The organism is Acinetobacter sp. YH12116 (assembly GCF_013418895.1).
GTDB classification, from domain to species: Bacteria; Pseudomonadota; Gammaproteobacteria; order Pseudomonadales; family Moraxellaceae; genus Acinetobacter; species Acinetobacter indicus.
Window position 1 is genome coordinate 1 of sequence record NZ_VPBE01000014.1, and the last position, 56,295, is coordinate 56,295.

The 56,295-nt window shown below is 42.1% G+C and carries 59 protein-coding genes, 2 tRNA genes and 1 pseudogene (1 of these 62 only partly in view); 35 read left to right on the top strand and 27 right to left on the bottom strand.

Translation table 11 applies throughout. From position 1 onward, the window contains the following. Positions 1 to 228: 228 nt before the first annotated feature. The gene (locus tag FTU54_RS09455; RefSeq protein ID WP_180046665.1) at positions 229 to 1,290 is read left to right on the top strand and encodes an ArsO family NAD(P)H-dependent flavin-containing monooxygenase; all 1,062 of its coding nucleotides are present in this window, start codon (positions 229 to 231) and stop codon (positions 1,288 to 1,290) included. Positions 1,291 to 1,675: 385 nt separating this feature from the next. Here the strand turns inward: FTU54_RS09455 and FTU54_RS09460 are convergent, their stop codons facing one another. The 3 genes from FTU54_RS09460 to FTU54_RS09470 form a co-directional block, all read right to left on the bottom strand. Beyond that, the gene (locus FTU54_RS09460) at positions 1,676 to 1,969 is read right to left on the bottom strand and encodes a type II toxin-antitoxin system RelE/ParE family toxin (RefSeq protein WP_000221358.1); all 294 of its coding nucleotides are present in this window, start codon (positions 1,967 to 1,969) and stop codon (positions 1,676 to 1,678) included. Further along, positions 1,959 to 2,204, bottom strand: coding sequence for a type II toxin-antitoxin system RelB/DinJ family antitoxin (locus tag FTU54_RS09465; RefSeq protein ID WP_000246756.1), 246 nt, complete (start codon positions 2,202 to 2,204; stop codon positions 1,959 to 1,961). Before FTU54_RS09465 ends, FTU54_RS09460 begins: the two co-directional genes overlap by 11 nt. A 77-nt stretch (positions 2,205 to 2,281) precedes the next feature. Further along, positions 2,282 to 3,259, bottom strand: a complete 978-nt coding sequence (locus FTU54_RS09470) for a GlxA family transcriptional regulator (protein WP_180046663.1) — start codon at positions 3,257 to 3,259, stop codon at positions 2,282 to 2,284. 132 nt (positions 3,260 to 3,391) lie between these two features. On the opposite strand from FTU54_RS09470, the gene FTU54_RS09475 reads away from it, so the two are divergent. Together FTU54_RS09475 and FTU54_RS09480 are read left to right on the top strand one after the other, a co-directional pair. After that, complete coding sequence (locus tag FTU54_RS09475) at positions 3,392 to 4,276, top strand: MBL fold metallo-hydrolase (RefSeq protein ID WP_180046661.1); 885 nt, start codon at positions 3,392 to 3,394, stop codon at positions 4,274 to 4,276. A gap of 83 nt (positions 4,277 to 4,359) precedes the next feature. After that, positions 4,360 to 4,902 carry a cysteine hydrolase family protein gene (locus FTU54_RS09480; RefSeq protein WP_004981626.1) on the top strand — a complete coding sequence of 181 codons (543 nt, stop codon included), beginning with the start codon at positions 4,360 to 4,362 and terminating at the stop codon, positions 4,900 to 4,902. A 469-nt stretch (positions 4,903 to 5,371) separates the two neighbouring features. On the opposite strand, the gene FTU54_RS09485 is transcribed toward FTU54_RS09480, so the two are convergent. The 5 genes from FTU54_RS09485 to FTU54_RS09505 form a co-directional block, all read right to left on the bottom strand. Further along, positions 5,372 to 8,329, bottom strand: coding sequence for a site-specific integrase (locus FTU54_RS09485; RefSeq protein WP_180046659.1), 2,958 nt, complete (start codon positions 8,327 to 8,329; stop codon positions 5,372 to 5,374). Beyond that, a complete protein-coding gene (locus FTU54_RS09490; RefSeq protein ID WP_163169901.1) occupies positions 8,326 to 10,506 on the bottom strand; it encodes a hypothetical protein in 2,181 nt (726 codons plus the stop codon). Before FTU54_RS09490 ends, FTU54_RS09485 begins: the two co-directional genes overlap by 4 nt. Next, entirely contained in the window at positions 10,503 to 11,000 is a 498-nt protein-coding gene (locus tag FTU54_RS09495; protein WP_163170502.1) for a hypothetical protein, read from the bottom strand. Before FTU54_RS09495 ends, FTU54_RS09490 begins: the two co-directional genes overlap by 4 nt. Before the next feature lie 388 nt (positions 11,001 to 11,388). Then, positions 11,389 to 11,709, bottom strand: a complete 321-nt coding sequence (locus FTU54_RS09500) for a type II toxin-antitoxin system PemK/MazF family toxin (protein WP_071850377.1) — start codon at positions 11,707 to 11,709, stop codon at positions 11,389 to 11,391. Then, positions 11,709 to 11,990 (bottom strand): type II toxin-antitoxin system RelB/DinJ family antitoxin, encoded by a 282-nt coding sequence (locus FTU54_RS09505; protein WP_071850378.1) that lies wholly within the window; start codon positions 11,988 to 11,990, stop codon positions 11,709 to 11,711. Before FTU54_RS09505 ends, FTU54_RS09500 begins: the two co-directional genes overlap by 1 nt. A gap of 121 nt (positions 11,991 to 12,111) precedes the next feature. Here FTU54_RS09505 and FTU54_RS09510 point away from each other — a divergent pair, with 121 nt between their 5' ends. Further along, on the top strand, positions 12,112 to 12,375 hold the full coding sequence (locus FTU54_RS09510; RefSeq protein WP_168406779.1) for a hypothetical protein: 264 nt from the start codon (positions 12,112 to 12,114) through the stop codon (positions 12,373 to 12,375). 69 nt (positions 12,376 to 12,444) lie between these two features. On the opposite strand, the gene FTU54_RS09515 is transcribed toward FTU54_RS09510, so the two are convergent. Next, complete coding sequence (locus FTU54_RS09515; RefSeq protein WP_168419270.1) at positions 12,445 to 12,759, bottom strand: hypothetical protein; 315 nt, start codon at positions 12,757 to 12,759, stop codon at positions 12,445 to 12,447. 100 nt (positions 12,760 to 12,859) lie between these two features. After that, on the bottom strand, positions 12,860 to 13,189 hold the full coding sequence (locus tag FTU54_RS09520) for a DUF4236 domain-containing protein (protein WP_104489241.1): 330 nt from the start codon (positions 13,187 to 13,189) through the stop codon (positions 12,860 to 12,862). Positions 13,190 to 13,340: 151 nt separating this feature from the next. On the opposite strand from FTU54_RS09520, the gene FTU54_RS09525 reads away from it, so the two are divergent. The 7 genes from FTU54_RS09525 (at position 13,341) to FTU54_RS09555 (ending at position 22,703) form a co-directional block, all read left to right on the top strand. Then, entirely contained in the window at positions 13,341 to 13,931 is a 591-nt protein-coding gene (locus FTU54_RS09525; protein ID WP_016658949.1) for a bifunctional 2-polyprenyl-6-hydroxyphenol methylase/3-demethylubiquinol 3-O-methyltransferase UbiG, read from the top strand. Positions 13,932 to 13,933: 2 nt separating this feature from the next. Next, entirely contained in the window at positions 13,934 to 14,995 is a 1,062-nt protein-coding gene (locus tag FTU54_RS09530; RefSeq protein ID WP_180046655.1) for an HNH endonuclease, read from the top strand. Positions 14,996 to 15,198: 203 nt separating this feature from the next. Then, positions 15,199 to 16,767 (top strand): type I restriction-modification system subunit M, encoded by a 1,569-nt coding sequence (locus tag FTU54_RS09535; protein WP_180074675.1) that lies wholly within the window; start codon positions 15,199 to 15,201, stop codon positions 16,765 to 16,767. Continuing rightward, positions 16,767 to 18,005, top strand: a complete 1,239-nt coding sequence (locus FTU54_RS09540; protein WP_180074676.1) for a restriction endonuclease subunit S — start codon at positions 16,767 to 16,769, stop codon at positions 18,003 to 18,005. Before FTU54_RS09535 ends, FTU54_RS09540 begins: the two co-directional genes overlap by 1 nt. 9 nt (positions 18,006 to 18,014) lie before the next feature. Next, entirely contained in the window at positions 18,015 to 18,869 is an 855-nt protein-coding gene (locus FTU54_RS09545; protein ID WP_166138773.1) for an HNH endonuclease, read from the top strand. Between the two features lie 17 nt (positions 18,870 to 18,886). After that, positions 18,887 to 19,798 (top strand): DUF5655 domain-containing protein, encoded by a 912-nt coding sequence (locus FTU54_RS09550; protein ID WP_180074677.1) that lies wholly within the window; start codon positions 18,887 to 18,889, stop codon positions 19,796 to 19,798. 28 nt (positions 19,799 to 19,826) lie between these two features. Next, positions 19,827 to 22,703 (top strand): type I restriction endonuclease subunit R, encoded by a 2,877-nt coding sequence (locus tag FTU54_RS09555; protein ID WP_180074678.1) that lies wholly within the window; start codon positions 19,827 to 19,829, stop codon positions 22,701 to 22,703. Between the two features lie 41 nt (positions 22,704 to 22,744). Here the strand turns inward: FTU54_RS09555 and FTU54_RS09560 are convergent. The 6 genes and pseudogenes from FTU54_RS09560 to FTU54_RS09585 all read right to left on the bottom strand — a co-directional run. Further along, positions 22,745 to 22,861, bottom strand: a pseudogene (locus FTU54_RS09560) (IS5/IS1182 family transposase); the annotation flags it as partial. Positions 22,862 to 22,980: 119 nt separating this feature from the next. Next, the gene (locus tag FTU54_RS09565; protein ID WP_168382060.1) at positions 22,981 to 23,724 is read right to left on the bottom strand and encodes an ATP-binding protein; all 744 of its coding nucleotides are present in this window, start codon (positions 23,722 to 23,724) and stop codon (positions 22,981 to 22,983) included. A 10-nt stretch (positions 23,725 to 23,734) separates the two neighbouring features. Beyond that, complete coding sequence (locus FTU54_RS09570) at positions 23,735 to 24,271, bottom strand: DUF1376 domain-containing protein (RefSeq protein WP_180046649.1); 537 nt, start codon at positions 24,269 to 24,271, stop codon at positions 23,735 to 23,737. 68 nt (positions 24,272 to 24,339) lie between these two features. Then, the gene (locus tag FTU54_RS09575; protein ID WP_156188726.1) at positions 24,340 to 24,588 is read right to left on the bottom strand and encodes a hypothetical protein; all 249 of its coding nucleotides are present in this window, start codon (positions 24,586 to 24,588) and stop codon (positions 24,340 to 24,342) included. Beyond that, positions 24,581 to 25,762, bottom strand: a complete 1,182-nt coding sequence (locus FTU54_RS09580; RefSeq protein ID WP_163169909.1) for a site-specific integrase — start codon at positions 25,760 to 25,762, stop codon at positions 24,581 to 24,583. The genes FTU54_RS09575 and FTU54_RS09580 overlap by 8 nt, the downstream gene beginning before the upstream one ends. A gap of 19 nt (positions 25,763 to 25,781) precedes the next feature. Continuing rightward, positions 25,782 to 25,991, bottom strand: coding sequence for a hypothetical protein (locus tag FTU54_RS09585; RefSeq protein WP_000122748.1), 210 nt, complete (start codon positions 25,989 to 25,991; stop codon positions 25,782 to 25,784). Positions 25,992 to 26,106: 115 nt separating this feature from the next. Here FTU54_RS09585 and FTU54_RS09590 point away from each other — a divergent pair, with 115 nt between their 5' ends. Further along, on the top strand, positions 26,107 to 26,334 hold the full coding sequence (locus FTU54_RS09590; protein ID WP_004895349.1) for a helix-turn-helix transcriptional regulator: 228 nt from the start codon (positions 26,107 to 26,109) through the stop codon (positions 26,332 to 26,334). 325 nt (positions 26,335 to 26,659) lie between these two features. On the opposite strand, the gene FTU54_RS09595 is transcribed toward FTU54_RS09590, so the two are convergent. Next, positions 26,660 to 26,735 (bottom strand) — tRNA-Gly (locus FTU54_RS09595). A gap of 45 nt (positions 26,736 to 26,780) precedes the next feature. Further along, positions 26,781 to 26,856, bottom strand: a tRNA-Gly gene (locus tag FTU54_RS09600). A 232-nt stretch (positions 26,857 to 27,088) separates the two neighbouring features. On the opposite strand from FTU54_RS09600, the gene FTU54_RS09605 reads away from it, so the two are divergent. From FTU54_RS09605 to FTU54_RS09625, 5 genes are all read left to right on the top strand, one after another. Beyond that, positions 27,089 to 27,397, top strand: coding sequence for a BolA family transcriptional regulator (locus tag FTU54_RS09605; protein ID WP_016658959.1), 309 nt, complete (start codon positions 27,089 to 27,091; stop codon positions 27,395 to 27,397). Positions 27,398 to 27,429: 32 nt separating this feature from the next. Continuing rightward, the gene (locus FTU54_RS09610; protein WP_160241736.1) at positions 27,430 to 27,822 is read left to right on the top strand and encodes a SirB2 family protein; all 393 of its coding nucleotides are present in this window, start codon (positions 27,430 to 27,432) and stop codon (positions 27,820 to 27,822) included. 80 nt (positions 27,823 to 27,902) lie between these two features. Further along, a complete protein-coding gene (locus FTU54_RS09615) occupies positions 27,903 to 28,745 on the top strand; it encodes a ParA family protein (protein WP_005181342.1) in 843 nt (280 codons plus the stop codon). A 7-nt stretch (positions 28,746 to 28,752) separates the two neighbouring features. Beyond that, positions 28,753 to 29,145, top strand: a complete 393-nt coding sequence (locus tag FTU54_RS09620; protein WP_005181343.1) for a hypothetical protein — start codon at positions 28,753 to 28,755, stop codon at positions 29,143 to 29,145. 219 nt (positions 29,146 to 29,364) lie between these two features. Beyond that, positions 29,365 to 29,958, top strand: coding sequence for a LysE family translocator (locus FTU54_RS09625; protein WP_168391291.1), 594 nt, complete (start codon positions 29,365 to 29,367; stop codon positions 29,956 to 29,958). Here the strand turns inward: FTU54_RS09625 and FTU54_RS09630 are convergent. Then, the gene (locus FTU54_RS09630; RefSeq protein WP_005181345.1) at positions 29,955 to 30,593 is read right to left on the bottom strand and encodes a DedA family protein; all 639 of its coding nucleotides are present in this window, start codon (positions 30,591 to 30,593) and stop codon (positions 29,955 to 29,957) included. The genes FTU54_RS09625 and FTU54_RS09630 overlap by 4 nt on opposite strands. Before the next feature lie 193 nt (positions 30,594 to 30,786). On the opposite strand from FTU54_RS09630, the gene FTU54_RS09635 reads away from it, so the two are divergent. Both FTU54_RS09635 and guaA read left to right on the top strand, forming a co-directional pair. After that, positions 30,787 to 31,203: a DoxX family protein gene (locus FTU54_RS09635; protein ID WP_180074679.1), complete on the top strand. Its 417-nt coding sequence runs from the start codon at positions 30,787 to 30,789 to the stop codon at positions 31,201 to 31,203. Between the two features lie 220 nt (positions 31,204 to 31,423). Then, positions 31,424 to 32,992, top strand: coding sequence for a glutamine-hydrolyzing GMP synthase (guaA, locus tag FTU54_RS09640; protein WP_016658965.1), 1,569 nt, complete (start codon positions 31,424 to 31,426; stop codon positions 32,990 to 32,992). A gap of 207 nt (positions 32,993 to 33,199) precedes the next feature. On the opposite strand, the gene FTU54_RS09645 is transcribed toward guaA, so the two are convergent. Continuing rightward, positions 33,200 to 34,468, bottom strand: coding sequence for a GGDEF domain-containing protein (locus FTU54_RS09645; protein ID WP_168369831.1), 1,269 nt, complete (start codon positions 34,466 to 34,468; stop codon positions 33,200 to 33,202). 318 nt (positions 34,469 to 34,786) lie between these two features. Here FTU54_RS09645 and FTU54_RS09650 point away from each other — a divergent pair, with 318 nt between their 5' ends. Together FTU54_RS09650 and FTU54_RS09655 are read left to right on the top strand one after the other, a co-directional pair. Beyond that, positions 34,787 to 35,734: a pirin family protein gene (locus tag FTU54_RS09650; protein ID WP_180074680.1), complete on the top strand. Its 948-nt coding sequence runs from the start codon at positions 34,787 to 34,789 to the stop codon at positions 35,732 to 35,734. 131 nt (positions 35,735 to 35,865) lie between these two features. Next, positions 35,866 to 36,525: a glutathione S-transferase family protein gene (locus FTU54_RS09655; RefSeq protein ID WP_127799289.1), complete on the top strand. Its 660-nt coding sequence runs from the start codon at positions 35,866 to 35,868 to the stop codon at positions 36,523 to 36,525. A gap of 45 nt (positions 36,526 to 36,570) precedes the next feature. On the opposite strand, the gene FTU54_RS09660 is transcribed toward FTU54_RS09655, so the two are convergent. Further along, on the bottom strand, positions 36,571 to 37,191 hold the full coding sequence (locus tag FTU54_RS09660; protein ID WP_075168056.1) for an SPOR domain-containing protein: 621 nt from the start codon (positions 37,189 to 37,191) through the stop codon (positions 36,571 to 36,573). Between the two features lie 85 nt (positions 37,192 to 37,276). Next, entirely contained in the window at positions 37,277 to 39,067 is a 1,791-nt protein-coding gene (argS, locus tag FTU54_RS09665; protein WP_127799285.1) for an arginine--tRNA ligase, read from the bottom strand. A gap of 184 nt (positions 39,068 to 39,251) precedes the next feature. On the opposite strand from argS, the gene FTU54_RS09670 reads away from it, so the two are divergent. Beyond that, entirely contained in the window at positions 39,252 to 39,530 is a 279-nt protein-coding gene (locus FTU54_RS09670) for a DUF2798 domain-containing protein (RefSeq protein WP_005181365.1), read from the top strand. A 3-nt stretch (positions 39,531 to 39,533) separates the two neighbouring features. On the opposite strand, the gene FTU54_RS09675 is transcribed toward FTU54_RS09670, so the two are convergent. Next, entirely contained in the window at positions 39,534 to 40,139 is a 606-nt protein-coding gene (locus tag FTU54_RS09675) for a hypothetical protein (protein WP_168391293.1), read from the bottom strand. 366 nt (positions 40,140 to 40,505) lie between these two features. On the opposite strand from FTU54_RS09675, the gene FTU54_RS09680 reads away from it, so the two are divergent. From FTU54_RS09680 to FTU54_RS09705, 6 genes are all read left to right on the top strand, one after another. Next, on the top strand, positions 40,506 to 42,206 hold the full coding sequence (locus FTU54_RS09680; protein WP_016658973.1) for an NAD-dependent malic enzyme: 1,701 nt from the start codon (positions 40,506 to 40,508) through the stop codon (positions 42,204 to 42,206). Between the two features lie 167 nt (positions 42,207 to 42,373). Then, positions 42,374 to 45,268: a type VI secretion system Vgr family protein gene (locus tag FTU54_RS09685; RefSeq protein WP_180074681.1), complete on the top strand. Its 2,895-nt coding sequence runs from the start codon at positions 42,374 to 42,376 to the stop codon at positions 45,266 to 45,268. Then, positions 45,265 to 46,875 (top strand): glycoside hydrolase family 19 protein, encoded by a 1,611-nt coding sequence (locus FTU54_RS09690; protein ID WP_104511416.1) that lies wholly within the window; start codon positions 45,265 to 45,267, stop codon positions 46,873 to 46,875. Before FTU54_RS09685 ends, FTU54_RS09690 begins: the two co-directional genes overlap by 4 nt. Continuing rightward, positions 46,862 to 47,566 carry a hypothetical protein gene (locus FTU54_RS09695; RefSeq protein ID WP_168382051.1) on the top strand — a complete coding sequence of 235 codons (705 nt, stop codon included), beginning with the start codon at positions 46,862 to 46,864 and terminating at the stop codon, positions 47,564 to 47,566. The genes FTU54_RS09690 and FTU54_RS09695 overlap by 14 nt, the downstream gene beginning before the upstream one ends. A gap of 157 nt (positions 47,567 to 47,723) precedes the next feature. Next, complete coding sequence (locus tag FTU54_RS09700) at positions 47,724 to 48,122, top strand: hypothetical protein (RefSeq protein ID WP_180074682.1); 399 nt, start codon at positions 47,724 to 47,726, stop codon at positions 48,120 to 48,122. After that, positions 48,113 to 48,325, top strand: a complete 213-nt coding sequence (locus FTU54_RS09705) for a hypothetical protein (RefSeq protein ID WP_168370297.1) — start codon at positions 48,113 to 48,115, stop codon at positions 48,323 to 48,325. Before FTU54_RS09700 ends, FTU54_RS09705 begins: the two co-directional genes overlap by 10 nt. A gap of 391 nt (positions 48,326 to 48,716) precedes the next feature. On the opposite strand, the gene FTU54_RS09710 is transcribed toward FTU54_RS09705, so the two are convergent. Continuing rightward, positions 48,717 to 49,637: a Dyp-type peroxidase gene (locus FTU54_RS09710; protein WP_180074683.1), complete on the bottom strand. Its 921-nt coding sequence runs from the start codon at positions 49,635 to 49,637 to the stop codon at positions 48,717 to 48,719. Positions 49,638 to 49,795: 158 nt separating this feature from the next. Between FTU54_RS09710 and FTU54_RS09715 the strand changes: the two genes are divergently transcribed. Continuing rightward, on the top strand, positions 49,796 to 50,416 hold the full coding sequence (locus FTU54_RS09715; RefSeq protein WP_005181385.1) for a LysE family transporter: 621 nt from the start codon (positions 49,796 to 49,798) through the stop codon (positions 50,414 to 50,416). 67 nt (positions 50,417 to 50,483) lie between these two features. Here FTU54_RS09715 and znuB read toward each other — a convergent pair whose 3' ends face one another. The 3 genes from znuB to FTU54_RS09730 are packed head-to-tail and all read right to left on the bottom strand — an operon-like array spanning position 50,484 to position 52,549. Further along, the gene (gene znuB, locus FTU54_RS09720; RefSeq protein WP_180074684.1) at positions 50,484 to 51,284 is read right to left on the bottom strand and encodes a zinc ABC transporter permease subunit ZnuB; all 801 of its coding nucleotides are present in this window, start codon (positions 51,282 to 51,284) and stop codon (positions 50,484 to 50,486) included. A 3-nt stretch (positions 51,285 to 51,287) separates the two neighbouring features. Continuing rightward, positions 51,288 to 52,079, bottom strand: a complete 792-nt coding sequence (znuC, locus tag FTU54_RS09725) for a zinc ABC transporter ATP-binding protein ZnuC (protein ID WP_016658981.1) — start codon at positions 52,077 to 52,079, stop codon at positions 51,288 to 51,290. Beyond that, positions 52,052 to 52,549, bottom strand: coding sequence for a transcriptional repressor (locus FTU54_RS09730; protein ID WP_005181393.1), 498 nt, complete (start codon positions 52,547 to 52,549; stop codon positions 52,052 to 52,054). Before FTU54_RS09730 ends, znuC begins: the two co-directional genes overlap by 28 nt. Positions 52,550 to 52,685: 136 nt before the next feature. Between FTU54_RS09730 and FTU54_RS09735 the strand changes: the two genes are divergently transcribed. The 6 genes from FTU54_RS09735 to FTU54_RS09760 all read left to right on the top strand — a co-directional run. Continuing rightward, positions 52,686 to 53,525: a metal ABC transporter solute-binding protein, Zn/Mn family gene (locus FTU54_RS09735; protein ID WP_016658982.1), complete on the top strand. Its 840-nt coding sequence runs from the start codon at positions 52,686 to 52,688 to the stop codon at positions 53,523 to 53,525. Between the two features lie 171 nt (positions 53,526 to 53,696). Then, on the top strand, positions 53,697 to 54,095 hold the full coding sequence (locus FTU54_RS09740; RefSeq protein WP_005181400.1) for an ATP synthase subunit I: 399 nt from the start codon (positions 53,697 to 53,699) through the stop codon (positions 54,093 to 54,095). Positions 54,096 to 54,196: 101 nt separating this feature from the next. Then, complete coding sequence (gene atpB / locus FTU54_RS09745) at positions 54,197 to 55,072, top strand: F0F1 ATP synthase subunit A (RefSeq protein WP_004970145.1); 876 nt, start codon at positions 54,197 to 54,199, stop codon at positions 55,070 to 55,072. A gap of 86 nt (positions 55,073 to 55,158) precedes the next feature. Beyond that, positions 55,159 to 55,404, top strand: coding sequence for a F0F1 ATP synthase subunit C (atpE, locus tag FTU54_RS09750; protein ID WP_000424060.1), 246 nt, complete (start codon positions 55,159 to 55,161; stop codon positions 55,402 to 55,404). A gap of 40 nt (positions 55,405 to 55,444) precedes the next feature. Then, entirely contained in the window at positions 55,445 to 55,915 is a 471-nt protein-coding gene (locus FTU54_RS09755; RefSeq protein WP_005181403.1) for a F0F1 ATP synthase subunit B, read from the top strand. Between the two features lie 12 nt (positions 55,916 to 55,927). Then, positions 55,928 to 56,295, top strand: partial view of a F0F1 ATP synthase subunit delta gene (locus tag FTU54_RS09760; RefSeq protein WP_005181408.1) — the 5' portion only. The gene runs 169 nt beyond the window's last position; 368 of the gene's 537 nt are visible here — the first part of the coding sequence; the start codon lies at positions 55,928 to 55,930; its stop codon lies off the right edge, out of view.

Genomic DNA, 56,295 nt, shown 5'->3' on the forward strand with positions numbered 1-56,295 from the left:
TGTTCAAATGGCGATTCAGCGTTTAATTGGTTTTGGGAAAAAAGAAGAGTTTAAGGAAATTTTGGCAATTTTAAGAAAGCAGAATCCTGATAGGATAAGGGTTCTGTGAAATTTGTCGTGTACAGAGGAAAAAAACAAGTAAATTGAGTTATTGAAATTTAAGTTTAAAAACCAGTTGCTCCGGCAACTGGTTTTTTATATTAAAGAAAAATGAAAGGGGAAAGGGCTTTGAATCATAAACAGAATGAAACGGATGTGATCATTATCGGTGGTGGGCAGGCTGCTTTATCTACGGCTTATTTTTTAAAGCGAAAAAAAATACCATTCATTATTTTAGATGATCAAAATCAAGCAGGTGGAGCCTGGTTACATGCCTGGAATTCTTTGCGTCTATTTTCACCGAATAGCTGGAGTTCCTTACCAGGTTGGGTTATGCCGAATACAGAACAAACGTATCCGACCAAGAAAGAAGTTATTGAATACTTGCAGCAATATGAGCAGCGTTACCACTTTCCGATTATTCGTCCTATATATGTTGATCACGTCAAAAGCGAAGGAGAGGCATTGAGTGTGCATGCAGGTGAACAGTCATGGAAAGCCAAGGCTGTAGTCAGTGCAACGGGCACCTGGAGTCATCCTTATATCCCATCTTACCCGGGCCAAGAAAATTTTAAAGGGCTGAAATTACACTCCGCCCATTATCAAAATGCAGAACCGTTTAAAGATAAGCACGTCATGATTATCGGTGGTGGAAATTCCGGAGCACAAATTTTGGCTGAAGTTTCCCAAGTGGCAGATACTCTTTGGATCACGCCAACACCTCCTCAATTTTTAGCAGATGATGTTGATGGCCGTATACTGTTTTTACGTGCGACAGAGCGTTTAAAGGCACAATTAGAAGGCCGTACAATAGATCAGCCTGTTGGCGGTCTGGGGGATATTGTCATGATTGATTCAGTCAAAGATGCACGTGCACGAGGCGTTTTACATAGTGAGCGCCCGTTTTCGGCTTTTACAGAAAATGGCGTGATTTGGGAAGATGGATCTTTTCAACAGGTTGATGCAGTGATTTGGTGTACTGGATTTAAAGCGACTTTAGACCATTTAAAGCCACTTGGAATAGTAGAGGAAAATAATACGATACTGGTTGAAGGAACAAGATCAGTAAAACAACCCAACCTATGGTTAGTAGGATATGGTGAATGGACTGGACCTGGTTCAGCAACGCTGGTGGGTGTTTCAAGGACCGCGAGAACAACTGCTGAGGAAATTTCCGAATTTCTGGATTAAAATTTTGACCTATTTGTCTTGAGCAAGAAATAGCACAACAAATGGCAAATAAAACTCGTTATTTGGGTGCTATTTTTGTGGGCAAAATAAAAAGTTAAAAAATCAGTAGAAACCCGGCTTGGAAACAAGTCGGTTTTTTGGGTTTTCGCCACCGATTTTTTATAACATAACTTTTTGAAATATAACACTATTTATTTTGATGCGAAGTATGATTTTAATTTCCTGTTGGAAAGCCATGAAACATCCATTGTATGCCCCATAAAATAATTAGAATTAAAATTACGAAAAAGATAATTTCTAATTTTTTTCATTTTTAAAGTTCTACTAAAATTAACATAATACACCTTATACGAAGGCAAAAATGGGAGCTATAAGCTCCCCATTTTTAGTCTTTAATTCGCTTTTTAGCTTCGTCATAAACTATGCTATCAGCTCGTTTCCCGACTGTGATGAGCAAGATAACTACCTGATCATCTTTAACTTGATAGACAAGTCTGACACCAGCTTTTAATAATTTGATTTTATAGCAACCTGCAAGATCGCCTCTAAGCATATTCTTTGGAATATGTGGCTGCTCTATGACTTTGGCTAGTTTCTTTTTAAATTGATCTCGTATAGCAACAGGGAGTTTTTCCCATTCTGCTGTAAAGTCCTTGTGACGTAAAAGCTTATAAGTCATCTAATGTGACTTCCTCAAACATCTCTTTAGGATCATTAATGCGCTTACGGACAAGAGCTAATAATTCTTCATCTTCTTCCGAAAGCAAAGCTTTTTTGACAGGCAGTTTCCCAGTCGTAGCAACATACTCAAGAATACTAGTGAAGAAATCCGTAGGTGCAATACCTTGCTCTTTAAGGATTGAATAAGATTTTTCTTTAAGGGCTTCATCGACCCTGAAGTTAACAGTAGCCATCATATTTCCCAAGTATTTAATGTACTAGGAATAGTGTAATGCAAATTGCATTACAAGTCGACTTCGCATAACAGCCATTATGTTAAATGGGGCGGATTATTCTCATTACTGATCCCAAAAGCTTTTCTCCATGCCTGAGGGCTGGTGCCATATTTTTCACGGAAATTCTTTCTAAATGACACAGTATTATTAAAACCTGAAAGCTCGGTTATCTTTTCGATAGACAAGTTTGTCGCTTCTAAAAGTTCACAACTTAATCTGATTCTTTCAGTATTCAGCCAATCGACTAAGGTCATACCTGTCGCTTTCTTAAAGTGCCGTGTGAACGTCCTGCGTGTCATATGTGTCCGTTCAGCGAGGCTTTCAATATTATGTTGTAAGGCTAAATTCTTTCTTAAAAAATCAAGTAATAGGTTAATTTGTGCATCTTGGCTCGATTCTGCGACTGGCTGTTCAATAAACTGAGTTTGCCCACCTTCACGGTGAGGCGGGATCACCATTACTCTAGCAACTTTATTCGCAATTCGTGCATTATAGATTTCACGTACCAAGTACAAGCAGCAGTCTAACGCTGCGCCTGTTCCAGCAGAGGTTACGATCCTTTGGTCTTCTACATACAGGGCGTCATTATCAAGTTGAACCTGTGGAAATCGTTCACTAAAATCCTGTTCAGCCATCCAGTGCGTAGCTGCTTTTTTATGGTCAAGCAGCCCTGCATATGCCAATGCATAAGTTCCGTAGCATAACCCTACAATTCTAATTCCAGCTTGATATGCACAATTTAGGGCATCGATAAGTACTTTTTCAGGTTTGTGATTAAAATCATCCCATCCAGGAATAATAATAAGATCCAATTGTTTAATAAGTTCGATCCCCCCATCAGGGATAATCATCATAGACTGTTCTGTTTTTACGGGTTGACCATCTATAGAAAAAATTCTCAGATCAAATAAGCGTTTATCTTCAATCTTGATATTGAAAATGATATGGGGGATAGAGAAGTGAAATGGATTTATATTGGGATATACGAACAATCCAATCACTGGTATAGCCATTCAATCTACCTCTCTAAAATAATAAATATAGCATGTTGTCCCAATAGTTTCGATGATTGTCCTTAAGGACAATTTTATTGCTTAATTTTTCCTATCATGATTCGAGTATGACTAAATGATTGGATCTGGAACATGAATAAAATTTTAAGTAGCTCTGTTATTGCACTCTCTCTGGCAATGGCTTCAGTCCATTTATATGCGAATGATAAGGTGGTTCAGCGAGATACTTCTAAAGTTACGCATATACAAGAAATTCGCAATGCAACGATTAAAGTAACCTATGCTGATACGACTTTTTTAATTGACCCAATGTTTGCTAAAAAAGGATTCTATGAAGGTTTTCCTGATACTCATCGTAGCTATTTACGGAACCCATTAGTCGATTTGCCTATCAAGCCCGAAACGATTTTAGAAGGTGTAGATGCGGTAATCGTGACCCATACCCATCTAGATCATTGGGATGATGCAGCACAAGCGACTATTCCGAAAAACATGCCGTTGTTTGTACAGAATAAAGAAGACCAGAAAATCATTCAGTCACAAGGCTTCAAAGATGTTCGTGTATTAACTCAAGCGACCTTTGAAGGGATTAAGCTCACTAAAACTGGTGGTCAACACGGTACTGATGCCATGTACCGTATTCCTAAGCTTAAAGCTGGATTAGGTGAAGCAATGGGTGTGGTATTTGAAGCTGCTGGCCATGAAACTGTTTATGTGGCAGGAGATACCATCTGGCGTTCTGAAGTTGATCAAGCGATTCAAACATTTAAACCTGATGTGATTGTCTTGAATACAGGTAACGCCTTGGTTGATGGCTTTAAAGAATCCATTATTATGGGCAAAGAAGATACTTATCATGCAACTCAGAAAGCACCAAATGCTAAAGTGGTTGCTGTTCACATGGATGCAATTAACCACATGTCGGTAACACGTGCTGAGCTTGCAGATTACGTAAAGGACAAAGGAATCCAAAATAAGGTTTTAATTCCTATCGATGGTGAAACGCTTTCTTTCTAAAGTGACTTAAAGAAGTGGAAGCATTCCACTTCTTTAAAACATAAGTAGAACAAAACAAATATTAGTTAAGTAAAGGAATAGGTATGTCAAAATCAGCTTTATTAGTTATCGACTTACAAAATGAATATCTACCTACAGGTAAATTACCATTGGTAAATATTGAACAAGCTGCTGCTAATGCAGTGAAAGTAATTACGAAAGCACGTCAAGACGGTACTCAAGTGATTCATGTCCAGCATATTGCGAATGCTGAATCACCTATATTTCAACCTGACTCAATTGGTATTGAATTTCAGGACACAGTTAAGCCACAAGCAGATGAAACTGTGGTCATTAAAAATCACATCAACGCGTTCTTAAATACGAATCTCAAAGAAATTTTAGATAGCAATCACGTGACTGAGCTAGTCGTGATTGGTGCTATGAGCCATATGTGTGTTGATGCTGCTGTTCGTGCTGCTTCTGACTTTGGTTATAAGGTAAGGGTTATTCATGATGCTTGTGCAACGCTAGACCTAGAATTTAATGGCGTTAAAGTACCTGCTGGTCATGTCCATGCAACATTAATGGCCGCTTTTGAATTTGCATATGCTCAAGTAATATCAACTGAAGATTATGTTAGCTAAAGACTAAGATTTCCTAAAATTAACATAATACGCGTTATACGAAATGCGTTATAATTCTCTTGAAAATTCAAAGCTGTAGTTCCTTTTTTGCCCAACCTCCCCAAGGTGGGCTTTTTTGTTGATTTTTATGTTCCACGATTAATATTTTTCCCATGTTTCACGATTTTGATTAGCTCCTCTGCTTAATCTATATTTAACTCCTTGCTTACTTTTTAAAGGAGGGAGAGGAATAGGAAAAAGTCTTCATTTAGTACCGGATGATATAAGTAACTGAATATATAGAGAATCCTAAAAATTACATTTGAGAATGGCTTTGTTGCACAAAGATTTCATAACTATATGATTTTAGAAGTTTTGATTATTTTTTGATCCAAAATTAAATTTATTTAAATCAGATGCTTACATATTTATGCAACAAAGCCCTATTTGATTATCGTTACTCAGAGTTCAAATTTTTATTACAAACAGCTTAAAGATGAGAAACTATCATTAGATACATCAGTAACTTAAATACCCCAAGTGCTTTTGCATCTTTACTTTTGAAGCAGAATTTAATTCGCCTTTCATTTTCATTCAGGCTGAAGTTTTCTGCCCGTAATGTTAAATCCTGTAATGTCTTTTTGAGCTCTGTCTTGCTCTGTTGAGATAGTTCTAAATGAAGATATTTTTTCGGAAATAAACTATGAATAAAAGAAAGAAGTTTCTTCAGTTGCCGTTTTTCATTCAGTTCAAAAATTAACTGGGCTGAATTGGGCTGAACTTTTTCAAGATAAATTGAGTAGATCGTATGAAGCTGTTTTTTGTATTTACTTTGTACATTTGCATAACGCTCCTGAACATGTTGAATGACCTTTTTTTCCTCCTGATTGGTCGGCAACATGGTGACTAATGCATCAGGAGTTTTCCTTAAAAAATCTGTGGTAAATAACCTCGATGATTTTTTTTGGTTTACACAGGAGGTTTTCAAATGCAGAGCTCTGGCACGTAATTTTTGCGCGATTTGCAAAGGAATAGCTTCAGGTAACAAAAGGTCTTGTTCTTTTTCTACTGCAAGAATGTGATGCAATAGTTCAAAAGTCATCTCTGAGTCATGAGCTCCTAGCATCAGTGAATCAGGTGATTTCTGTTGCCCTGGTTGATATTGATGATCATGTTGCCTGTAACGGTCTTTAGTGAGTTGATCAAATAAAAACTGTTTGATCGCCCGTTGCTGAACAGGATATTTAATAGCATCATCATGTTTTAGAATATTAAAATAGGCTTCTTTAGGAAGCGGGCTGTGCATTTGATTCAGCTGGTAGCTAATTGCTAGATGCATTAAATGCAGATAGCTAGAACAGGTAGTTTCAGGTGTCAGGTGCCCGGCAAAATGAGAAAGCGCATACCAGGTTTGCTGAGTATTTCTGTTTCGCAGCAATGCATAACGGATACGTAATTGCTCATGTGGGCTATAGTCAGTAAATGCATCTGCAAGTGTTGAGTTTTTTAAAATCAGGTAAAGATGATTAAATGCAGAATGACGCAGACTATGGTAAGTAAAATTGTGCTCTCCAAAAGCTGGCTGGATCAATTGTTTCAATAGAGCATTGACTTCATTTTCATGAGTTTCTTCTAGCGACTGTTTTAAAAATAGCGGTTGTGTAACTGATTTCCCTTGTTCTTTTAGCAGGCGTTTTCTATTCTGACTATATGTTTTAAATGCATGTAATTCTTCTGCTTTAAGTAGATGATGCAGAGGAATCTTGCGGTAAGCTGAGTAGCTTTTTTGATTTTTATTGCGATTGTTGCGAATGGTGAGTATCACAGCATCTTCACTAATAAATAGATCACGTACGAAGATATTCAATGTTTCATTGATCCGTAGTCCGGCTCTGAAACCCAGAATAAAAATCAGTTTAAACATATTTTTATCCTGAACTGAAATACCTTGAGTATTTTCGAGTTGCTCTAGCATATGGTGAAAAATATGGGGCGAGATCAATGCGGTTCTGCAGATTTTTACCTGGATTAAATTATCTAGATCGATAGTGGGTGCGTTAAAAAATAAGGTCTGTTTGTGATGAAACTCCTGTAGACGTTTTTGTAAAGTCTCTCTAGTTGTTTCTTTCTTTAATAAAAGCATTTCTCCATACATATCTTCAAAATCGGCATTTGAAAATGATGAAATGTCTTTGTTTTGCGTTGCCTGCAGCCAATGGACTGCAAACTGTGAAAACATGGTCTTCAGAGAACTTTGCTTGACCGGCTGAAAATCTGCACGTATAAGCTTGCGCTTAAATCGTTGCTGCTGCTGAATAATATGATTGAGAAGGTCCAGTTGAGGTTCCGTTAATTTTGAGCGTAGAATGCTCCACAGCAGCAAACGTTCCAAGGCTGGAGATTGTTTTTTAGCATATAATTCTATGAGTTGATCGCTATAGTTTTTTGCACGAATAGCTTGACGTATTTCTACTAAAATATCGACTTCATCTAACGTAATAGTGACCGTAGGCTTTTTCTGAAGTTTTTCACAAATATTCTGAACTGTATGGGTAGGCGTGGGTTCAGACTGAATAAAATAGGCTGCTAATTGTTTTTCGAGAGGGCTGGAACTGTAAATTTCATTTTTTAGGATACAAATGGACATTTGATCCAGTCCGCTGTTTTTCAGGAACTGTGTATAGTAAAAACCGTATTTTAACAGGTCTTTACAACGTACCTTTTCCTCAGGGAAGCATTCAATAATACAAGCGTTAATCAGATGTTCTGCATCTTCAATATCCGAAAATAAATCAAACTTTTGATGTTTAAGTCTGTAAATCCAGCATTTCACAATGTCGTGTAGCACAAACGTTTTTGTATAGCTGACTGAAAAATCAGGGTCATTTATACGCTGATTACCGAAATTCCGGTTCGGGATTTCGAGTGTTACCATATGATTTAGGTTTAAAAAACTTTGAAATTTCTTTGTTTTTAAAATGATTTTTAAAAAAAATTGCAATTCGGCATGGTTATAAATGCCATTAAATAATATTGAACTGATCAAACAAAAGCCGAGGGATTGAGTCGGACTGAAGTCATTTCGTTTTGTCCAGTAAGCAATCATATTTTGGGCAAATTGAGTAACTTTTTTACCATGTTTTAAGGTTTCAATATTTTGTAGTGGCAGAGACCTTTCGTACCTTACGGGAGCGGCAGGCACTGGATAGTACTGATTCGATGAAAGATTAAAGCGCTTGATATATTTAGCAAATTCTATACGTGCCATCTGATAGCTACGGATGTTTGACTTACAGTATTCTAAAAGCTGATTATCAACTTGACGACAAATTTCCGAATAGTTCTCAGGCGTCAGTTCTATACATTTCTCACTAAACAAGTTCAGAAGAAATGCTTTGTTTTTTCTATGCTTTTTTATTCTTTTGAGGGAGTGTGGGTGTTTACTCATTCAATCAGGAATCCGTTAAATGTAGACATACTTTTAAGCTTTAAGAGTCCGACCAGCTTGTCTTGCGCTGCTCGAATGTGATCGTAATCGATTGCCTGAAAACCCGAATAGCGGTCAAAAAGTTCCTGCATGGGCCCATCGTGACCAAAGATGCCATTCAGCATATCTTCATCGCAGTGCTGTGCAAAAAAATAGCGAGCGAAATGGCGAGTCCAATTACGTTGCAAACCTATTTCTGGACTGTTCTTTTCAATATCGGCAAGTTCTAAATTTCGGATATATCCCTCAGGCCCAAAACCTAATAGGAAAGGGCGCTTACCATCAAAAATTTCTTGAATTAGTTCTGTTTTAACTTGGCTAGCACAAGCCTTCATAAGGTGCTGAAATTGTTTTAAGTAATTTAGATAAGACTGTATTTCATCTCGAAGAAAATTATTAAATGGCAGGTAGCGCCCAATGGTACCCGAATAACGTTGCTCTTTATCTGCAACAGCCACCAAACGGTTGTCGAGATCAAGATAATCGAGATTCGGGGGAAAGGCTTCATTTGGTCGGGCAGATGTCATAATCATGCAAACGTACCATAGCCAAATTGAATAATATTTCAGTGTTTTGAAAGGGTTAGGGTTACCCCGAACTTGCTGGTCAAGCTGTTTGAAAAAGGATTTAACCAGAGGCAGGTCTGGCGTTTGCTGACTACCAAAAGTAACAGGGGACTTAAATTCTTCGATATAACTAGTGTCGAGCTGCGGGCAAACCAGATAAAGTGTTTGGCTATAAATATCGAGGATATCAACAATTTTCATTGAATAGTAATGGCCTGGGGTGTAGTTATTAACGTTTTCTCCGCTAAGTAATTTACTTTCCAATTCATATCCGAGTTCATTCAACGTGATATCGCTGATTAAACGAGGAAGGTTTCGAGCTGTTAAATGAAAAGTAAGGCCGTCACTGATTCTACGTAAATATTCTTGTACATCGGAAGCAATATCAGCTTTATCCCACTTTTTTAGTTGAAAAATCTGATCAAAATAAACTTTGGGTAATGGGATTGTAAAAGAGTTTCCCTGATTCATCATATATTCTTTTAATAAAGCATCTTTAAACTTGGAGCTATCAAAGCTTTGCCGAAAATAGAAATTTTCAGGACTAAAAGTAATTTCTTTTCTTTTTGAACTCAGACGGAAATGTTTCCGAAATACTAATAGCTCTTCATAATGCGTCAAACTGAGTACTGAAAATAAAAGCAAGGCATGAATTGGAGAGGTCTTTGCCTGTTCAAACAAAATTCGCATAATATGCTGTGCGGTAGGCAAATCAAAGACACGAGGATTTGACTTGCTCATTAACTGATTCTTGTTTTGATGCAGAACTTTGTTCTTGAGATTATTGACCTGAGCTGTAATAGAGTATTGCTCAAGTGGATTAAATTCAAAATTATGATCTTCAACTTTTTCTATAGTTTTATCTTCGCGCGGTTGTTTGGCCGTACCTTGTTCAAAATGAGTCTGATGCGTTTGTTCATCATCGAGAGATATTCTTGATGTCTTTTGAACATCAGTTTGAGGAGGTTCTTTGGAGCCCGAACTGCTTTGGCGATTTCGTTTTAAACGTTCAGACTGAGTAAAGACATATTGATAGATCACACGCAGATTTGCCAGCTGGCTAATTCGTTCTTCATCTAAATTTGGTATTGAGCGATTAATTAGCTCTTTATTTTCTGTTTCAGCTTCTTTTAGAAGTTTAACTAGCTCTTCTAATTCCATTGGAAGAGTAGGTAAGAAATTGTAAAGCCAATAATATTTCTGTTTTGTGCTAGCTAAACGAAAACGCCTACAAAGATTAACTATGGTAGCTGAATGTCCTTTGCTGTTAAGTGATTCAATACATTGAGTATTGAAAATAGCCCATTTCAGCGCGTTTGATTGATATGCTGATGGAGTGTTGATGACTGCAATAAGGTAATGAACCAGAGGATACTCGCTGACTTTTTTATCAGTCAGGCTTTGAGCTATAAAAGTATTAAGTTTAGTAATTTCATATTGTTGAATGAGGTCGTTGAGCTTGATTGAGTTCTGATAATTTTCCAGCTTTGCTTCTGCCAATACTTGGTAGAAGTTTCGAAACGGCTCAAGCTTTAATTCTTGAGTATCTTCTAAATAACTATATCCATTCATGATGAAATTCCCACCAGAATTTTTTCTAATGAAATTGGACCTGCATAATCTGAAAAAGAACTTACCGGGCTTTGGGATTTGGATAGTCCTGATAATTCTCGCAGTTGGTTGATAGTTAAAATTTTATGACCGAAAACTTCTTGAAGATGGTCAGGTCGGTATTGTTCATTCAGCCAGTATGCAATGATATCTAAGCCCTGAATTGAGTGATGCAAACCAGAACTGAGTAAGCTTCTTACTTCATTTAGAGCCTGAATGATGGATTCATATGAATTATTTTTCTCGTAAGCTTTAAACTTAAATTGAGTTTTATTCTTATTGTAATAATAAGCATAGATCCAGCTGAAATGGCTACTAAAAAAATAGTGATCGGGTTTATCCGTAGGAATAAGGGGAATGTCTATTTTCTGTGAAAAAGCTAAATTCAAATGATAGTCTTGCTTTTTTTTATTCAGTTGGAAAAATAAAGCGATCCAGATTTGATAGGCATGCATACAGTTTGGATAACACATTAATTGCAGGTTTTTTGCAGACACGCGGTAATTTGGTGTGTTTTTCTTCTTTCCAGACATACAATGATGCTTTCCCATATGTGCTAAACAGCTAAAATTAAAACAATATATTCATATTTTTTTAAGTAGGGGAGCAATGGCTGAATATGCCGTATATTGTGTTGTAAAATTATAAAAACCCTATATATAGTATTTTTGATCTTTTTTTAATGGTAATTAAAACCAAACAGGAATCAATTTTTGATAAGTATATAGACAAATTTAACTTGATTGCATATTCCTATCTTAATGGATACTAAATATAACAAATAGATGAACAGCTATTTTAATCTAACTTGGACATATATTATTCGGCTAGTTGAATAAACAGTTATTGCTCTTTAAGATGATTAATTAATCGTTCATAGTCATTTTTAGAAAGTTTACCAATGTAAGTTAATTTTGTCTTATCAATTGGCAACTGATATGTTTGTACGGTATCAATCCATGATTTTTTACTTAGTCCAACCGATTTCCAATCGGTAATTTCAATATATTTACTTTTAATAAAGTCAGATTTATTGTCATATTGACTACTTAAACGGAATACGATGTAGTCTTTTTTTGTTTGTCGAATATATAAAACAGGGCGAGTTTTACCATCTGCTATGTCTGTAAAACCAACGTAAGCCCAATACAAATCCTGAGCCATTAGTATCCACCATCATCATTTAAAAACTCTTGAGCAGATTTTATATTGGATACTTTTACACTCGGAATATTATGGCTAAGTGCTATGAGTTGTGCCGTATTAAAATCATCATCACTTACTTGATTGCTCACAGGAATTCGACCTGTTTTGGCAATTTCAGCCATAACCATACTAAAAACAGATGCAGGGGTTAGCCCAACTTTTTTGATGACGTACTCTGCTGATTCTGAGATTGCCTCATCCACAGTATATTGAACTCTTTTTTTAATTAGCGTAGACATTTAACACCTCTCAATCTTATTAATGCCATTTTACGGCACAAAATGGTATAAAACAAGTAAATAAGAATTGGTGTCCAAGTAGCTGTTAATTCTGCAACTTGATTGATAAAAGGAGCCGCATATGGAAATTAAACAACTGAAACAGGTAGAAGTCGTTACAGATGTTGTATGTGATGTATGCAACCAATCAACGAAACTGAAATTTGGAACTTTATCCGCACATTGGGGGTATGGTTCCAAGCATGACGGGGAAAGATATGAATTGCAGTTATGTGAGAAATGTTTTTTTTATGCACTTGCGACATTAAAAAAAGAGCGAGCAGATGAGTTTATGTTTGATGAAAATTTTGACCCTTCAACCCTAGATGGGTTTGGGTTGAGGTGAACCTATCATCGCGATAGGTTCTAAGAATCCAGAAAATACTGATTCAGATCCACGCCAGCAGCTTCATTTTTAATGGCGAGTAAGGGATTCAGGAAAAATATTTTTCTTTGCTTCGAGGTCACTGAGTTCGGAAAATGCTTGAATACCGCCTGCGGCTTTAATTTCATCTAAAGCGACAGATAGAGCTTCCTGATCTGACGGGAATGTTTCATCCCATACCGTAGAAGTACCACTTTGACTCACTACTTCCAGTGTCCAATCACTGTCAGGCAGTCGATAAATGAGAATTTCGACCTGCTGATTATGTTCCTGTAAAACTTGAGATAAGGGAGAGTCGATTAAATCATTTTCATCATAATCGTGAGTATGGTGATTGTCTGACATCAGAGGCAACCTTTATTGTACTTAACATCCATCCATAGTAATGAATGAATCAGATTTTGCCTAGCAGGAGGAATATTATCGGTAAAAAGAGCGGTGAATTCTAAAAAAGAATTGCCCCGACAATAAAACAAAATAATCCAAAAATCACCCAAATCCAGACATTCGATTTGGGTTGCTCAGTATGTGATGTATAGAACGGTTGTTGTTCCTGAACAGGATTCTCTTGGTTGCCAGCTCTGTTCTTATAGGGCTGGTGTTTTGAATAGGATAGGCCTGTGCCAGGAATACCAACGCTGGTTCGGGTGCCTTTTTTGCCAATATTTAAGGAAGCACCAGGTTTGCCAATGCTTGCACTGCTTATACCTTTGTGTGTCAGATTAATTTTTAATCCAGGTAGCAGTTTAATACTCTTGCGAAATCTGAAGCCCATATTTTTTCCATTTACAAGAACCAGTTTGGTTTCTATCTCAGTTGTCCGGATACAGTGAAATAAGAGTTTGATTCATTCATAGGACTGATCATTTGACTTATCTAGTGAAAAATCAGTATGTTCTTTAACATAAGATATTGGCTTTTAGACAATGAATCAAACATCAAATTATTACAATCAACATGCTCAAGCATTTTTTGAAAATACCTATCAGGTTGAAATGGAAAGTCTTTACGCACCATTTCTAAGATATTTGCCGGAACAGGCATTGATCCTAGATTTGGGCTGTGGCTCGGGGCGGGACACTTTGGCATTTAAGAAAAAAGGCTATCAAGTTGAGGCAATTGATTATTCTGCCGAGCTGGTTAAAAAGGCCAGGGAGCTGACCAATATTGAAGTACGTCAGCAAAGTTTTTATGACCTAGCTGAGAATAATAAATACGATGGTATTTGGGCTTGTGCATCTCTTTTACATTGTGAAAGAGATCGCCTAACTGAAGTGCTGGGGCTTATATTCAAAGCATTAAAGCTAAATGGTGTGTGTTACATGTCTTTTAAGTATGGCAATACAGACCGTGAGATAGAGGGGCGTAGCTTTACTGACTTGAATGAACAGCAAGCTCATGACTTACTTAAGCAGATCGATCAGGCTTTACTGTTACAACAATGGATTACTGTAGATAAACGTCCAGAGCGTACAGAAGAGTGGATGAATATTCTGATTAGAAAAGTGCAGGCTTAGATATGTTATTCAGTATAGCCGAAATACCAACCCCTCAAGAACAGTTGAAATTCTTAAAGCATATTCAGCAGATTTTGCAGTCAGGGACTTTTACTTCGACATATAAGTTTGCTTTGCTGATAAGTATCACGCGTCTGGCGATTGAACAGGGTCAAGATACCGGTGCTGCCTTGCATTTGGAATATCAGGATATTGCTGAAAAGTTTATTGACCTGTACTGGAAACAGTCACTGCCGTTTCAGTTTAACCAGTATGAGCCTTTTACTATTCATCAAAGCACTGGTAAGCAGGCAAAGATCATCAGTGAAATTCAGAATGCACAGCAACAATTCAAGACTTTGGCTGCGTTGAGAAAAGACCAGTTGCACTGGAATCAGCTTAAGAAAGTGGTTGCAGTAACCGTCAAGCAAATGCCGGTGGTGTATTTACAGAACCTGAATGGTCAAGCGGTGGAGTTTCTTTACCATTTGGAAGATTGCAAACAGTCCCTCAAGCTTTTACCCAAAGTGATGTATTGCTTGAGACAGTTTAGTGAAATTATTGAAGAGTTGTGCCAGAAGCGCTGGATTGATTTTGTCCGACTGAATAAGCAGAATCTGGTGATACTGGATGGTTTGCCTGACTTGGATGAATTCATGTTTGCCCCGAGTCGCAATCAACTGGGGCAGGTCGCGGACTTCTTAATTGATTTACAGCAATGCCAGTGTTTTTACTGTGGAAAAAGCCTAAAAAACTCAAAATATGCTGTAGATCATTTTATTCCATGGTCTCTATATCCTGCCGATACTGGACATAACTTTGTTCTGGCAGATGACAAATGTAATTCTCAGAAAAGTAATTATTTGGCGTCGGAACAGTTTTTGCAAAAGTGGCAGGAGCGGAATTATCTACATGATCAATCTATTGTTCGGGAAATTTCTCAATTCGGTTTCTTAACAGATATTCAACGTTCGCATCGGGTTGCCGACTGGGCGTATAAGCAGGCAATAGAGAATGAGTATTTAGTCTGGCTGGGTGGAAAAGATAAACAGATATTAGTTTCTCCCATATCTGGAGTATTTTGATATCTTTGTTTTTCTGTAGTGCAGATTACTGGAGTAGGCTGCTATAAAATTTAGATCATGTATCTGTCTAGCGCTTGAATTGATAGATTACATCGCTTGAGCACGACAATTCATGTCCTTTTCCACCTTTTTACTGCTGCATGATTTAGAATTTTAGGTAAAATCATTTAATTAATGATTCACTTAATTGGACTTCTATAAAAATGACCCAGGTGCAACTGCAACAATTACAAAAACAACTTTGGAATATTGCCAATACTTTGCGCGGCACCATGGGTGCCGATGAATTCCGTGATTACATTCTGGGTTTTATTTTCTTTAAATATTTATCAGAAAAATCGGTGAACTTTGCCAATGAATTGCTCGATGGTGAGGAGGTCAGCTTTTTAGAATTAGATGAAAATAATGCTGAGCATGTGCCGTACATCGAAGAAATTAAAAAGAATGCCATTGCCGAAGTCGGTTATGCGCTCACACCCAAACAGCTATTCCATACCTTAGCCGAGCGTGGTCGTCAGGGCGAATTCATTCTGGATGATTTAACGGCAACCTTAAAATCAATTGAACAAAGCACGTTAGGCACCGACTCTGCCGATGACTTTGCCAACCTGTTTGAAGATTTGGATCTAAACTCGACCAAGCTCGGCAATAATGCCAGTGACCGTAATGCACTGGTGGCGAAAGTCCTCAGTCATTTAGATGATATTGATTTTGATATTAGTAATACCGAAGCCGATGTACTGGGTGATGCCTATGAATACCTGATTGGTGAATTTGCCTCAGGTGCAGGCAAGAAAGCCGGTGAGTTCTATACCCCGCAAACGGTATCGACTTTACTGGCGAAGATTGTCACCCAAGGCAAAGAGCGTTTACGTTCAGTCTATGACCCGACTTGCGGTTCGGGTTCGTTGTTGCTTCGGGTAAAACGTGAAGTAAAAGATGTCGATATGATTTACGGTCAGGAGATGAACCGTACCACTTACAACTTGGCACGCATGAACATGATTCTGCATGATGTGCATTTTGCCAAGTTCGACATCAAGCAGGAAAATACTTTAACCCGTCCGCAGCATTTAGATAAAAAGTTTGATGCGGTAGTGGCGAATCCACCATTTTCTGCAAAATGGTCTGCCGATCCGTTATTTTTACAAGATGAACGCTTTGCCGCTTATGGCAAACTGGCGCCAAGCTCGAAAGCCGATATGGCTTTTGTACAGCACATGCTGTATCAACTGGATGACAACGGCACCATGGCGGTGGTGTTACCGCATGGCGTCTTGTTCCGTGGTTCAAGTGAGGGCGTGATTCGTCAGTATCTGATTGAACAGTTGAACGTGGTGGATGCGATTATTGGTTTACCCGCCAATATTTTCTATGGCACGTCTATTCCGACCTGTATTTTGGTGTTGAAGAAAAACCGTGAGCAGAGCGGCAATATTCTGTTTATTGATGCCAGCAATGATTTTGAAAAGCAGAAGAACCAAAACAAGTTATTGCCTGAGCATTTGGATAAGATTGTTGCGGCATTTGAAAAGCGTGAAAATATTGAAAAATATGCGCATGTCGCGACCTTGCAAGAAGTGAAAGATAACGATTACAACCTGAATATTCCTCGTTATGTGGATACCTTTGAAGCGGAAGCCGAGATTGATTTAGATGCGATTGCAAAACAGCTTCAAGCTTTGGAACAAGACAGTCAAAAGACTGATGCCATCATTGCGGATTTTTGCAAAGAGCTTGGTATTGTTTCACCGTTTGCGGGGGTGAAGTAATGGCTGTGCCAAAGTTAAGATTTAAAGAGTTTGATGGTGATTGGACGAGTAAGCAATTAGGAAAAATTATTGGAATTTCCTCAGCATCTCGTGTTTTTAAAGAACAATGGCAGGATTCTGGCGTTCCATTCTTTCGTACTAGTGATGTAGTTTCTATTTTCAAGAATAAAGAAAATGAAAAAGCATACATTTCTTTAGAGTTATTTGAAGAACTAGCTAAAAAATCAGGAAAAATTAAGCAAGGTGATTTATTGGTTACTGGCGGAGGGAGTATTGGTATTCCTTACCTAGTTCCAAATGATCAGCCTCTTTATTTTAAAGATGCCGATTTACTTTGGATGAAATCGTCAGGAATTGTTGAAGGATCTTTCCTTTATAATTTTTTTATTAGTCCTAAATTTAGAGAGTATTTAAAAAGTATTTCTCATACTGGAACAATTTCTCATTTTACGATTGAGCAAGCTAAAGCTACACCTTTTGGTTTCCCATCCAAAGAAGAACAAACCAAAATCGCCTCTTTTCTATCGAACGTGGATGAAAAGATCAGTCAACTCACGCAAAAACATCAGCTACTCAGCCAATACAAACAAGGCATGATGCAAAAGCTGTTTAGTCAGCAGTTTCGTTTTAAAGCGGATGATGGAGGAGAGTTTGCTAAGTGGCAGGATTCTAAGCTCGGCGAATTAACTACATTAATAACAAAAGGTACTACACCTAGCTCATTAGGTGAAAAATATGAAGAATCTGGGATTAATTTTATAAAAATAGAAAGCTTATCTTCAAATGGTAAGTTTCTTTTAGATAAGTTTGCCTATATTGATGAGAATACTCATAACAAGCTAGCTAGATCAAAGTTAGAGCATGATGATATTTTATTTTCTATTGCTGGAGCATTAGGCAGAGTAGCAATAATTTCAAGAGATTATTTACCTGCTAATACTAATCAAGCATTAGCGATTATTAGATTGAAAGATAAAAAAATTACACGTTACATCTATTATTTTTTGAATTCAGATTATGTGAAAAAAATTATTGATGCTGAAAGCGTGCAATTAGCTCAAGCAAATTTTTCACTTGGGCAACTTGCTAACTTGGATGTTTTAGTCCCGTGTTTAGAAGAACAAACCAAAATCGCCAATTTCTTATCTGCCATTGACCAGAAAATTGAAGTGGTTGCACAGCAAATTGAACAGGCCAAACAGTGGAAAAAAGGCTTGTTGCAGCAGATGTTTGTGTAGAGGGATCTCATGTCTGAATGGTTATTTCCTGTTAATCCTGCAATTTATGATATAGATCGTGCTTATCATGATGCACATCAAATATGTTGGGCAAAATACGATTTTGAATTCCAAATTAATGACATTCTATTTTTGTATGTGACAGAGCCAATAGGAAAAATTCAATATCAATATCAAGTTGTTGGATTTGCAGGTCAATCTGATTTGCCAGAAAAAGATAGAGAATATTGGTTAGATCAAAAAGAATTAGAGGCATATAAAGGTGATTACTTTCTAATTCAACCAATTGAAAAAGTTGAGAAAGCATCACTGTCTAGACGATATTTAGCCGAACTAGGTCTAATCACACCAAAAGATACTTTGCAGTCGCATAAGACCACTAAATTTGTAAAAGGTAAATCTTTAGATAAGGTTGAAGCACATAAAAAATTGCTTAGTTATATTGCTGACCAGTTTAGTAATGTTGAAGAGACCAACTATCCTGATGAAGCAGGTGTGAATAGCCCCAAATTTTTTGAAGGCAAAAAACTAACTGTTACTGTAAATGGCTATGAGAGATGTCCCAAAGCGAGAGCTGAATGTATTGCCATTTATGGGACTCGTTGCTATGTCTGTGGCATGAGCTTTGAACATACCTATGGCTCATTTGCTAAAGATTTTATCCATGTACATCATATTGAGCCATTAAATACGATTGGTGAAGAGTATGAGGTTGATCCTAAAGAAGATCTAAGACCTGTCTGCCCAAATTGTCATGCAATGCTGCATAAAACCGAAAATGGTATTCCAATGACAATTGAGAGATTAAAACTTTTATATAGCGTTTCTTTGAGGAATCCGCTTAGACAAACATTTGAAGAATAAATAATTCGAGATTTTTAATGCAGCTTTATCAAACCCAAGCACAGTCATTAGTAGAACTTACAGAAGATCCTTTTCGTCTGGAAAGAGAGATTCAAAGCCTGTTTGAAAGTAATCTTTACAGTTTTACAGGTCTGGAATTTATTAAATCTGAGTTTACGATTAAAAATAATCGTATCGATACTTTAGCTTTCGATCCTGAAAGCCAAGCTTTCGTAATTATCGAATATAAGCGAGAACGCAATTATAGCGTGATCGACCAAGGCGTTTCTTATCTGAATCTGATGCTCGACTACAAGGCAGATTTCATCGTTGAGTACAACGAGAACCAGAGTAAACAGCTTAAACGTCAGGATGTCGACTGGTCACAAAGTCTAATCATCTTTGTTTCACCGAGCTTTACCGACTTTCAAAAGCAGTCCACTAACTTTAAAGATTTAGGCATTGAACTGTGGGAAATCAAACGCTATCAGGGTGGAATTGTTTCTGTCAATCCATTGCAAAAGGCGAAGTCAGCACCGTCGATTAAACAAGTGCAAAAAATTGAGTCAGAACAAATTCAAAAGATTGCTAAAGAAATTCAGCAATATGATGAAGAACATCATTTAGGTGATAAATCTGATGATATTAGAGAGTTATATGAAAGATTCAGGGATTCTATTTTGAATCTTTCTCCAAACTTTGAACTAAATATTAAAAAAGTCTATATAGCCTTTCAAATTAACAATAAAAATCTAGTCTATTTCTCAATCAGGAAAAATCAAATCAAGATCTATTTGAATAGAAAGTACAATGAAATAGATGATCCTAAAGGATTAGTCAAAGATATGACAGGAGTTGACCATCATGGAAGTGGTGATTGTGAAATTGTAGTTATAGATACGGAAAATCTAGAATATATCTTGAGTTTAATTAAACAAACATTGAAGTGAATAATTTAAGATTTTAGAGGGGAAGGGAATGACAGTACAAAGCGAATATCAACTTGAAAATGAACTGATTAGCCAGCTCAAGCAATTGGGTTATGCCTCAGTGACGCTCAAGGACGAAAGCCAACTACTGTCTAACCTAAAAATCCAGATTGAACGTGCCAATGGACTAGCGCCTCTGTCAGAAACGGAATGGAAACAGGTCATCAGTTTTTTAAACACGGGCACAGTGTTTGAGCGAGCCAAGAATCTGCGTGATCTGTTCCCAGTCAAATTTGATGATGGTACAAGCAAACACATCTTTTTTCTCTCGGATGACCCAAGCAAGAACATCTATCAGGTGACCAATCAAATCACCATCGATCACCGCGACTATAACGGCCGTACCAGCCGTTTTGATGTGACTTTACTGGTCAATGGTTTGCCTTTAGTGCAGATCGAGCTAAAAAAACGCGGCATGGAAATCGCCGAAGCCTTTAATCAAACGCAACGCTATATTCGTGAAGCCTATTGGGCAGGGCAAGGGCTGTTTGGTTTTATTCAGCTGTTTGTCATTAGTAATGGTGCCAATACCCGTTATTACTCCAACGGCACCACAGGCATCGAGTTTGCCTTTCCCTGGGCGGATGTCCATAACAAACACATCAATGAAATTGTCGACTTTGCCGACGCATTTTTCAATCAACAGCATCTAACCCAAATGATGACCCAGTACATGGTGCTGCTAGAAACCACCAAAAGCCTGATGGTGCTGCGTCCCTATCAGATTTATGCAGTACAGAAAATTGTGGAGCATGTACAAAACTCCGATCAGAACGGCTATATCTGGCACACTACAGGTTCAGGTAAAACCCTGACTTCATTTAAAGCCAGTCAGATCATCATGCAAATGCCCGATGTAGAAAAGGTCTTGTTTGTGGTGGATCGTAACGACCTCGACACACAAACTTCACGTGAGTTTAATGCTTTTAAAGCCGACAGCGTCGACAGCACTGATAACACATCGACCTTGGTGAAACAGCTGGATCAACGCCACGACAAACTGATTGTGACCACCATCCAAAAACTCAATCGAGCCATCAGTACCGACCGTTATTTAGAATCGATTGATTATCTTAAAAATAAAAAAGTGGTCTTTATTTTTGATGAATGTCATCGCAGTCAATTTGGTGAGACCCATCAGAACATCAAAAAATTCTTCAGCAATGCACAAATGTTTGGTTTTACCGGTACGCCTATTTTTGAAAAGAATAGCCAAACCAAAGCAGGTTTAAAACTCACCACAGACTACCTGTTTAATGAGTGTTTGCATAAATACGTGATTGTCGATGCCATCCGTGATCGTAACGTCTTGCAGTTCCAGATTGATTATCGTGGCAAATACACCGCCAAAGGCATGGCGACGAATGAAAGTTATGAGGAAGATGTAGAAGGCATCGATACCAAAGAACTGTATGACAATCCGCAACGCCTTGAAATGATTGCCCGCTACATTGTCAATATTCACGATACCAAAACCCGTAATCGCGAATTTACCGCAATGTTCTGTGTTAGTTCGGTCGAAACACTGACCCAATATTACGACCTCTTTGAAAAGGTGCAGGCTGAAAAGCAAATTGAAGATGAAGCACAAGGTCGGATATTTAAGCCTTTGACCATTGCCACTATCTTTTCTTATGCGGCAAATGAGGCTGTACCGACTGATGACTTAAATGGCTTAATTCATGAAGAAGCCGCAGATATTCCAAGTCAGGTCAATTCATCCAGTCGGGATAAGCTGGATCGCTACATAGCGAATTACAATCGACAGTTTAAAACCAACTACAATTCTGGTGATCAATTTTATGCGTACTACCGCGACATTGCACAGCGCGTAAAAAACAGACAGATTGATATTCTAATCGTGGTCAATATGTTCCTCACGGGATTTGACTCTAAGCCGTTAAATACCTTGTATGTCGATAAAAACCTAAAATATCATGGTCTAATTCAGGCTTTTTCACGGACTAACCGTGTCTACAATGATAAAAAACCATTCGGCAATATCATCTGTTTCCGCAATCTGAAACGCGCCACAGATGAAGCACTGGCGCTATTTTCCAATAAAGATGCGCAAAAGGTGGTACTGGTTCCAAGCTTTGAGGAAATTAAGCAGGATTATGATGCTGCTGTTCAGAAGTTGCTCAAGATCACGCCTGATTATCAAAGCGTGGATGATCTCATGACAGAAGATCAGCAGTTGGAGTTTATTAAGGCCTTCCGTGAAGTGATGCGTTATAACGCTCAGCTGCAAACCTTTATCGAATACGATCAGAACCAGACCGCTTTAGATAAACAGCACTTTGCCAATTTTGCTTCCAAGTATGCTGACTTATGTCGTGATGTACGCAAGACTACGAAAAAAGAAAAAGTCTCTGTACTGGATGATGTCGATTTCCAATTGGATCTGCTACATAGTGACCGGATCAATGTGGGCTATATTATCAATTTGCTGCAAATGGCTCTGGATAGCGGGGATGAGGCCAAACGCAAGAAATACGAAGCACAGATACATGATCTAATTGGTAATGAAGTTACCTTGCATGACAAGCAGGAACTGATTCAGAAGTTCATTGAAGAAAACATGCCGAAGATGATCAATGGGCAGAGCGTCCAAACGGCTTTTTCTGAATTCTGGGATGCTGAAAAAGAACAGGCCTATCAGCATCTTTGTAAAGAAGAAAACCTGAAACCAGAAGCCATGAAGCAGGTTCTGGAGCATTATGAGTTCACCAAACGCCTACCACGTAAAGAAGAGTTGAAGGACTTACCAAACTATAAGGTTAAGCTGTTTGAGCGGGAGAACGTGTTTAGCAATTTGCTGGTCAAGACACGCCAGTTGATTGAAAAGTTTTATGTGGGATTTTAATTGAGGTAAGGCTTTGTTGCACAAACCTAGCTTAGAAGGGGCGCATACCATTGCGTAGCAGGATCAAACCAAATGGCAATATTTCCGCGACTCATGAGTGCTCGGTTATATGCGGGCCAATTGGTTGTGCGGTAGATTTTGTGTGTAGGCTTCTTCATTTGAAAATTATATCGCTGAAAAACCCTTTACAGATAGGTTTGTGCAACAAAGCCACTTAATTTAAAAAAGAGATAAGTTAAAAAGAGCCGTCTAACAAGGCTCTTTTTTGCAAGCAGTATTAAGTAATCCTTTGATCTGCCCAGTAGCATGGAACAATGATCAGGCTATTTTCATGCAACCTTGACCATAATCGGACACCTAAATCCCGCTGCATATTTTGGACTGTGAAATTGGAAATCAGCAGGGTAGATTTCATATTGTCATAACGACTATATAAGACCTTATGCACCATCTCCAGGCGTTTTTCATGCCGGTCATGCAGGCCATATTCATCAATCACTAATAAATCAAAGCTGGAGAAATGGTCGATGACTTCCTTTTCAGAGCGTGAAGCATCTGACCAAGTGTCCATCATTTTTTGAGCAATTTCTGCACTGGTATAGTAGCGTGCAGATTTTGTACTGTTATGCAGAATGTTGCGAATAATTGATGCACTCAGATGGGTTTTACCTGTACCTGGTGTACCAATCATCAACATGTTCGGGTTGTGGTCAGAAATAATCTGCTGTGCAAAGGCCTGACATAGTTTGATGGTATTGTCTTGTGCAGGGCATGCAACTACATAATTCTTGAAGCCACGATCCAGGTAGCGTTTATTGAGCCCTGAGTTTTTGATTTTCTGTTGTAGCAATCGCTGTTGCAATTCATCTTCATAGGCTGCATGTGAGTGATGGACGGTTTCTTTGGCACACAATTTACAGAGCCTGTGACCTGCAATTTCCATCAGGGGTATATGATGGACAGGGCAAAGTGTTTCCGTTGTTTCTGCGCGAAACTGGAGTGTTTTAAGCATGGTATTCATGATTATTCTCCTAAATCCATTTGGAACTTTCTAAAAAATCCTCATTTTTTTCTTCAAAGTTTGAAGATGAAGATGAAGATGAAGATGAAGATGAAGGGCATGATTCAAGCATGGCTTGAGTAATACTCGAGCTCTTCTCAGGAGCTGCTTGAGCATTTACTTTTCGTTGCTTGGTTGATGCTTGAGCATTACTTGCGGATTTATTCCAGCGTGCTTGAGCTGCATTTTTAGCTTTATCAGATTTCATTTGCTGATTTTGCAATGCCTGGCTTTTTAAACTGGTTAAAAAACTTGAATGAATCTGCTCAGACTCGACTTCAAACAATTCCAGAGCCATCAGCGTATTCAACAAAGTTTTAGCCTTGGTGTGCTGAGGTAATTTCGTGATGCTACATACAGTAGCTAGGTCATGAGGGATGGCACCATTTTTCCAGAAATCCATCATTAACAGCAGTGCCGCACCAATTTGTTCTGCCGTCATTCGTGCAAATTTTGCCTGTAGGTCGCCAATATAGAGTGGCATCCAAATTGAAATATCTTTATGCATGTGTTCACCTTTTTATAGATATAGAGGGGCTAAGGTCATCGATTTGATGACCTTTTATGTTTGTTTTATTAGTGAGCTAGGCTCATTAACCGGAGACGGGCCTGTTGAGCCAAGTCATCGTAATGAGCTTGCCCTTCATCCAGCATTCGCTGTAACCAGAGTCTCAACGCCTGGTGATCATCGAAGCATTTATTGATTTCCAGCAAAAAGGCCAGATTGTGCAGTTTGGGAATGTGTAACTCGTGAATGAGTTCACGCGCGACCATATCTGCTTCAGCGCTGACGACCACACCACCAAAGAAAGCTTTACTATTCATGTGCAAGCTCCTCTGTATTTAGTTTTTCCAGCATGGCTTCAAATGCACTGCCATCGCGACGGGTAACATTCGGAATGTAGCGGCTATAGACCCGGAACAACATTTCAGTGGTTGAATGCCCCAATTGGCGAGCGACCCATTCTGGATTTTCACCTGCCGCCAACCAGAGCGTAGCTGCAGTATGACGTGTTTGATAAGCACGACGAGGTTTTAGCCCTAAATAGCGTAGCAGGGGATGCCAGACACGCTTATTGACCAGGCGATAATCAAGCGGCCCACCATCGCGATTACAAAATACAAATTCTGATTTTCCAGAATTTAAGCTTTTTTGTTGCAGAAAGGCCTGATAAACCCGATCACTCATCTGGATCGTGCGGTCAGAACCATAAGTTTTGGTTCCACCAAGCACACCATTCACTAACGCCTCTCTGATATGGATTTCACGACGCTGTAAGTCGATATTTTTCCATTGCAGACCATCGATTTCACTGGTGCGCATACCTGTAAAAAAGCGAACAGTGTAATAAGGCTTAAAATCATCACGAACAGTGGTAAGAATTTTATGTACCTCTTCCAGAGAAAAGGGAGTGACTTCAATCTTACTTTCTTTCAGATTGTTAATATTTTTATAAGGCGACTCAAACTCGTATCGTTCAGCCGCATCATTGAGTATCATACGTAAAGGCGTCATGATTTGATTGATTCTCGATGCTTTCAGACTTGTCTGATCTTTTCCGTGTGTCACTTTGGCGAGAGAGGCACGGAAGTTCAGCAAGTCTGACTTCTTGATTTTCGAGAGAACCTGATTACCAAAAGCAGGAATCAAGTAATTTTTGATAATAATTGAAACCTTTTGCTGATATGAGGTTCTCCATTCAACTTGTTTCTGCTTAAACCACAATTCAGTAAACTCTTTAAAAAGAGGAACTTTGGTCTGTACAGCAATTTGCTGACTTCTTTTTTCCTTAAACTCCTCAACACGGTTACTTTTGGGAAAGTACTTTTCGTATTCAAAAGTTCCCAAAGTAATTTCAGCTTCAAGCTGCTCGAGACGTTTTTTCAAAATGCGTCGGTTATAAGCATTGTCTTCAAGATTGGTTGTTTCTCTGCAACGGATGCCCATGTAGCGAAAGTCTGCAATCAGTTTTCCACTTCGTTCACGGATGGTAGCCATCAGTTAAACCTCCTAAGCCTTATTGCAAGGCATCCATGCTTAAACCAGTGAATTTAAGCATTTCAGTTTCAATGCGTTCCCAAACAAAAAGAATTTTGCGACCACCGAAAGGACGGATGTAGTGAACACCTTCAATAAAGACACTGTCCTTCAGTTGGTTACGAATGGTACGAGCGTCGTACTGGATTTTTTCAGCCAGTTGCTGGGCTGTGAGATAGGTATATGACATAATTGTATTCCTAACGTAATTCATCGGATGTAAGGAATTTTTCATCCTTAGACCTAAAATAACCTCAAATTTAATTAAATGCAATTAAATTTTCATTGTATTAGAGGAAAAATTAATGGTTATTTGTAAACTACCAATATTGTTGGCCGAAAGAAAAATGCGTGTAGCTGACTTAATTCGTGGCACAGGTATTAATAAGACAACTTTGCATAAGCTTTATAATGGCGAATTGACTCGAATTGATTTAGAGACTATCGATCGTATTTGCGATTATTTAGATGTGCAGGTAGGAGATTTGTTTGTTTTTGAAAAAGACAATAAAGAACAATCTGTTAGTGAATAGTTTGGTCACAAATGGTCACATCAAAAAGTGAAATGGTCACAAATCCTTGATCGTTTGGTAAAAAAACACCTTGTTTGGAAGAGAACTGGGTGATTTTTGCCTTCAAAAAAGCTCTAAAATTGGTGATCGATTGAGGACATTTAAGGTCAATTGAGACCATTTTTATTGTCGTGGGCACGCCATGGTCACATCTTGGTCACAAAATACAAATTACATTAAGAATATTTTTTATTGAATCGAAGAACAAAGGAAGAAGAGTTTTTAAAAAATATAATAAAATCAACAAGAAAAAAGCCCCAATCTTTCGATTAGGGCTTTTTGAATTTGGAGCGGGAAACGAGACTCGAACTCGCGACCCCAACCTTGGCAAGGTTGTGCTCTACCAACTGAGCTATTCCCGCAGGGTCGATCAATTTTTTACTTTAAAAAATGAACAAAAAAGAATTTGGAGCGGGAAACGAGACTCGAACTCGCGACCCCAACCTTGGCAAGGTTGTGCTCTACCAACTGAGCTATTCCCGCATGCGGTGTATAATACATTATGCAAAAACAGGGTCAATAACTTTGTGAAAAAACTTGTGCTGATTGCATAAATAAAAGCCATTTTGACCAAGGTTTAGATGATTTCTGCTGTGAAATCAGCCAATAGCGGCGGTTCAGGCGGGAAAAAGCCGGTTTTCAGCCGGTCGCCACAATATCGCAAAAAGAACAGGGTATACTAAGATTAATCTCAGGCCTTTTTGGATGCATGATCATGAGCATAGAACAACAACTGATTGAACGCTTACACACCCTGAACCCGACACATTTAGACGTGGTGAATGAATCTTCTGGTCACGGCGGCTATTATCCGGGGAAGGAATCTCATTTTAAGGTGGTAATCGTCAGTGAACAGTTTGCCGGTTTACGTCTGGTGCAGCGTCATCAACAAGTCTATGCCGCGGTCGGTGATCTGTTAAGTCCAAGCAAGATTCATGCGCTGGCAATTCATGCTTTTGTTCAGGATGAATGGCAAGGACAGGATACCTCAAGCCCGGAATGTGCCCACGCCCCGAAACAATAACCCCGAACAAGAAATAGAGATCAGAACAGTTCATGGAAACCCAACTTTTACTTAAAATTATTCATATGACCAGCATCAGCGTATTGCTGGTCATTCTGCTGGCCCGTGGCCTGACCTTATTTAAAGGCGTGCAGGGCAACCAGCCCAATCCGGCCGGACGCACACTATGGGTGGCGCTACAACATTTATCGGTTACGCTGATAGTAGTAACCGGAATTGTGCTGCTGGCATTAAAGGATTTTCAGGTCGAAACCTGGTTTTATGCCAAAATCATTTTATTCCTGGTGATGCTGTCTTCGTTAATGAAAGCCTACCGTAAAACGGACAGTATTTTACTGGTGCAACGCCGCGCCGGCTGGGGCATAGCCCTGGTTGCATTACTGGCGATTATCGCCTTGGTAATGATCAAGCCAAGTTTTGGTTAATTGTTCGACAATAATGTCTATCTCTCGGCTATACTTCGCTACACTTGAGCCAATTAGAATATAAAATCAGAGGGATAGACATGCGAACACGTGTGGTCTTTAACCAGAAAGGCGGCGTTGGAAAATCCAGTATTACGGTCAATCTGGCCGCTATCAGTGCCCATCAGGGCTTTAAAACCCTGGTCATTGATTTGGACCCGCAAGCCAACTCCAGCCAGTATTTACTGGGGGATGATGCCACCTATTCCACCCATAAGCCGGCACTAGAGCCAAATATCCAGAACTATTTTGAAGAAGTGCTGGGCAATACCCAAAGCAAAGGCTTAATTGGCAATGCCTTGGGCTCGATCTTAAAAAGCCGTGCCAAAGGTCTGGAAGCCTATGTGCATCAATCGCCCTTTCCAAATCTGGATGTAATTCCAGCCAGTCCGGACCTGGGCAGTCTGGCCCATGCCTTAGAAAGCAAACATAAAATCTATAAATTGCGGGATGCCTTGGCCTCACTGGCCGGGCGTTATGAGCGGGTCTTTATTGATACACCGCCGGCGTTTAACTTCTTTACCTTATCGGCGCTGATTGCGGCTGACCGGGTATTAATTCCGTTTGACTGCGATGTGTTTTCCAAACGTGCCCTGCACAGCCTGATTGAAAATGTGCTGGAAACCCAGGAAGATCATAATGCCGAGCTGGAGATTGAAGGCATTGTGGTGAACCAGTTCCAGGCCCAGGCCAAGCTGCCACGAGAAGTGGTCGAGCAGCTGAAAGAGGAGCAGTTACCGGTATTTAACAGCATGCTGCCACCCTCAGTCATCATGAAAGAGTCGCATCATAAAAATCTGCCGCTTATTCATTTTGCTACAGATCATAAATTGACGCAGGCCTATCAATCGTTGTTCAATGAGATTGAACAGAAACAATCCTGAGATGGGCATGAAAACACTGTATATCAGCCTGCTGGCTGCCGGAACCTTGCTGCTGGGTGCCTGTGCCACGACGGTTAAACCGACCTATGTCTCGCCTACACATTATCAGGCGCTGAACTGTCAGCAGCTGCAAAGCGAATATAACCGGATTCAGTCCTATATTGATCAGGGCGTACAGGCGCCTAAACGGACCGGTGTTGGTGTGGGGGTGGGTCTTGGCGGAGGCTGGGGCAGTCGTGGCGGCTGGGGCATTGGCCCAAGTGTTTCGGTCAATATGGGACAATCATCGAATACCAAAAATACTGAACTGGCACGGGTGCTGGGCGAGCAGGAAGCCATTGTGCAGGCGGCGCGTTTTAAAGGCTGTCCAATTGTTGTACGCACCAAGCAGGCCAGTTAAGGCTTCGCATTTTTCACGCTGGGCTGGCAGTTTATGCGAGTCACGGCGTGAAAAATCTTAGCAAAATGTTTCAGAAAAAATTATTAAAAATCTTAAATTTAAATAAAAATAAAGGCTTTTTTATCTGTGCAAATATCCTCCCAGTCGTGAGAAAAGCTTGTCAGTTTTTATCAAATTAATATAAGGTGTGCGCCTAATTTCAGGTAATTTCAGGTGTCTATGATTGAAAGTTGGCTGTTTGTGCTGGCAATGATTGCGGTTCTGCTTATTCCGGGACCAACCAATGCTTTGCTTGCAAGTTCAGCACATCAACATGGAATTGCCAGAACCAGTTTATTTGTGCCTGCCGAGCTGCTTGGCTATTTATATGCCATCAGTTTGTGGGCGCTGCTGATTCATCTGACCGTCCCAATCTGGCCGTATTTAAGCCATATTCTGCATGGCTTGAGCGCACTATATGTGCTGTGGACGGCTTTTCATTTGTGGAAGCATGCGCATCTGGTCAAGCATAACCAGCTCAACCCGTCTATCCGCCCGCATCAGCTGTTTTTTGCCACCTTAAAAAATCCCAAGGCACTACTTTTTGCTGCCGGGATTTTACCGACTGAAACCTGGGATAATCCGACCAATTTCTTGATGGTCTATGCAGTGTTCTGTTTGGTGCTGTTGCCGACCGCAATGTTCTGGATGTCTTTTGGTCGCGCGATTTTGTCGGGAGAATCCAAGCAAATAAAAGCCGATCTCTTGTATAAAGGATCGGCCATGTTGCTGGTGCTGTGTGCTTTTCCGGTTATTCTGCGCTTTTTTGCTTAAGCGCGGACCTGCTTTTTCAGCTTCTGGCGGGCAAAACCAATCACCCCCGGCAAGACACTTAAAATAATGATGCCAAAAATCAGATAGGTAAAATTCTCTTTCACAATTGGCATGTTACCAAACAGATAACCTAGGGTAATAAATGAGCCAATCCAGCAGAAAGCGCCCACTACGTTATAGGTTAGAAAGTATTTATAGTTCATGCTCCCGGCACCGGCAACAAAAGGGGCAAAGGTGCGGGCAAAAGGCACAAAACGGGCAAAAATAATGGTTTTACCGCCATGCTTGGCAAAGAATTGCTGGGTGGCAATTAGGTGTTTTTTATTAATAAAGCGTGATTCAATTTCAAATACCCGTGGCCCAATATATTTACCAATATGATAGTTCAGGGTATCGCCCAAGACAGCGGCAATAAACAGTAAGCCGCCCAATAACCACGGGTCCATGGCACCGGTCGAGGCCGCCAGCGCACCGGCTGCAAATAACAGGCTGTCCCCCGGTAAAAAGGGCATCACCACCAGACCGGTTTCAACAAAAATAATCAGAAACAGGATGGCATAAATCCAGACCCCATAATTGGTAATGAACTCAAGTAAATGCGCATCAACATGCAGGATAAAATCAATCAGTTCCATGAGGGAAAAACAAGCAGAAATGTAGTCAAATCCTATCAGTCCGGTTGGTGAAAGTCAGTAGAAAAACGTAAATAAATTTCCGCTGTCATCATTCTAAATTTGCAACGATACATCTTTGAAATGGTGGTTTTTTGATATTCGGCCAGTCCCTAAGATAGCAGCATCTTTTTACTGATCTGCTGTAGGTTCTCTCATGTTTAATCCAAATACTGTAGTTGCCAAAATCTTTCAAACCCCTGCTTTGAACAACCTGTCGCTGCTACTGGCGCGTGTCTTGTTGGCTTATATTTTTATTGTGTCGGGCTGGGGTAAAATTGCCGGCTATAGCGCAACGGTGGGCTATATGGAAGCGATGGGCGTGCCGGGTGGCCTGTTGCCACTGGTGATTCTGCTGGAGCTGGGTGGTGGTCTGGCGATTTTACTGGGTCTGCAAACCCGTCTGGTGGCATTGGCACTGGCAGTATTCAGTTTGCTGACTGGATTTATGTTCCATGGCGCACCGGAAGATGCGGTTAACCTGATGAAGAACCTGGCGATTTCAGGCGGTTTCCTGCTGCTGGTGTTACAAGGTGCAGGTAAACTGAGCCTGGATCATCTGATTGAAAAATAAGATGAAATGCAGGGAAATAATTTTCCCGTCATTCAGTACAGGCAGCTCCGGCTGCCTTATTTTTTGCCTAAATAGATAATAAAGAAGAGGGTCGAGAACATCTGCCGGTAGCGGCCTGATTCGGAGATCCACACAGACTGATCTGAATCTTGTGTTTAATGCGCAGAAAAAATGCTAGAATACGGCGCTTATATTCGTTTGCCTCTCATAGTTGTTTGTCATGACTACCAATACTCAAATTACTGAAGATCGTATCCTGATTCTGGATTTCGGTTCTCAATATAGTCAGCTCATCGCACGTCGTGTTCGTGAAGCTGGCGTATATTCTGAAATGTATGCCTATGACATGTCTGAAGAAGACATTCGTGCATTTAATCCAAACGGTATCATCTTGTCGGGTGGACCTGAAAGCGTTCACCAGGAAGGCAGCCCGCGTGCACCACAAGTGGTGTTTGAACTGGGTGTGCCGGTATTGGGCATTTGTTATGGCCTGCAAACCATGTGCGAACAGCTTGGCGGTAAAGTTGAGCCAGGTACTGTCCATGAGTTTGGCTATGCAGAAGTAGACATCGTGGTGCGTGACCAGCTGATTGGTAACCTGCAAGACCGTGAAAACCAGCTGCATGTCTGGATGAGCCACGGCGATAAAGTTGCCCGTATTCCGGAAGGTTTCCAGGTGACAGCGCAAACCCCAAGCTGCCCAATTGCCATGGTATCTGACGAAACACGTCGTTTCTACGGCATCCAGTTCCACCCGGAAGTAACGCACACTTCTAAAGGTGCGGAATTACTGTCGAACTTCGTACACCAGATTTGTGGCTGTCGCGGTCTGTGGACACCAGAGCACATTATCGACCTGCGTGTAGAACAGCTACGTGAACAGATTGGCGATGAAAAAGTACTGCTGGGTCTGTCAGGCGGTGTGGATTCTTCTGTGGTTGCTGCATTGCTGCATAAAGCAATTGGCGATCAGTTGACCTGTGTATTCGTAGACAACGGTTTGCTGCGTTTAAACGAAGGCGACCAGGTTATGCAAATGTTTGCTGACAACATGGGGATCCGCGTGATTCGCGCCGATGCGGAAGATCGTTTCCTGTCTGCACTGGCAGGGGTCACTGATCCTGAAGCGAAACGTAAGATTATTGGTCGTGAATTTATTGAAGTGTTTGCTGAAGAAGCACGTAAATTAGATGGTGTGAAATTCCTGGCACAAGGTACGATTTATCCAGACGTGATTGAATCTGCCGCCAGCAAACAGGGCAAGGCGCATGTAATTAAATCACACCACAACGTGGGTGGTTTACCGGATGATTTGGCTTTTGAACTGGTTGAACCGTTACGTGACCTGTTTAAAGATGAAGTACGTAAACTGGGCACCACTTTAGGTCTGCCACACAGCATGATTTACCGTCATCCATTCCCGGGTCCAGGTTTGGGCGTGCGTATTCTGGGTGAAGTGAAAAAAGAATATGCCGACATTTTACGTCTGGCTGATGACATCTTTATGCAGGAACTGCGTGCCAGCGGCTGGTATGACAAAACTGCACAAGCCTTTGCTGTATTCCAGCCAGTGAAATCTGTTGGGGTGGTGGGTGATGGCCGTCGTTATGCCTGGGTTGTTGCCCTGCGTGCCGTTGAAACAGTTGACTTTATGACAGCACGTTTCGCGCACCTGCCATATGATCTGGTAGATCGTATTTCAACTCGTATCATGAACGAGATTAAAGACGTTTCACGTGTGGTATATGACGTATCGTCTAAACCACCTGCAACAATTGAATGGGAGTAATTCAGGGCTTTCGGACAGCACTGCTGTCCGCCTGAATTACGCCAAGGGCTGTGCCCGCGGCAGTGGGGTTTTACGAAGCATTGCTTTGTGCCTGAATTACGCCATGAGCCCATTTTAAAGCATTGCTTTTAAAATCGGCGCAAGGTGCGCGGCAGTTTAGAAGCCCGAAATTATTTAAAAAAGAGCGCCTCGGCGCTCTTTTTGCATTTAAACCACCCAGGAAATATTGGACGGGCAGGCCGGTTTTTTCGGTTCGCTCATGCCAATATCATAATGCAGCACACAATTACGGCCATGCTGTTTGGCCGCGTATAAGGCAATATCAGCTTCTTTAATTAATGTGGTTAAATCAGGCTGCTCGGCTTTAAGCTCAGACACGCCAATCGAAACAGTAAAATTCAGGCTGATATTCTGACCAATATAAATCCGGTGCTGGGCAATTTTGGTTCTTAAACGCTCGGCAATCAGCAGTGCATCCTGCAGACTGGTTTCAGTGAGTAAAGCGGTAAATTCCTCGCCACCAAAACGCGCCAGAATATCCTTGCGCCGCATTTCCTTACGGGCAATATCAGCAATGGTCTGCAGCACCTGATCGCCGACATCATGACCATGGGTGTCATTAATCTGCTTGAAATAATCGACATCAAACATCAGCAGGCAGGTCGAAGCATGCTGCGGCCATTCATGTACCTTATGCTCGGCAATATGCACAAACTGGCGGCGGTTGCTGAGCTGGGTCAGCTCGTCGGTATGCGCCAACTCTTGCAGAATATGGAAATTCCAGTCATTTAGCATGGTTCTGAGAAAATTACGCCGTGCATTCAGGGTATTGGTCCAGCTGATATATAAACTGAACAGCCAGATTGGCAGATAGACCAGCGCAAAAATGATGGTTTCAATGGCACTGGTTAAGTTAGATACGCCTAAAAACACCACGGTACTGATTAAAAACGAGGTATATAGCGCCGGCTTAAAGCGCACCTGAATACACAAATTGGCCAGCACCACAAAAATGACCGAGGCATAGATATAGATATCGATATAGGGGCTGTTCGACAAGGACATCAGATAAAACCACAGCCCAGCACAGACCAGCGTACCGACCGGTAAGATCTGGTCATGGATCCGGATATCTTTTACATATTTGAACAGGAAATAATTAATGCTGATGGCCAGTACAATCACGATGACTCTGGCGATGCCGGAGAGCAGACTGACATCGGGCAGCACAAAATAATCGGCGAAAAAGTACAGTAAAAATGCCAGCTGGCCAATGTGATTGACCTGTTGTAAATACAGCTTCTGGTGAATGGTCTGGAATTTATAAAAATAGTCTTCAAACTGGGGCGGAATACGGGCAGCCGGATCTTGCAGGGCCTGTTCCAGGGCCTGACGACTTTCCAGGTCGCACTCTGACGCTTGTAAAATATGTCGATCCGAATTATCGGGTGCAAGATCTGTTGAATTCGTCGACATTCTAATCCGATTTCCTATCTTCATAGAATTGCCCCAAGTCTTTAATAAAATCAAAGTAATAGTATAGCTTTCGCGATTAAAAAAAGACCTCCCTAAATATGGGTAATTTGCTGAAAAAAAGCCTGAAAACGGCAGGAAAAGAGGGGAAATTGTGCGCTGGTGCTCACATGAATCCTTACAACAAAAAGCGATTTTTTGATTGTTCTGCCAGGAGAATGCTGCATATTAACTGAACTATAGCAAACTCATGCAGCATCCGCGTATAAGATAAATAACAAGATGAGCGACATGGAACATCGCCAGAGTTAGGATACAACTATGACCAATGCCAACTATACCGAACTGTCCCATTCAGACGATTGTGAAAAATATATCCAGCAGTTTATTCAGGAAGTGCCGCTGCGCCGTGCAGAAATCGGGCAGGGCACCGTCATTAAACGCGCCTTGCCCAGCCGTCATAAACGCATGATTGGCGCCTGGTGCTTTTTAGACCATGCTGGTCCGGTCAGCTTTCCGCAGGGTGACGGGCTAGATGTCGGACCACATCCGCATATTGGCCTGCAAACCTTTACCTGGATGATTGAAGGCACCCTCATGCATACCGATAGTATCGGCTCCAAACAATTGATCCGGCCGAAACAGGTCAACCTGATGACAGCCGGGCAGGGGATTTCGCATACCGAAGTCGCGCCAGAGCAGGAAACCCACATGCATGCGGCCCAGCTGTGGATTGCCTTGCCGGATGCCAAGCGCAATATGCCGCCGCGTTTTGACCATTATCCTGAATTACCGGTGGTGTCACGAGATGGGGTTGAATTTACCGTGCTGGTCGGGGAGTTTCTGGAAACCCGCTCGCCGGTTGAGGTGCATAGCCCGTTACTGGCAGTGGACTTAACTGCGGCAGAAACGGTGCGCACCCGGCTTCAGCTGAATCCGGCCTTTGAATATGGCTTTATGGCGCTAGAAGGCACGGCGCATATTAACCAGCATGAACTGAACGAAGACAATATGGTGGTGCTGGAGCCGGGTCTGCAGGACATTGAGATTGAACTGCACCAGGGTGCACGCGTACTGTTACTGGGCGGTGAGCCATTTGAATCCGCGATTTTACTATGGTGGAACTTTGTCGGATGTACCCAGGACGAGCTGAGCGAGGCACGTGACCAGTGGGTCAATCAGGACCCGCGTTTTGGCAGCATTCCAGATTATAATGGGCCACGGCTGGAAGCACCGGCCCTGCCAGATAAAATGCGTGCTTCACGTTAAGCAGGCATGATGAATTGAACTTCAGGCCCAAGCGTCGCGATCGATGGGTGGGCCTGATGATGCTGAGTTGCCGCAACCGGTCAAGGTGGCCGGTGGTTCTTTATTTCAAGAAAAACAATCAGAGTGTCATTATGATTACTGTGCATCATCTGGAACAGTCGCGTTCCTTTCGTATTTTGTGGGCCTTAGAAGAACTGGGCCAGCCTTATCAGATTGAATTTTATCGCCGTTTACCGAGTTTTGCCGCACCACCCGAGTTAAAACGGGTGCATCCGCTGGGTAAGGCACCAATTTTGACAGATGGTGGGCAGCCGATTGCCGAATCTGCGGTGATTTTAGAGTATTTACAGGAACAGTATGATCCGGCGCAGCAGTTCAAGCCAACACATCCGGCCGATCAGCAGCAGTACCGTTACTGGATGCACTATGCCGAAGGTTCACTGATGCCATTGCTGGTGATGCAGCTGGTGGCCAGTAAAGTGCCGCAGCGCGCACCCTGGCTGATTCGTCCGGTGGCAGCAAAAGTCAGTGAAGGTATCCGGCAGGGTTTTATTCAGCCGCGACTCAAAGATCATATCCAGTTTCTGGAAGATTATCTGGCCACACATGACTATTTTGCCGGCACATTTTCCTTTGCCGATATTCAGATGGCCTTTCCGCTACAGGCCTTGCAAAGCCGTACTGATGGCAAATATCCGCAGATTGAGCGTTATCTGCAGCGACTGGCACAGCGCGAGGGATATCAGCGGGCGTTCGCTCGTGAACAGAAGCTAGAGGCACAGTTGGCCTAAACAAAATTTGAAGCTATAAAAAAAGATGCTTGCGCATCTTTTTTATTATTGGCGTTTCACCACAATCGAATCAATCCCGCTATGTTGCAGGGTTTGCTGAGCAATTAGCGCCGCCTCTGCAGAGGTATATGGCCCCGAAATTACCCGATACCAGGTTTCACCACCTTCTACGGTTTTGACCACATCGGCGGACAGACCATTCAGAATAATTTCAGCTCGACGTGCATCGGCGGCATCCGGATCGGTATAGCTGCGGACCTGCAGAATATAGCTGGCAGGCGCGGCCACGGGCGGTTCAGTTGGCGTGATGCCCGCCGTCGCTTCACTGGCGGCTGCGGGCGCTGCCGGCTCAACAATTGGCGCTTCGACAATCACCACTGCCGTCTGTTCCTGGGTTTCAGGTACGGCCTGCTCCGGAATTGGTGTTACCTGTTGCTGGGGCAGCAGGTCATAGAAGCGGTAATCCTTGTTGGTGTCTTCCTGATAATGTTCAGAAGTGATCTGGCCTTTTGGTGGCACAGGTTCCCACGGCTTCCACAGCATTAAGGCCACTGCGAAACATAACACGACCAGAATCACCACCAGTGTGCCTAACCAGGTCGGAATGAGTGGTTTTTTGGGCTTATTTGGTCGTTCTGATACACCGCGTTGCGTTTTTCCAAACACGAGGGAACCTCTTTATTCTGATTATTGGCTGATTGGCTGGACAGGTGCGTGATGGTACGCCTGCCCAGCAGAAGAATGTCTTGGTTTACATGCTTTCAGGTGCAGAAACACCTAATAATTCTAAACCATTGCGCAAGGTTTGTTGTACGTTTACTGAAAGCAATAAGCGGGCTTGAGTAAGCGCAGCATCATCATTGAGCACTTTGTGTTCATTATACCAGCCGTGGAATAAAGCTGCTAATTCTTTCAAGTAGTTACCCACCTGATGGGGTTCGCAGGCATTGGCAGCACGGGTCACAATTTCAGGATAGGCCGCCAGCTTGGCCAGAATTTCAGTTTCAGCCTCCAGTTCCAGCTTGGCCGCAAACTGACGCGCGTCAAGCGCATTAAAATTCACGCCTGTGCTGGCTGCTTTTTCCAGCATACGGCAGATACGGGCATGTGCATACTGGATGTAATACACCGCATTGTCTTTGCTTTGTGAGACCGCTAAATCCAGGTCAAAGTCGATGTGCTGCTCAGATTTACGCATGACATAGTAGAAACGCGCTGCATCGTTGCCGACTTCTTTACGCAGGTCACGCAAGGTCACGAACTGGCCAGAACGGGAAGACATCTGAACCATCTCGCCGCCGCGCCATAAGCTCACAAACTGCACCAGTAAAACGGTTAGTTTTTTCGAGTCATAACCCATCGCATCAATCGCGGCTTTTACACGAGAGATATAACCGTGGTGGTCAGAACCCCAGATATCAATCAGGTCGGTATAGCCACGTTGTAATTTGTTCAGGTGATACGCAATGTCTGAAGCGAAATAAGTAGTTTGACCATTACGACGTTTGACCACGCGGTCTTTTTCATCGCCAAACTCAGTCGATTTAAACCAGATGTTGCCCTCTTGCTCATACAGATAACCACGCTGATCCAGCGTTTGCAGCGCTTCATCAATTTTTTCAGTTAAAGAGGCTTCGCTAAACCACTGGTTAAAGGTTACGCCAAATTCACCGAGGTCATCTTTAATGTCATCCAGAATGGCTTTTAAAGCGGCCTGATGGAATACGCGATAGCCTTCGCCAATTAAAGTCTGTGAATTGAAAATCAGACCATCAATGTGTTTTTCTTTATCGCCAGACAGGACCACCTTGTTGCCTTCTGCATCCGGTTCAGCTGCATACTGCACATCTTCCGGCACATCTTTATAGACATCGGCCACTGGGCGTACGTAAGCATCACCATCCTGGTCGATAATGCTTTGCGCGATTTCTTTGACGTAATCACCCTGATAGGCATTTTTCGGGAACACCAGTTCCTGACCGGTCAGTTCCAGATAACGTAAGTAAGTTGATGTTGCCAGAATATCCATTTGACGGCCGGCATCGTTCACATAGTATTCACGATCTACGGTCGCGCCGGTGGCTTCGAGCAGATTGGCAACGGTCATGCCGTAAGCGGCACCGCGACCATGACCCACGTGCAGGCTGGACGTCGGGTTGGCAGAAACGAATTCAACCTGAATGCGTTTGCCCGCGTTCACTTTGGTGCGGCCAAACTGGTCTTGCTGCGCCTGAATTTGATCAAGAATGGCAAAACGCTGGTCGGCATTTAAGAAGAAGTTGATAAACCCCGGACCGGCAATTTCTGCTTTGCTGATGTCTGCCACTTCTGGCAATGCAGCCAGAATTTTTTCGGCCAGATCACGCGGCTTCATGCCCGCAGCTTTAGAGGCAATCATGGCGATATTTGAGGCAAAGTCACCGTGGCTTCGGTCTTTGGTTCGCGTCAAATTACTGGTGTTGTTCCAGTCTGCTGGGAGGACACCTTCTGCTTGAAGGGATTGCACTGCATGTTCAAGAGCTGCTTGGATTGCCGTATTCATAATCAGTCGAAAAATAAATGTCGCAGAAAAACAGCAAATATAGCAAATTTCACTGTCTTTAGGTGAACGCATTTGTAGTGAATGAAGATTGTCCGACATTCTGCGCCATCTGTAGCCTGAAAATGCTACCATGGCCATGAAATGACCTGATCAATGACGGATTTGTCCCGCTGTAGGAGCACGCATGCACGCCAAACGTCCTGTAATCATCGCCAATATTCCTAAACTGCCAGCAAAATGGGCGGGCATTATTATGCCGCTGCTGCTGTCTGGCCTGATGAGCGGTATTATTTCAATGGTCAATATGCTGCGTGCGCTGGGCTGGGTCGAGGGGCTGATCACACTGTGGTTCCAGAACTGGATGATTTCCTGGGCCATTGCCTTTCCGGTGGTGCTGGTGGTGTTGCCGCTGGTGCGCCGTTTTACCGCGATGCTGGTGGATATGCCGGGCGCACCCAAATAGCATTTAGCCCGATGCACCAGACTCCTGACAGGACACCGGTTTACTCAGCAGATCGGCATTGCCATTCTGGAAGGTATAAAGCCGGGAGGCATTAAAAATCTTGATCACCTTGGCCTGCGCAATGGCTGCCTGGAAGCGTTTCAATGGCTCATCGGTATGTACATTAAAAGGATTGCCATAATTCTGATTGTCGAGCAGGAACTGGATCTGTCCGGCATTCGGATCATAAGCCTTTAATAGAGGTTTGCCTTCGGCATTGCTGAGCGAGAAGGTTGGTCGCTGGCTGCTGATCTTGCAGTGCAGGGCCAGAGTCAGAATCACTCCATCCTGAGCCTTGTTTTTCAGCTGATAGCGTCCCAGCTGTTCATTTTCAATATAGACCCATTGTTGAGTCGGCATGCTGGCAGTAAATTTTTCCAGTTGCTCCAGGGTTTTTTTACTGATATCGACCACGCCGTCTTTGTCGATTTTCGGTGCTTTGTCTTTACTGGAGAATAAACCGGTCACCTGATCGCTGACTTTTTCAGTGGTATTGGAAAGGGTCTGGCAGCCGCCTAACCCCAGCACAGCGGCCAAACCGCCCAGTGTAATCCATGGCTTGATATACATGATTTTTAAATATGTCGTTGTGTTTTGCCCCAGAGCATACCCAAATTGAGGCCAATTGAAAAATCTGCACTGGCTGCATGTAACAGAAAAACAGCGAAAAACTACATCCTGATGGGTCGAGGATTTGTAAGCTAAACAGGCAGAGGATTGATTTGGGCATAAAAAACCGCATTTTGAGCTTCGGGAAAGCGTTATTTCGTGACTGGATGCCGGATTGGACAAATTTATTCAGTACCTAAATTATCCACAAATCATTATCAATTTTCTAAATACCCCATTGTCCTCAAAACGGGCTAAGCTAGCTTATCTCCCAGAGGAACTTTTGCTTTGAGCCTCCTTCTGGATCATCGAATAATGAGATCGGAAATGACATCAGCGAATTCAGCCACCAAAAAACCGCTTTACATCCCTTATGCCGGAAACACGCTTCTGGAGCTGCCTTTGCTTAATAAAGGCGGTGCATTTACAGAAGAGGAACGCCGCCATTTTAATCTCCACGGTTTACTTCCACATGCCATCGAGAGCATTGAAGAACAGAGTCAGCGCTCCTATCAGCAGTATGTGTCGTTTAACGATGCCATCAACAAGCATATTTATTTACGAAATATTCAGGACACCAACGAAACCCTGTTCTATCACTTAATTGAGCATCATTTAAGTGAAATGATGCCGATTATTTATACCCCGACGGTTGGCGAAGCCTGCCAGCGTTTTTCTGATATTTACCGCCGTCATCGTGGCATCTTCCTGGCCTATCCAGACCGCGGCCATATTGATGACATTCTGCAAAATGTGAACAAGAAAAACGTGAAGGTGATTGTAATCACTGATGGCGAGCGCATCTTAGGTCTTGGTGATCAGGGGATTGGCGGGATGGGGATTCCGATTGGCAAATTATCCTTATATACCGCATGTGGTGGGATCAGCCCGGCTTATACCTTGCCAATTACTTTAGATGTAGGTACCAACAACCCGCAACTGCTGGATGATCCAATTTATATGGGCTGGAATCAGCCGCGGATTACCGGCGATGAATACTATGCCTTTGTTGATGAAGTGATTGCCGCGATCCAGCGCCGCTGGCCAAAAGCGCTGATCCAGTTTGAGGATTTCGCTCAGAACAATGCGATGCCATTGTTAAACAAATATCGTGACCAGATTTGCTGTTTTAATGATGATATTCAGGGCACCGCAGCCGTTTCGGTGGGCAGTTTAATTGCTGCCTCACGTGCCGCTGGTAAACAGCTGAAAGATCAGGTGGTGGCTTTCCTCGGTGCCGGTTCTGCTGGTAGCGGCATAGCCGAGCAGATTATTGCGCAGATGATGTATGAAGGTTTAAGCGATGCCGAAGCGCGTGCGCGGGTATTTATGGTTGACCGTTTTGGCCTGATCACCGAAAACCAGCCGAATCTGCTGGACTTCCAGCGCAAACTGGCACAGCCGCCTGAACGGGTTGCAGCCTGGGGCAATGCCGATGACATGATTTCACTACTCGATGTAGTCAAACATGCCAAACCAACGGTACTGATTGGCGTATCAGGTCAGCCGGGGCTGTTTACCGAAGAAATTATTCGCACCCTGACCGAGAATTGTGAGCGACCAATTGTAATGCCACTGTCGAACCCAACTTCGCGGGTTGAGGCGGTGCCGGCTGATATCCTGCAATGGTCTGAAGGTAAGGCGCTGATTGCAACTGGTAGTCCATTTGCACCGGTGAATTATCATGGCAAGATTTATCATATCTCACAGTGTAATAACTCCTATATTTTCCCGGGTATTGGTTTGGGTGTAGTCGCCTCCGGCGCGACCCGAGTCACAGACAGTATGCTGATGGCGTCGAGTAATGCACTGGCAGACTGTTCGCCGATGCTGCTCGATCCAGCGGCCGATCTGCTGCCGGATTTAAATGAAATCCAGAAGGTTTCGAAAATTATTGCCTTTAAAGTGGCTAAAGCGGCGATGCTGGCCGGTGTAGCACCAGTAATCAGTGACGAGTTACTGGCAGAGGCGATTGAGGCGAATTTCTGGAAACCGGAATACCGCAGTTATCGCCGGATTACCTTTTAAAATATAGACAAACACCATAAGGAGCTTCGGCTCCTTTTTTGGGCAGCTGTTGATCGCAACTGGTCGGAAACAGGTGGTTTGTAGGCAAGAAATGAAAGCGGGAGGCTGGATTAAAAAATAAGCATTGTTTAGAATCGGGGCAAATTAAAACAATACCTTTTATAACAATGATAACCCGTGTTCATATCCACACTGCCTTGGAGCAGGCCGGCCTCAGCCCACAAAAACGTGCCCTCCATATTCAATTTTCTCAGCCGGCCTTAAATGCCGATGTTTTCTTGCAGCGCATCGACGGTGAACACCAGCTCAATGACGGTTTACATGCCGAACTGATCTGTCTTTCGACCAATGCCCAGATTCCGTTAAAACAGTTTATCGGCGCGCAGGTTGCCGTCGATCAGGTCACTGACCAGGGCCAGCTGTTTCGCAGCAGCGGCATCATCACCGCCGCAGCGCAAGGCCAAAGTGATGGCTCTCTCACCCTCTATAAACTTACGCTAGAAGATCCAACCGCACTCTGGCATAAACGCCGTAATAGCCGTGTGTTTATGAATAAAAGCGTGCGTGAGGTCAGTGAAATTCTATTTAAAGAATGGCAAAACAAAAGCCCGCTCTTTGCCGCCAGCCTGACCCTGGACTTAACTGGACTGACCCAGGAACTGGATGTGCGTCCCTTTATCATGCAGTCCAATGAAACCGACTATGACTTCCTGACCCGGCTCTGGCGTAGTGAAGGCATTAACTGGCTGATTGATGAAGCCCAGTTACAGGTCGTACATTCCAGCAGCCCGATACAGGCCCAGAAACTGCGCCTGATTGATGACAACAGCCAGTACAGTGCCTTAAACCGCCGCAGCATCCGCTTTCATCGCTCCAGTGCCACCGAACAATTAGATAGCATCACCCAGTTGATTGCCCAGCGCAGCCTGCAACCGACCGCCGTACATCTGCAACGCTGGCAGTCAGATAGCCTGAGCCAGGAAGAAGGTGCCGGTTCAGTGCAAAGCAAACACCAGCACAGCCACAATCAGGACAATGCCAGCCTCAGCCTGGAACAAGCCTGGCAGATCAGCCCGGCCTGGATGCAGGATTTAAATGGCGAAGACCAGGCCACCGCATCCTCTAATAACCAGCTGGACAAACTGAACCAGAACCTCAGTCACTACCACGACCTGCAATCCAAATACTTTAGTGCCCATTCCACCGTCCGTGATGCCCAGGTTGGCTACTGGTTTGAACTGAATGAACACCCGGAAATTGACCAGCACAGCGCAGCCGACAAAGAATTTCTAATTACCGGCAAACAGTTCTATAACCAGAACAACTTACCTAAAGACCTCAAACAGCAGATTAACCAGCTACTCAGCCAGAGCCACTGGCATAGCCATTTTAGTTTTCAACACGAACAACACCCGGATGAACGTCAAGGCAATACCTTAACCCTGCAACGTCGCAACATCCGCACCGTACCGGAATATCATCCACTACAGCACCGACCGGCGGCTCATCCACAGCGCGCCCGGGTAGTCGGTCCTGCTGGCGAAAGCATCCATGTCGATGAATGGGGAAGGATTAAAGTCCGTTTTCTGTTTACCCGCAGTGATGACCATCAGCATGATGGCGGTGCTGGCAGCAATGACAATGACACCGATTCCGCCTGGGTCGATGTACTGACCCCTTGGGCCGGAGAAGGCTATGGTGCCCGTTTCCTGCCACGGATTAATGAAATTGTAGTGATTGACTTCTTCGACGGTAACATCGACCGGCCATTTGTGGTGGGGCGTCTACATGAAGCGGAGCGCTCTCCTACCCAATTCGACCAACAAGGCCAACTACCCGACACTAAAAAACTCAGTGGGATCCGCTCACAGGAAATTGAAGGTAGTGGCTTTAACCAGCTGCGCTTTGATGATACTCCGAAGCAGATCTCTGCCCAGCTGCAAAGCAGCCATGGCGCGACCCAACTAAACCTGGGGAACTTGAGCCATCCGAAAGCCAGCGCTGAAAGTGATGGTCGTGGTGAAGGTTTTGAGCTGAGAACCGATCAGTGGGGTGCAGTCCGTGCTGGAGAAGGCTTGCTGATTTCCACCCATCCACAGGCACAGGCCGAAGGCAATCATCTTGATACCAGTGAGGCCAAATCCCAGATTGAAGGCTCACTGAACAATGCCCAAGCTTTAAGTGAAGTGGCCAAAAACCAGCAGACGGATCCTTTAGAAGTTCTTGATAACTTAAAGAACTTCTTAGAGCAGATCGAACAGCAGGATGAAAATAAAGCTGCTGCTTTTAAACAGGCCTTAATGATTCTTAGCGCACCAAACTCTATTGCGTTGAGTAGCCAGCAAGATGTGCATCTCTCTGCTGATGGTCAGATCAGCCACAATGCAGGAGAGAGTATTAACCTCAGTACGCAGCAGTCTTTGATTGCCCATGCCAGCCAGAAACTGAGCCTGTTTGCAGCCCAAGAGGGTGCACGACTGTATGCCGGTAAAGGCAAAGTCGAGATTCAGGCACAGGGGGATGGTGCAGATCTTATTGCCAGAAAGGGGGTGCAGATTATTTCAACGGAAGACAGGATTGAAGTCAAGGCGAGTAAAAAAATTATATTGGTGGCTGGAGGAAGTCAGATTGAGATTAGTGGTTCAGGTGTGTTACCGACAACTGCTGGGAAGTTTGAGGTGAAAGCGGGGCAGCATCTGTTTTTACAGCCACAGAATGTGGTTGAACCGAAGAAGAGCTTACCTCAGATGGCAACATTGTTTAGTAATCAAATCAATTATCAATGGAATAGCTCATCTGCAGGAGAAAAAGAAATTTTTGTGATTGATCAAACTGATGGAAAGCTTCTGAAAACCAATAAATCCATATTAAATGAACAACATCAATTGAGTACTTTTAGGTTCTATACGCCGCAGTCAACTGACTTTATTGCACTGGGCTTTAACTCTTTGCATACACATTTGAGTGGAGCATTGAGTGATGAACAGATTGATTATTTGCTCGAAGAAATAGAAGAAGATCAGGAGGATGAGGTGTCTACACACGAGGATATTGAATCATGAGTAAACTGGTGACCATTACCTCTAAGTTTTATGATAAATCTGGACGATATGTCAGAAATCTGAAGGTGAAATCACGTTATCAAAATTCATCGAGAGAGAATCTGAAGAAAACAGATACAGATGGCTTATTTGTCTTTCAAGCTTCTCCTAATCGGATGGTAGAAATTTTAGCAAAACCACCGAAGGCATCTGATTATACTGTGGTGAAGGTCATTAATTCTTCGACACTCTCCTCTTCAGAGCATCCTATAAAAATTCAGTTACCTAACACCATTGAAGAATATCGACAAATGAATAGTACGATTTCTCAGAATGGTTTGGTGGTAACACCTTTTCAAGTGGTTGATGTTCATGGAAAGATTATGGCTAATTTTCCGATACAAACACGGCCAAAGGGAAAGAAAAGTTTTGAACGTATTACGGATGATCAAGGAAGAGTTGAAGTCCTCTCTTCGGCTAATCGTGATATTGAATTTTTAGCCTTAACATCGAATGATGAGTTTGTTTTAAAAAGATCGCTTAATTCAGGTAATGGCACAGAAAAACCTATTCTGATTCAATTAGATGAACCCTATGAAAAGTTTAAAAGTACTTCTACACTAACGCTTGTAGATCGTGAAGGTAGTAATTACGTTATTGAAAAAACAAATATTGAGATGTTAATTGTAGCTACCGGGAAGAAAAAGGTTTATTCGATTTCCAATGGAAAACTGCCGTTAATAAGTATGGTTGGGCAGAGATTACAATTTACTGTACTCAAACCAGATGGAAAGCCTTTAGATCCAGTAAGTTATGTGGCCAAAAGAGTTAAAGAGGAAGCTGTTAAATTACATCTAGATGTTGATATTATTGAAGGAACCACAGAGGAGAATAAACCTAATTTAGATAAAAGGATTGATAATGATTCAGAAGATATTATTTCGTTAAGCTTTTTTAAAGCTGTTTATGGTTCTAGAAAACTATTTTCTCATCGCGTAATGAATGGGAGATCAACACAAAATACTACGCCAGAAGAGTTTGTTCCTGAGTTGAATAAAAGTCTTAGAAAACATAATTTAAAAGATAAATTAATGTTATGTCATTTTTTAGCACAAATTTATCATGAGTGTGACCACTTTAATACCTTAATTGAATATGCTAGTGGGAAAGATTATGATATATCTAACTTTCCGCCATCTGTTTGTGACGTTAAAAATAGTCGAGCATGTCGAAGAAGAAATCAAATCTTAGCTGAAGGAAATACATCTTTTGGAGATGGTCCTAAGTATAAAGGAAGAGGTCTAATTCAGCTAACTTGGAAAAGTGCATATAAAAAATATAAAAACTACTCAGGAATAGATGTAGTTAGTAACCCAGAATTAATTTGTGATGACTTATTTCATGCAGTGGAAAGTTCTGTATGGGCATTTAATATATTTAAAAATGCAGATAATTTAATTTATAAAGGGTATCCAGATTTAAATAGTAACTATAGTGATAGTCATCATTTAAAAGTAGTTGAGTCTGTGAGTAAGAGAATAAATGGTGGAAATAATGGGATGTTGGAAAGAAAGAAGTTATTTATAAAAATATTGAGAGAAGTGGAGAAAAGGAATGGTTTTAAATAAATTTTTCATTTTTTTATTATTGATTTTTTCAGGTAATTTGTCAGCAAAAGATATTTTAGTAAAAGAAGATAATAATATTTACTATAGGAAAGGGGGAGAAAAATTTTATTTATTCAATGGTAATGACTACTGTTATAATAAAAATGGTTTTTGGTTAGAGGAAATAAATGATAGTAAGTATAAATATTTGGTGGTGAATTACACAGAGGATTGCAACCCAAGTGGTCAATACAGGATTTTTGAGATATCTTCTAAAGAGGTAAAAGAGTTTTATTTGAGTCCATTATACGATCCAGAATTTAAAAAAAATAGAATTATTGAAAGGTTTAAAGATGGAGCAATAAGCTATAAAAGAATATATCTTTTAGAGTCTGGGAAATATATATTGAAAGAAGAATGGAGGACTTTAGCTCCAAACTTAAATTTAACTACTTTTTTTTCAAATCCTAATAATATTTATATATTGAAGAGTGACTTAGGTAAAATAGTCGAGAAAGTTGAAGTATCCTCAAGAAAGGCTTTTTTATTTGATCAATATTTTAATAAGAAAAGATCTTATTTAATTAATGGGGATATTGTAAGGATAAAAAATATTGTAAAAAATAAAGATGAATTTTACTTAAATATTGAATATTTAAGTATGGGTGGGAAAGTAGTAAAAGGTTATATATTGATATCTGATATTTTGTGATTTTTCATTTTAAAATTTTATGAATTAAAGAAATTTATAAGTCCAAGAATTATCAATAAGAATTGTAATTAATTAAAAATTCCCTATTCTAGTTTTCTCCTTAAGGGAGAGAGGAACTCTATTACTATAAGGTAATAAATAATAAGGTTGAAAAATTATGAAAAATATTTATGTATTAATTTTTATCATTTTATTATCATCATATTCATTGGCTCACTCTAGTCATGAATTTTATTGCTTATCAGATGGTAAAAAATCAATATTATTAGTTTCTATTTACTATCTTCAAGTCAAAAAAATTAAATATTTCCCCTATATGAGAGATATAAATCTTTCAGACCCCTATGAAATAGAAGAAGTAGATATGGGTGATAATGCTCAGCCAGAAATCTATCGTTCAATGAATGAAATTATAGATGGTAAAATCACTGGGAAATATCGTTTTATGTCCCAAGGATATTTACTTTATGAAGTGGCTTATACAAATAAAAATACTAGAAAAGTCACTAAATTCGAGAATAAAAAAGTAAAATTAAAGGGAATTGAATGTTTTTGAAAATTTTCTTGAGTTGTATTTTTATAACTTTATTTGGATGTGGCTCTTCAGAAATTAGTCGTTCAGCTGAAGTGGATCAGAATACTATTGCAGATGAGAAAATCTTTGAATTGAATCTTGTTGATTTGCAATTAAGCGATCAAGGAGGTATTGCTAAATTATCAAAAAAAATAATTTTTGCCGACTTCATGTTGAGCTATTAAGTAGTTATGGGAAGGAGGTTTATAATTTTAAATTTAGCCTATTAAGTTTAGTAGAAACTAATCATTTTATTTATAAATATGAGGGTGGAATTGTAGACTATAGAACTGCAGAGGATAAAGAGCTGACAGAGTTGATGGCAGAGTACAAGGATGAACATGTTATTTCAAATGAGCTTCAGTTAATAAATAAGGAAACCGTATTAGGTCATAAGAATATTGATATCAATAAAAATTTTGAATTTTATTTGAATTTATTCCCAAATGATGCAGTTTTAAAGTGTAGATAAATTTAGGAAATATAAAAATAAATAGCTATGAGTCCTTTTAGTATTCTGGTTATAGTTCATCTTTTTTCTGAATGGTAAAAGCCGACTCTCGTCGGCTTTATAAATTACCCTTCCAACACCGTTTCCAGCAACTCTTCACTTGGAGCGAAGTAGTAAGCGCCATCTAAAGCGGTCACAAAATGTAGTAAACGGTCATGAATACCATCTCCCGAGGTGCCAAACATACGCTCAAGCATCGCATCCAGAATAGTTAAATCCTTGGTATAGGCAATAAAGAATAAGCCTTGGTCACCTTGCCCATCACCATATGGTAGGGAATGACGCAGAATTTCCATTTCTTCACCTTCATCATCTTCAACCACGGTACGGGAGACGTGGGCATTGTCAGGTTTCACCTCATCATCCAGCTCAATCGACTCAAGTTTGGTTCGACCCATCACTTGTTCTTGTGCATCGACTTTCAGACGTTTCCATTTATCTAAATCATGTGCATAACGCTGGGCAAAGACAAAGGAACCATCTTCAAAAATGCCGGCATCTTCGCCCAGTAAAGCGACTTCAGCACGGTCATCCGGGAATTGCGGGTTTTCTGTGCCATCAATAAAGCCGGTCATGTCGCGGCCATCAAAATAGCGGAAGCAGACCCGCTCATCCAGAACATCAACCTGATCCTGAATACCCTCAAAGAAAGACTGGCTCAGGGCAAAACAGATATCCGCACGGGCACTGGCAATATGAATGAGTACATCTGCCGGTACGACAGGCATCTGGAATGCGCCTTCAATCGGTTGTAACTGCTTAAAGCCAGCTGGAGTTTGGGAGTACAGTTGTGCCCAAAGTTCAGGTCCAAAGGCCACGGCAGTTTTAATTTGTGCATGAGGATGCTGGGTAATCAGGCGATCACGGGTATTAAAAAGATCAGCTAATTTTTCTTTTAATTGCTCAAGAGTTAAATCTTTTAAACGTAAAACAATAAAACGGGCATGATCTGAAGGTAATGGCAAGATTACAGATTGAGCTGTCATTCATGGCTCCTAAGTTTTTAATAATCAATCACTAAAACTATTGTGCCTGAACCGGTAGCAGCTTAACAGTCTCTGGATCAGATTTTTATTGCCGCTTTACTGCGCACTTAAAAGATGAATCGTCATATAATAATCTGTCATTTTTGTGGTGAATTACCATGTCTTATCAGATTTGGCTGGCCTATATGCTGGCCTGTTGGGTGATTAGTGTGTCGCCGGGCGCAGGTGCGATTGCCTCGATGTCGAGTGGGCTGAATTACGGTTTTCGTCATGGTTACTGGAATGCCATCGGGCTGCAACTGGCGCTGCTGGTACAGATTGCGATTGTGGCGGCCGGCGCGGGCGTGCTATTTGCGACCACGCCTTGGGCTTTTCTGGCAGTGAAATGGTTCGGGGTAGCGTATCTGCTGTATCTGGCTTATCTGCAATGGAAAGCGCCGGTACACTCGATTGAAATCCGGCAGGATTTACCACAGAAATCAGCTGGACGACTGCTGCTGAACGGTTTTCTGGTGAATATGAGCAATCCGAAAGCGATTGTATTTTTGCTGGCTGTCTTGCCACAATTTCTGGATTTATCCAAACCGCAGTGGATTCAATATCTGATTATGGCAGCAACCATGATTACGATTGATCTGATTGTGATGGCGGGCTATACCGGCCTGGCAGCTAAGGTTTTAAGATTGTTAAAGTCACCGCGTCAGCAGAAAGTCATGAACCGGACGTTTGCCGGTCTGTTTGCTGGTGCTGCATTTTTATTGAGTCTGGTGCATCAGTAATAGATGTTGATTTTCCCCTCTCAATGATAAAGAGGAGAGGGCTAGATGGAACCTTTCGGTTGATTGTTTAGGCCAGTTTTTTAAATTTCTGCATGGTAAAGATCAGGGCAAAAATCACCGCCATGGTCAGCACAATAGTCAGACCGGTCGAGGTATTTAAGCCGGCGCTGGACCATAAACCAACCGTTACCCCAATTTGTGCAATCACAAAAGCCCAAATCACCATCTGTTTCGGAGAATGCGCCAGCAGTCGTGCCGTGAGCGCCGGAATCACCAGCAGCGCACCCATCAATAGCGAGCCGACCGCGCGTAATGCCAGAACCGTAAACAGGGCCAGCAGCAACATAAAAATCAGACGTTGCCACTGGGCATGAATACCTTCACTGGCAGCAATATCCGGATCAATGGCAATCTGAATCTGGGCTTGCCAATACTTATATAGAACCAGCAGTGCACCGACAATCACCAGCGCAAAGATGGGTAAATCAGCCCAGGAGATCGTGAGCAGATCACCAAACAGGTAGCTGAGCAGTTCCGGGCGCAGGCCTGGAATGTGCTGGATAAACAGTAGACCGGAGCAGAGCAGGGTCGCAGAGCATAAGGCCAGCAGGGCATCATTCGGTAAGCGCGGATCATGCAGAATCCAAAGAATACCAACCAGTAATAAGGCTAAAAATGTAACGCCCATCCACAGCGGTAAGCTCAAGGCGCCGGCAATGGCCACGCCTAATAAGGTGCCATGTGCCATGGTATCGGCAAAAAAAGACATCCGGCGCCACAGCATCAGACAGCCGAGTGGCGCGGTCAGAAACACCAGTAAAGTGCCCATGATCCAGGCCGGAAGTAATAACGATAACCAATCCATCATGGTTTAGACTTCCGGTTCAGGGTGAATATGGGGACGGGAATCATGCTGACACGGCTCGGCATGGTCGCCATGCGCACAATGATCATGATGATGCTGATAGAACACCCGGTTGGTGCCAAAAATGGCCTGATATTCCGGATGCTGCTGCACGCTTTCGGGCAAGCCGCTACAGCAAATGTGTTTATTTAAACATACCACCCGATGCGTGCCTTGCATGACCCATTGCAGATCATGTGAGACCATCAGCACGGCACAGCCATATTTTTCTGGTAGGCTACGCACATAGTCATACAGCTCGGCTTCCGACTGGATATCCAGCCCCTGCATTGGTTCATCCAGCACCAGCACATCGGGTTGGCGCAATAAGGCGCGGGCCAGTAATACCCGCTGCCGTTCACCACCTGACAATTGCTGCACTTTGGAATTTTCCAGCTTGGCAATACCGGTATCGCGGATAATTTCTGCTTTTAACGTGCTGCTACATTTTTCTAAAGCCAGCAGATCCTTGACCCTTAACGGCAAGCTGTGTGAAGGATTGAATTTCTGCGGCACATAGGAGAATTTTAGTTTTTTATCGGCCAGTACTTTGCCAGCCGTGGGTTTGACAATACCGAGCATGACTTTAATCAGCGTCGATTTGCCGGCACCATTCGGACCAATGAGCGTGACAATTTCTTTCTCATGCAAAGAGAAATCGACCTGTTTTAAAATATCACGCTCATCAATCCGGACTTGAATCTGTTCAAGGCGAATCAGCGGCGCAGGACTTAGCGTTTGCTGGCGCAGTGCTGACATAAACCAGAAATCTCGATAATACTATGATGGGCGGTGAAGTGGTCCGAAGCCGACAGCTCTGCCAGTTGCTGCAGTAAACCCTGCGCAGAAGCTTCTTTGACCACTTTGCATTCGGTGCAAATTAAAAACGCCGCCTGATGGCCTTCGCGCGGATGGCAGCAGGGAATATAGGCATTAATAGAAGTTAAACGGTGAATCAGCCCTTTTTCTAATAAAAAGTCGAGGGTGCGGTACACGGTTGGTGGTGCCGCCGGACGATCTGACTCACTTTTAATTTTGGCCAGCAGGTCGTATGCCCCCATCGGGCCCGAGGCATTTAAAATCAGTTCCAGCACTTCACGACGAAGTGGGGTCAGGCGAGCACCTGTGGCGGCACAGAGACTTTCGGCTTCAGCAAGACGCTGCTCAATATTTTGATGGTCGTGCACGCCATGTAATGCATCATGATGTTCATGAGAACATAAGCTCATAGCTACCCCAAGGAAATGTAGGAGGAAAATCGGACATTAAATTTTAACATGAAGTATAGTCAGATTCGATTATACATAGGTATTTTTGTTATTTTGTTATAATATAACATCTATCCTGTTTTATGATTTTGCGCTCATGTCCCGTTTTTTCGCCTTCTGTGCTCTGGCTTTGTTCAGTACCTTGAGTTGGTCTCAAAGTCTTGTTATTTCGACACAGCCGATTTATCTGATTGCCAAGGAAATTACACAAGGTATAGAAACCCCGACCTTATTATTGGCCGACCAGACCGGACATGATGTCAGTTTGACTCCTGCACATCGCAAGACCATTCAGGATGCAGGTCTGGTGATCTGGCTGGGCAAAGCGCATGAAGCGCCTCTAGAAAAACTGTTCAGCAATCAGAGCAAAGCTATTTCATTGCTAGATTCTGGCATTTTGCAAACGCTACCACAGCGTAGCCCTCGTGGTGCAGCATTAAAAGATACGGTCGACTCGCATGTCTGGCTTGATCCGAACAATGCCATTCGTATTGGCTTTTTTATTGCGGCCTTGCGTTCCCAGCAGGTGCCTGAGCAGCGTGAACAGTACTGGGCCAATGCCCGTGCCTTTGCCCAAGAGCTGCTCCTGACCGCAGACAAGTTTAAAAGCAAAGCCTCGGCCAAAGCCTACTGGTCTTATCATGATGCCTATCAATATCTGGAACGTCCGCTGAACCTGAAGTTTGCCGGCGCACTGACCCATGATCCGCATGTCGCTCCGACGGTGGCGCAAATTAAATATATGAATGATCATCGTCCAAACACGAAAATGTGTTTACTGGCCGAAGGTCATGCCAGCAAGAGCCAGTATCAGCGCCTGAATCCGATTGTGTTTCAAATGGTCGACGAAAGTATGAGTGGGGCAGGGGACTTTGTGCAGGCCTGGCAGAAATTGGCTACCCAAACGCAAAAATGTGTAATAAATGCGCAAAAATAGCGCGTTTTGGCGGCAAATTTGAATTATGACAATACGGTTACAGTTGTGCAAAAAAATACGACTAAGATCGGGAAAAGATTGCATGTTCAGGGGTGTAACTCTATAATGCCTGCGATAAAAAACGATCATCAGTTAAACTTGTCAAGCATTTATGCTGTGAGTGGAAAGTAAATGAGCCGAACTAGTCGCTTGATTGACCGACGATTAGCGAAAGCTTTGGTCTTCTTGCAAGCATTCATGATACCTGTTGCTGCATTGATTGCCTGGATATTCAAAGATGCTACAGCCGCCTTGAGTGCCGCACTTGGTGCATTGGTATGTTGGGTTGCAAGTTGTTATTTTTCCTGGCAGTCGTTCCGCGCAGCAGGCGCGAGAGCATCTAAACAAGTTCTGTCGAACATGTATAGGGGCATGCTCGGTAAGTTTGCGATTGTGATCGTAGGATTCATTTTAATTTTAAGCAATGTCGAGCCGTTGTCTCCGGTTGCATTGTTTTGTGGTTTTATTCTCGTTCAGGCCATGTCGTGGGTCGCTCCGTTTTGGGTGTCACGTCTACAAAAACGAGTATAGGCGCAGCAAAAATTGAAAAGTTTTTAGGAGATGAGCGAGATATCAAGCAGCACGCGATATTCGTTCCCTCTTTTGTTTTTGACATTGACCAGGTGTGATTTATGGCTGCTGAAGAACATGCCCTTACTTCGACCGAGTATATCAAGCATCACTTGACCAACATGACCTATGGCAAAATGCCAGACGGTTCATGGAAGTTGGCTGAGTCTGCTGAAGAAGCTCAACAGATGGGGTTCACTGCTATTCACTTGGATTCAATGGGTTGGTCTATCGGACTTGGTCTGATCTTCTGTTTATTGTTCTGGATTGTCGCGAAAGCTGCAAATTCAGGCGTGCCTGGTAAATTCCAGTCAGTAATTGAAGTGATTATCGAGTTTGTAGATTCAAGTGTACGTGATACCTTCCATGGGAAGTCTCGATTAATTGCACCCTTAGCATTAACCATTTTCGTGTGGATTTTCCTCATGAACTTGATGGATTTAATCCCTGTTGACTTTATTCCTTATGTAGCTCAACAGGCGATTGCATCTATGCTGGGTGTGGACCCTCATCAGGTTTACTTTAAAATTGTTCCGACTACAGATCCAAACATTACCTTAGGTATGTCTATTTCTGTATTCTTCTTAATTATTTTCTATAGTATTCGTGAGAAAGGTGTTGGCGGCTTCGTTGGTGAGTTGGCACTTAACCCATTTAACCCAAGTAATCCAGTTGCTAAAGTGCTTTTAATTCCATTCAACTTATTGTTGGAATTGACTACTTTCTTGGCGCGACCAGTTTCATTGGCTCTACGACTGTTCGGTAACATGTATGCGGGTGAGTTAATCTTCATTCTTATCGCGTTATTACCGTTCTGGATCCAGTGGGCATTGTCTGTGCCTTGGGCGATTTTCCACATTTTGATTATTACGCTACAAGCATTCATTTTCATGATGTTGACAATCGTGTACATGAGCATGGCAAGCGAAAAGCATTAATGGTATGGCCTAACTGTCATCGGGCGGTTGGGCACACAATTTTTTAACTTAATTTGGTATAAAACCTAACCTCTGAGGAATTTTTCATGGAACTCACTTTAGGTCTAGTTGCAATTGCATCTGCTATCTTGATCGCTTTCGGTGCTTTAGGTACTGCGATTGGTTTTGGTCTTTTGGGCGGTCGCTTCCTTGAAGCTGTTGCACGTCAGCCAGAATTGGCTCCACAACTTCAAACTCGTATGTTCTTAATCGCGGGTCTTCTTGATGCTGTGCCTATGATCGGTGTTGGTATTGGCTTGTTCTTCATCTTCGCTAATCCATTTGTAGGTTAATCAGCTTAATTCCCAAAAATCCACTATTTGAGGAATAGCAATGAATATCAACCTCACATTGATTGGCCAAGCGATTGCATTTGCGATTTTCGTCGCATTCTGCATGAAGTTTGTATGGCCACCACTAATCAATGCGATTAGTGAGCGTCAGCGTCGCATCGCTGATGGCTTAAATGCTGCTGAAAAAGCAAAAGCTGACCTTGCTGATGCGCAAGCACAAGTTAAGGCAGAGCTAGACGCAGCGAAAGCACAAGCGGCTCAATTGATCGAACAAGCGAACCGTCGTGCAGCACAATTGGTCGAAGAAGCGCGTACTCAAGCATCTGCTGAAGGTGAGCGTATCCGTCAACAGGCGAAAGAAGCTGTTGATACTGAAATCAATGCTGCTCGCGAAGAATTACGTCAACAAGTCGCTGCTTTGGCAGTTGCCGGTGCTGAGAAAATTCTTAGCCAGCAAGTTGACGCAGAAGCTCACAATGCCATGCTGAACCAGCTGGCTGCTAAACTTTAAGCGAGGCGAAATATGGCTGAACTCTTGACGTTGGCACGCCCATATGCGAAAGCAGCATATGCTTATGCCTCTGAGCAAAGTGCAACTGACAGTTGGTCACAAGCACTAGCATTGCTCAGTGCTGCGGTACAAGACGAAGCATTTTCAGCTTACTTAAATCGCCCTGAGCTTACTCCTGCAGAGCAGGTGAGTGTTTTTGCAAAAGTTTTAGGTGAAGACCAGACTGCAGCATTGTCAAACTTTTTGACTTTGCTTGCTGAAAATGATCGTTTGTCTTTAATGCCTGAAATTCAAGCAGAATATGAACAGCTCAAATCACAGAATAACAACAATGTGGACGTCGTAATTGAATCGGCTTTCCCATTGTCTGCTGACCAGGA

What these genes read in the sequence shown, in the direction of transcription:
- FTU54_RS09470 (WP_180046663.1), bottom strand. Translation starts at nt 3,259, where the DNA reads ATGGCTATACCAGTGATTGGATTGTTCGTATATCCCAATATAAATCCA.
- FTU54_RS09520 (WP_104489241.1), bottom strand. Translation starts at nt 13,189, where the DNA reads ATGGGCTTCAGATTTCGCAAGAGTATTAAACTGCTACCTGGATTAAAA.
- FTU54_RS09685 (WP_180074681.1), top strand. Translation starts at nt 42,374, where the DNA reads ATGATAACCCGTGTTCATATCCACACTGCCTTGGAGCAGGCCGGCCTC.
- FTU54_RS09515 (WP_168419270.1), bottom strand. Translation starts at nt 12,759, where the DNA reads ATGTCAGACAATCACCATACTCACGATTATGATGAAAATGATTTAATC.
- FTU54_RS09670 (WP_005181365.1), top strand. Translation starts at nt 39,252, where the DNA reads ATGCACGCCAAACGTCCTGTAATCATCGCCAATATTCCTAAACTGCCA.
- FTU54_RS09680 (WP_016658973.1), top strand. Translation starts at nt 40,506, where the DNA reads ATGACATCAGCGAATTCAGCCACCAAAAAACCGCTTTACATCCCTTAT.
- FTU54_RS09525 (WP_016658949.1), top strand. Translation starts at nt 13,341, where the DNA reads ATGAATCAAACATCAAATTATTACAATCAACATGCTCAAGCATTTTTT.
- FTU54_RS09715 (WP_005181385.1), top strand. Translation starts at nt 49,796, where the DNA reads ATGTCTTATCAGATTTGGCTGGCCTATATGCTGGCCTGTTGGGTGATT.
- FTU54_RS09530 (WP_180046655.1), top strand. Translation starts at nt 13,934, where the DNA reads ATGTTATTCAGTATAGCCGAAATACCAACCCCTCAAGAACAGTTGAAA.
- FTU54_RS09550 (WP_180074677.1), top strand. Translation starts at nt 18,887, where the DNA reads ATGCAGCTTTATCAAACCCAAGCACAGTCATTAGTAGAACTTACAGAA.
- FTU54_RS09480 (WP_004981626.1), top strand. Translation starts at nt 4,360, where the DNA reads ATGTCAAAATCAGCTTTATTAGTTATCGACTTACAAAATGAATATCTA.
- FTU54_RS09695 (WP_168382051.1), top strand. Translation starts at nt 46,862, where the DNA reads ATGGTTTTAAATAAATTTTTCATTTTTTTATTATTGATTTTTTCAGGT.
- atpE (WP_000424060.1), top strand. Translation starts at nt 55,159, where the DNA reads ATGGAACTCACTTTAGGTCTAGTTGCAATTGCATCTGCTATCTTGATC.
- FTU54_RS09610 (WP_160241736.1), top strand. Translation starts at nt 27,430, where the DNA reads ATGGAAACCCAACTTTTACTTAAAATTATTCATATGACCAGCATCAGC.
- FTU54_RS09545 (WP_166138773.1), top strand. Translation starts at nt 18,015, where the DNA reads ATGTCTGAATGGTTATTTCCTGTTAATCCTGCAATTTATGATATAGAT.
- FTU54_RS09635 (WP_180074679.1), top strand. Translation starts at nt 30,787, where the DNA reads ATGTTTAATCCAAATACTGTAGTTGCCAAAATCTTTCAAACCCCTGCT.
- FTU54_RS09645 (WP_168369831.1), bottom strand. Translation starts at nt 34,468, where the DNA reads ATGTCGACGAATTCAACAGATCTTGCACCCGATAATTCGGATCGACAT.
- FTU54_RS09630 (WP_005181345.1), bottom strand. Translation starts at nt 30,593, where the DNA reads ATGGAACTGATTGATTTTATCCTGCATGTTGATGCGCATTTACTTGAG.
- FTU54_RS09535 (WP_180074675.1), top strand. Translation starts at nt 15,199, where the DNA reads ATGACCCAGGTGCAACTGCAACAATTACAAAAACAACTTTGGAATATT.
- FTU54_RS09710 (WP_180074683.1), bottom strand. Translation starts at nt 49,637, where the DNA reads ATGACAGCTCAATCTGTAATCTTGCCATTACCTTCAGATCATGCCCGT.
- FTU54_RS09740 (WP_005181400.1), top strand. Translation starts at nt 53,697, where the DNA reads ATGAGCCGAACTAGTCGCTTGATTGACCGACGATTAGCGAAAGCTTTG.
- guaA (WP_016658965.1), top strand. Translation starts at nt 31,424, where the DNA reads ATGACTACCAATACTCAAATTACTGAAGATCGTATCCTGATTCTGGAT.
- FTU54_RS09580 (WP_163169909.1), bottom strand. Translation starts at nt 25,762, where the DNA reads ATGGCTACCATCCGTGAACGAAGTGGAAAACTGATTGCAGACTTTCGC.
- FTU54_RS09700 (WP_180074682.1), top strand. Translation starts at nt 47,724, where the DNA reads ATGAAAAATATTTATGTATTAATTTTTATCATTTTATTATCATCATAT.
- FTU54_RS09485 (WP_180046659.1), bottom strand. Translation starts at nt 8,329, where the DNA reads ATGAGTAAACACCCACACTCCCTCAAAAGAATAAAAAAGCATAGAAAA.
- FTU54_RS09605 (WP_016658959.1), top strand. Translation starts at nt 27,089, where the DNA reads ATGAGCATAGAACAACAACTGATTGAACGCTTACACACCCTGAACCCG.
- FTU54_RS09755 (WP_005181403.1), top strand. Translation starts at nt 55,445, where the DNA reads ATGAATATCAACCTCACATTGATTGGCCAAGCGATTGCATTTGCGATT.
- FTU54_RS09730 (WP_005181393.1), bottom strand. Translation starts at nt 52,549, where the DNA reads ATGAGCTTATGTTCTCATGAACATCATGATGCATTACATGGCGTGCAC.
- FTU54_RS09570 (WP_180046649.1), bottom strand. Translation starts at nt 24,271, where the DNA reads ATGCATAAAGATATTTCAATTTGGATGCCACTCTATATTGGCGACCTA.
- FTU54_RS09510 (WP_168406779.1), top strand. Translation starts at nt 12,112, where the DNA reads ATGGAAATTAAACAACTGAAACAGGTAGAAGTCGTTACAGATGTTGTA.
- FTU54_RS09655 (WP_127799289.1), top strand. Translation starts at nt 35,866, where the DNA reads ATGATTACTGTGCATCATCTGGAACAGTCGCGTTCCTTTCGTATTTTG.
- FTU54_RS09650 (WP_180074680.1), top strand. Translation starts at nt 34,787, where the DNA reads ATGACCAATGCCAACTATACCGAACTGTCCCATTCAGACGATTGTGAA.
- FTU54_RS09625 (WP_168391291.1), top strand. Translation starts at nt 29,365, where the DNA reads ATGATTGAAAGTTGGCTGTTTGTGCTGGCAATGATTGCGGTTCTGCTT.
- znuB (WP_180074684.1), bottom strand. Translation starts at nt 51,284, where the DNA reads ATGATGGATTGGTTATCGTTATTACTTCCGGCCTGGATCATGGGCACT.
- FTU54_RS09460 (WP_000221358.1), bottom strand. Translation starts at nt 1,969, where the DNA reads ATGACTTATAAGCTTTTACGTCACAAGGACTTTACAGCAGAATGGGAA.
- FTU54_RS09540 (WP_180074676.1), top strand. Translation starts at nt 16,767, where the DNA reads ATGGCTGTGCCAAAGTTAAGATTTAAAGAGTTTGATGGTGATTGGACG.
- FTU54_RS09615 (WP_005181342.1), top strand. Translation starts at nt 27,903, where the DNA reads ATGCGAACACGTGTGGTCTTTAACCAGAAAGGCGGCGTTGGAAAATCC.
- FTU54_RS09575 (WP_156188726.1), bottom strand. Translation starts at nt 24,588, where the DNA reads ATGAATAGTAAAGCTTTCTTTGGTGGTGTGGTCGTCAGCGCTGAAGCA.
- FTU54_RS09490 (WP_163169901.1), bottom strand. Translation starts at nt 10,506, where the DNA reads ATGAATGGATATAGTTATTTAGAAGATACTCAAGAATTAAAGCTTGAG.
- FTU54_RS09495 (WP_163170502.1), bottom strand. Translation starts at nt 11,000, where the DNA reads ATGCATGCCTATCAAATCTGGATCGCTTTATTTTTCCAACTGAATAAA.
- atpB (WP_004970145.1), top strand. Translation starts at nt 54,197, where the DNA reads ATGGCTGCTGAAGAACATGCCCTTACTTCGACCGAGTATATCAAGCAT.
- znuC (WP_016658981.1), bottom strand. Translation starts at nt 52,079, where the DNA reads ATGTCAGCACTGCGCCAGCAAACGCTAAGTCCTGCGCCGCTGATTCGC.
- FTU54_RS09690 (WP_104511416.1), top strand. Translation starts at nt 45,265, where the DNA reads ATGAGTAAACTGGTGACCATTACCTCTAAGTTTTATGATAAATCTGGA.
- FTU54_RS09590 (WP_004895349.1), top strand. Translation starts at nt 26,107, where the DNA reads ATGGTTATTTGTAAACTACCAATATTGTTGGCCGAAAGAAAAATGCGT.
- FTU54_RS09555 (WP_180074678.1), top strand. Translation starts at nt 19,827, where the DNA reads ATGACAGTACAAAGCGAATATCAACTTGAAAATGAACTGATTAGCCAG.
- FTU54_RS09705 (WP_168370297.1), top strand. Translation starts at nt 48,113, where the DNA reads ATGTTTTTGAAAATTTTCTTGAGTTGTATTTTTATAACTTTATTTGGA.
- argS (WP_127799285.1), bottom strand. Translation starts at nt 39,067, where the DNA reads ATGAATACGGCAATCCAAGCAGCTCTTGAACATGCAGTGCAATCCCTT.
- FTU54_RS09500 (WP_071850377.1), bottom strand. Translation starts at nt 11,709, where the DNA reads ATGGCTCAGGATTTGTATTGGGCTTACGTTGGTTTTACAGACATAGCA.
- FTU54_RS09565 (WP_168382060.1), bottom strand. Translation starts at nt 23,724, where the DNA reads ATGAATACCATGCTTAAAACACTCCAGTTTCGCGCAGAAACAACGGAA.
- FTU54_RS09585 (WP_000122748.1), bottom strand. Translation starts at nt 25,991, where the DNA reads ATGTCATATACCTATCTCACAGCCCAGCAACTGGCTGAAAAAATCCAG.
- FTU54_RS09505 (WP_071850378.1), bottom strand. Translation starts at nt 11,990, where the DNA reads ATGTCTACGCTAATTAAAAAAAGAGTTCAATATACTGTGGATGAGGCA.
- FTU54_RS09735 (WP_016658982.1), top strand. Translation starts at nt 52,686, where the DNA reads ATGTCCCGTTTTTTCGCCTTCTGTGCTCTGGCTTTGTTCAGTACCTTG.
- FTU54_RS09475 (WP_180046661.1), top strand. Translation starts at nt 3,392, where the DNA reads ATGAATAAAATTTTAAGTAGCTCTGTTATTGCACTCTCTCTGGCAATG.
- FTU54_RS09465 (WP_000246756.1), bottom strand. Translation starts at nt 2,204, where the DNA reads ATGGCTACTGTTAACTTCAGGGTCGATGAAGCCCTTAAAGAAAAATCT.
- FTU54_RS09620 (WP_005181343.1), top strand. Translation starts at nt 28,753, where the DNA reads ATGAAAACACTGTATATCAGCCTGCTGGCTGCCGGAACCTTGCTGCTG.
- FTU54_RS09675 (WP_168391293.1), bottom strand. Translation starts at nt 40,139, where the DNA reads ATGTATATCAAGCCATGGATTACACTGGGCGGTTTGGCCGCTGTGCTG.